The organism is Nodosilinea sp. LEGE 06152 (assembly GCF_015207525.1).
Lineage (GTDB): Bacteria > Cyanobacteriota > Cyanobacteriia > Phormidesmidales > Phormidesmidaceae > Nodosilinea.
Map to the genome: position 1 here is coordinate 1 of NZ_JADEWR010000026.1, position 57,671 is coordinate 57,671.

Sequence of the window (57,671 nt, forward strand, 5' to 3'; positions counted from 1 at the left end):
GCAAGCTGAAGGTGGCTCCCTCGATTCAGCCTCGCGCTCTGAGCATCACTCAGGGGCGGGCTGTGGGTGTGGCCCACTACCTCCTTGGCGGTATTGCCACGACCTGGGCCTTCTTCTTGGCAAGAATCATTTCGGTAGGATGACCCATTTGGTCATGGGACCTCTGTAGGGGCACAGCATGCTGTGCCCCTACACCACAACCCAAACCACCGAATATCGACGAATTGTGTTTTCTGACCCTTTCGTACAGCAAACCTGTTTTGATTCATGGCAACTAAATTCCCTAAATTTAGCCAGGACCTGGCTGCCGATCCGACCACTAGGCGGATTTGGTACGGGATTGCCACCGCCCACGACTTTGAAAGCCACGACGGCATGACGGAGGAGAATCTTTACCAAAAGATTTTCGCCTCCCACTTTGGCCACCTGGCAATCATCTTTCTGTGGACGTCGGGCAACCTGTTCCACGTCGCCTGGCAAGGCAACTTTGAGCAGTGGGTAAAAGACCCGCTGGGCACTCGTCCCATCGCCCACGCGATCTGGGATCCGCAATTTGGCCAACCCGCCGTGGATGCCTTCACCCAGGCGGGGGCCAGCTATCCAGTTAACATTTCCTTTTCTGGGGTTTACCAATGGTGGTACACCATTGGCATGCGCACCAACACCGACCTCTATAGCGGGGCGCTGTTCCTGCTAGTGTTGTCGGCCATCTTCCTGTTCGCGGGCTGGCTGCACCTGCAACCTAAGTTTCGACCCAGCCTGGCCTGGTTCAAAAACGCCGAGTCTCGCCTCAACCACCACCTGGCTGGTTTATTTGGGGTTAGCTCGCTGGCCTGGGCCGGTCACCTGATTCACGTGGCCATTCCCGAAGCGCGGGGTCAGCATGTTGGCTGGAATAACTTCCTGTCGGTGCGGCCTCACCCAGAAGGGTTAAAGCCTTTCTTCACTGGCCAATGGGGTGTCTACGCCCAAAACCCCGATACCCCTAACCATCTCTTTGGTACGGCGACTGGGTCGGGCGATGCAATTCTTACCTTTCTGGGTGGGTTTCATCCTCAGACTCAGTCGCTCTGGCTGACGGATATGGCCCACCACCACCTGGCGATCGCGGTGATCTTCATCATCGCCGGGCACATGTACCGCACCAACTTTGGTATCGGTCATAGCATCAAGGAAATCTTGAATGCTCACCGCCCCCCCGAAGGCACGCCCTTTGGCGGTGCGATCGGGGAAGGCCACAAGGGCATTTACGACACCTACAACAACTCGCTGCACTTCCAGCTAGGGTTTCACCTGGCAGCGCTGGGGGTGGTCACCTCCCTAGTAGCGCAGCACATGTATTCATTGCCGCCCTACGCCTTCATGGCTAAGGACTACACCACCCAGGCGGCGCTCTATACCCACCACCAGTACATCGCTGGCTTCATTATGGTGGGGGCCTTTGCCCACGGCGCGATCTTCCTGGTGCGCGACTACGACCCGAAGGCCAACCACAACAACGTGCTCTACCGCATGTTGGAGCACAAAGAAGCGCTGATCTCTCACCTGAGCTGGGTGTCGCTGTTCTTGGGTTTCCATACCCTAGGGCTGTATGTGCACAACGATGTGGTGACCGCCTTTGGCACTCCCGAGAAGCAAATTCTGGTAGAACCCGTGTTTGCTCAGTGGATTCAAGCCGCCCACGGCAAGTTGATCTACGGGATGGATACTCTCCTATCCAACCCCGACAGCATTGCCACAACGGCCTGGCCTAACCACGGCAATGTGTGGCTCGGCGGCTGGCTCGATGCCATTAACAGCAGCACCAACTCGCTGTTCTTGAACATCGGCCCTGGTGACTTTTTGGTTCACCATGCGATCGCTCTGGGTCTGCACACCACCACCCTGATCTTGGTCAAGGGTGCGCTGGATGCCCGCGGCTCCAAGCTGATGCCCGACAAAAAAGACTTCGGCTACAGCTTCCCCTGCGACGGCCCCGGCCGCGGCGGCACCTGCGACATCTCCGCCTGGGATTCGTTCTACCTGGCCATGTTCTGGATGCTCAACACCATTGGTTGGGTGACCTTCTACTGGCACTGGAAACACCTGGCGCTGTGGTCGGGCAACGTGGCTCAGTTCAACGAAAACTCGACCTACCTGATGGGCTGGTTCCGAGATTACCTGTGGCTCAACAGCTCACAGCTCATCAACGGCTACAACCCCTATGGCATGAACAACCTTGCGGTTTGGGCCTGGATGTTCCTCTTTGGGCACCTGGTCTGGGCCACGGGCTTCATGTTCTTGATCTCCTGGCGGGGCTACTGGCAAGAGCTAATTGAAACTCTAGTCTGGGCCCACGAGCGCACTCCCCTGGCGAACCTGGTTCGCTGGAAGGACAAGCCCGTTGCCATGTCGATCATTCAGGGCCGAGTGGTGGGTCTGGCACACTTTACCGTGGGCTACATCCTCACCTACGCCGCCTTCCTGATCGCGTCCACCTCTAGCCGCTTTGGCTAGCGAGGCTAACGCCTCTGCCCGTAGGGTGGGCACTGCCCACCTTACACCCTGTACAAAGTCCCCTCGCCAGAGGGGCAGGGGGTGGGTTCCGCTAGTCTGGTTAAACCCACCCCACCCTAAAACCCTCTGCCTGAGAGAAGCAATTTTTAGTTGACCAACTTATTTGTAAAAGTCATAGTCCCTGGCGGGCATTGCCCACTCTACAGAAAAAATCAAAAATAATTTGAGATGGCAAGCAGCTCTCTACGATCGCTCGTTGCCATTTCCTAACCTTGAGACGGATGGAGACTCTCCGCTGCTCAAGAGTCCTGGTTCTTCGGGGTAGTTGAGCCAGGACTTTTATTATCTAGGCAGAGTACCCATAGCGCTACAGCGGACCTGGCTCAACTAATCTTGACCTAATCAGTCAAGATTTTGGCTTCGTTGACATGTCCTGCGGCATCAAATTTAATCACCAACCATTCGTAATCGATGCTGATGAAGCGGCGCTCTGGCCCCAAAACGTAGACCATATCGTAGTCTGAGAAGCTATTCTCGGGTTCTGGGGTACCCAACAGATCAACAACTCCAGCCTGGGGCCTGCCCAACAAAATATATTTAGCCACCAGATCATCCGCCATGCAGAGCCGAGCGTAGGTTGGACTGGCGCTGAGAGTGAGGTCATTCCACTGGGTAAAGTTGAACTGGGTATAGCCCCGGCACTGTTGCCACTCCTCCCAGCGGGTCTTGGCCAGCAGACCGCCAACCACCAAAAACGGAAAGCTAGTCACAAACACACCGCCAATAATCAAGGCGATCAGCAGACGGCGACGTTTTGGTCTTGGCTTCTGGGTGATGGGCAGCATTGTGAATTGAGGAGACGGCACGGGTCTATCGAGACATACTACCCATGCCAACTAAAAACTACCGGGCGAGGCCCAAAACTGGATGCGATCGCGGCTTTCTTACAGACAGTGCAACACCCTTGACCCCAGCCCATGCCCCAGCTGAAGCCGCTGATTTTTGGGAACACAGTATTTGTAGAGAGGCCCGCAGGAAGGTCGCCAGCCTCGCAGCACAGGGCTGGCGCTAGGAACAGTTACCGTAGGGTCAAACGCAGCGATCGCGCGATCGCCAACCTCACCCACCGCCGATCGCCTACACAGCTACGCTTACTTTCCCGCCCCAAGCCATTTTGTTTAACGGTCAACTAGAGGCTGACCACACATGCGGGCAAAACCTGTTTTCACCCATAGCCCTAACCGTTCTTCACAGAAAATCTGAGATAAACAAGATTTCATAAACCCCGCTCAAACACTGCTCAAGGCAAAAAAGCCATGATACAGTTATGTCAAATAATTGCTAGTTCAAAGTTTCGAAACCAAATCTTATGCCGAAGAACTGAGAAACAAAGGTTTTGCCAAAACTACTGCCATAACTTACACAGACATTTTGGCAAGAACATTCCTTATCTCACAAATTTCTCAAGTATCACATAAGATTTCGGTACCAGCAAAAGTCGTTTCGAATGTTAAGCAGCTCAAAGGCTCCTCTCCAAAAAGCCTCAATTACAGCGAGTCTTCTCGAACTAAAGCTTATTCTCCTATTGCTCATCTAGGCTCAAATCAAAGAAATCGCTCTAATCATTCTCGCCATGCTTTTATTAAGTCCACCATAAATCAGTCAGAGACTTAGAATCAGCATTTGATTCCTGGGCAAATAGATGTGACTTCGATCGCTTCTACTGCCTAAGAATTACTTATGTGTTGAGCGTAAAACAAGCTATCCAGCTTGGTTGTAACGCGGCTCAAGCCGAGGTCGGCCTTAGATATTTTAGGCGAAGCTTAAACAGGGCCTTTGCTCAAGCCAAACTTCACTAGCTATCTCCACAATCACTTAAACCATAACCATTAAAAGCCTACTCAGAGCTTTTAGTGATCAAGCTTAAATCTGCTGAGTTGTTTTGGAGAGTTAAAGCTGACTTCCAAGAAACTCAGCCAAAATCAATTCAAGATTAAAAAGGATGTGTAGAATGGGCCTGCAATCGAAATTTGGCTTAATCAAAGACTATGCCTTAGGTTATGCAGTCACAGGTATTTTTGGAGGGATACCCAGCCCCATTGGTACAGCGTTACGAAGCATTGCTTATTATCCTATTTTAGAATCAAGTAAGCTTCCCATATTTATTCAGCCCGACGTGCGACTTTTTGGTGCAGGTAACATTCAAATTGGCAAAGGGGTTCGCATACGCAAGGGAACCTGTATCGATAGCAGGGGCAACAAAATTATTCTGAAGGACAATGTTTCAATAGATCGCTATGTCGATATCAGAATATTTTCTGGTTTTGACGGATTTGTTGAAATTGGCGAAAACTCTTATATTGCCCCTTTCGTGTTTATCGGTGGCCCTGGAAAGGTTCAGATAGATCGCGATTGCATGATTGCCTCACATTCTACAATAATTGCCAATAATCACAATTTTGATGATGTCGATATGCCAATCAATATCCAAGGGTTTACCTGCAAAGGTATTCACATTGAGGAGGGGTGCTGGCTTGGTTCTGGCGTTAGAGTTTTAGATGGCGTAACGATTGGTCGCGGCAGCGTTGTTGGTGCAGGTGCCGTTGTCACCAAAGATATTCCACCTTTTTCCGTTGTAGCAGGTGTGCCAGCCAAAGTCATTCGCAAACGAGGTGCAAAGCACCAGCTTGAAGTTGAATCCAGTTTTGCTTAGTCAACTCGGCTAAGTGAATCTTTAATGCCTTAAAAACTTGGCTCTACCGAGATTTTGTTCAGGTCAATGGATTGGGATATAAGGCTATAGCCCGATGGGCGAGCTAGAGCATCGCTGGAATCAGCACTAAATTGGTGAAATAGGGTTGTAATGCTCAAGAAGCAAGCTCAGAAGCATTACAACGAGGGAATCCTATAGAAGCAATCGGTATCCGCGTCGTACCACCTCTCTCGCTATATTCGCACCACCAGCGATCGCGCCACCTCAAAAAACTAAGGCCTAGCGCTGCGCTGCGCCGTCACGCTTCAAGCGCAGAGGAATGGTTCTGGTCTGTTCAATAAGCCATGACCGAGTTCGATTATGCAGTTAAATGGGGGATGATTCTGGATGCCCACCGTGGCTCCGCTGTTTACCCCCTGCGAGGCCCTGTGTCAGACGCGAAACCTTCTCGATCGCTTGCCAATATTGCAGGCATTGTGGCCGTGGCCACCATAATCAGCAAGTTTGTGGGGCTGTTTCGTCAGCAGGCGATTGGGGCGGCCTTTGCGGTGGGGCCGGTGGCCGACGCCTACAGCTTTGCCTATATTATTCCTGGCTTTTTGCTGATTCTGCTGGGGGGCATCAACGGGCCGTTTCATAGCGCGATCGTCAGCGTGGTGGCGCGGCAGGACCGCAAAGACACCGCCAAGCTGATTGAGGCGGTAAATACCCTGGTGGGGCTGATTTTAATTGGGGTGTCGGTGCTGCTGTTTGCGCTGGCGGGGGGGATCATTGATGCGATCGCCCCTGGTCTTTCCCAGACCGACACCATTGCCCGCGACATCGCCGTGCTCCAGCTGCGGATTATGTCGCCGATGGCGCTGCTGGCGGGGCTGATTGGCATTGGCTTTGGGGCACTGAATGCCGACAGCCAGTTCTGGCTGCCGTCGATTAGCCCAATTTTCTCCAGCGGGGCGGTGCTGGTGGGGCTGGGGCTGCTCTACGCCGCCATTGGCAGCGACATCACAAATCCAGAGTTTTATTTGCTGGGCGGTGCGGTGCTGGCGGTCAGCACCCTGGGCGGCGCGGTGCTGCAGTGGCTAGCGCAGATCCCAGCGTTGTGGAAGTCGGGGCTGGGGCGACCGCGCCTGCGGTTTGATTGGTCAATTCCGGGGGTGCGCGAGGTGATGCGGGTGCTGGTGCCTGCCACCCTGTCGTCGGGGATGCTGCAAATCAACCTGTTTACCGACTTATTCTTTGCCTCGTTTATTCCCGGTACGGCAGCGGCACTGAGCTACGCGAATTTGCTGGTGCAAACGCCCTTGGGCATTATCTCGAACGTGATTTTGGTGCCGTTTTTGCCGATGTTTGCTCGGCTGGCCGCGCCCGAAAACTGGCCCGAGCTAAAGACCCGCATTCGCCAGAGTTTGTTGTTCACGGCGCTGACCATGCTGCCCCTGGGGGCGCTGTTTGTGGTACTGGCGCTGCCCATTGTGCGGGTGATCTACGAGCGGGGCGCTTTTGATGAGGATGCCTCCAACCTGGTGACTTCGGTGCTGATGGTCTATGGCATTGGCATGTTTGTGTACCTGGCTCGCGACGTGCTGGTGCGGGTGTTCTACGCCTTGGGGGATGGGCAAACGCCCTTTCGCATCAGCTTGATCAATATCGTGTTAAATGGCGTGCTCGACTTTTTTTTCATTCGCTGGCTGGGGGCACCGGGGCTGGTGCTGGCCACGGTGGGGGTAAATGTGTTTTCAACCCTGGCGCTGACGGTGATTTTGCATCGCAGGCTGCGGGGGCTGCCGCTGCGGGAATGGGGAGGGGCGATCGCGCTCCTCACCCTGCTCAGCTTTGTATCTGGCACCGCCGCCTGGGGCACCCTCCAATGGCTCGAAACCCAGCTTGGCACCCAGGGCATTGGCGTACTGGTGCTGCAGCTGCTGATTCCAGGCGGGATAGGGCTGCTGATCTTTGTAGTTGGCGCATTCCTGCTGCCGATACCGGAGACGAAGCAGCTTGCCGCACGGATTCGCGAGCGGGTGAGGCGGTAGGTGAGCGGTTGAGTAGATGGGTCGATGGAACTGACGGAACTGAGCGGCGGTCTAAGGCTGGCGCATAATGGAAGTAAGCATGCAACGGCAGGATGCAAACGGTGGCCGATCCAATCACCCTTGACGACATTTACGCCCTATTCCGCACTTCTCAGGCTGAAGCCGACCGACGGTTCGCTGAAGCTGACCGCCGTGCTGCGGAATCTAAGGCTGAAGCTGACCGCCGTGCTGCGGAATTGGACCTTCAGATGGCTGAATCTAGGGCCGCAGACGAGCGACGTGCTGCCGAAGCGGCCCGCTCAATGGCAGAACTCAGACGATTGGTTGACAATACCACCCGTGCAGTGGACGGGCTTACTACCCGCTGGGGTCAGTTTGTCGAAAACTTAGTAGAACCTGCTGTGCTGCGCTTATTTCAGGAGCGGGGCATTGATGTACAGGAGGTTACTCGCCGCATGCGATCGCAACGCCCTAGAGCTGAGATGGAAATCGACATTTTTGCAGTGAATGGCGATAGTGCCGTTGCAGTGGAGGTCAAGTCGCGGCTGTCTCGCCAAGACGTGGAGTACTTTCTAGAACGTCTAGAGCGGTTCAAGCAGTCATTCCCCCACTATGCCGACTATGCCATTTACGGTGCCGTAGCTGGTATTGAAGTCGACGAAGGGGTAGACCGCTTCGCCTACCAGCGGAGACTGTTTGTAATTAAGCAAACTGGCGACACAGTGACAATTGTCAATAACTCAACCTTTCAGCCCACGGCCTGGTAAACACTATGGTGGCAGCTACACCAGTCGATCGAGAGGCGGCGCTACAGGAAATTCGCGCCGGGCTGCGGCGGGGGCAGCAGGCGCTGGCCGATTGGGAAGGCGGACGGCTGGCGGTGTCGGCGGTGCCTGGCTCGGGCAAATCGACGGGTATGGCGGCGGCGGCGGCGATCGCGATCGCCCGCCATCAGCTGCACCTCAACCGGCAGCTGGTGCTGGTCACCTTTACGCGATCGGCGGCGGCCAACCTCAAGGCCAAGGTGCGCGGCCACTTAAAGACGCTCGGACTGCCCCAAACCAGCTTTACCGTCTCCACCCTGCACGGGCTGGCGCTCACCATTGCCACCCGCAACCCAGAACTATCTAATTTGAACCTGGAAACCCTGACGCTGGTTTCTCCCGCCCAGAACAACCGCCTGCTGCGGGCCTGCGTGGAACAGTGGATCGTCGCCAACCCCGACCTCTACCACCACCTGATTGAGGGCCGACAGTTTGACGGCGAAGAAACCGAGCAGCTCAGGCGACAGTCGGTGCTGCGCACAGAGGTGCTGCCCAGCCTGGCGCACACCGTAATTCGTGAAGCTAAAAGTTCGGGGCTGATGCCCGCTGACTTGCTAGAGCTGGCTCAACAGGTCAACCACAATTTACCCGGCGATGTGGAAGACTACGATGTGCTGACCATTGCGGCGGGGCTGTACGATCGCTACCAGGCTCTGCTCTCGCAACGGGGCTGGATCGACTACGACGACATGATCTTGGGTGCCCTGCGCACGCTGAATGACCCCGACAGCCGCCGATTTTGGCAAGGACGCACCTTCGCCGTGTTTGAAGATGAAGCCCAGGATTCGTCACCGCTGCAGACTCGGTTATTAACCCTGCTGGCGGCTAATCCTGACGATCCGGACGGGGAGCCCAACCTGGTGCGAGTGGGCGATCCCAACCAGGCGATCAACTCGACGTTCACCCCGGCAGATCCGGTATTCTTCAACCAGTTTTGCGACGACTGCCGCCGTCAGAATCGCCTGGTGACGATGGATCAGGCCGGGCGCAGCAGCGGGATCATTATGGCGGCGGCCAACCGAATGCTGGCCTGGGTCAACCAGGCGCGGGTAGCGGGGCCAGAGACCCCCTTTCGCGACCAGGCGATCGCTCCCGTCCCCCCCAATGATCCCCAGCTGGGGGCAAACCCGGAACCGCTGGGGGTGGGCCTAGACATTCTCTCGCCGCCCACTACGCAAGACTCTGTGCGGCTTATAGCCCAGCGGGTGCGCGACATCTACGCCGAGAACCCCGATACTAGCTTCGCCATTTTGGTGCGGGAGGGCCGCCAGAGTCAGTTTGTTGGCAGCCTGCTGCGCGACCCCGACCAGGTGGGTGGGGTAGACCTGGCCGCCATGGGGCTGAAGTTTTATGACGTGGGTGAGCAAGACCGGCAAACCAAAGTGCCCGAAGAAATGCTCGCCCTGCTGAAGTTTATCGAGCGCCCCCACTCGCCCGACACCCTCAAGGGGGCACTGCGGGTGCTGGTCGATCGCAAGCGCATCCCCACCCAGGATCTCAACGCTCTGGCCCAGGCACCCGAGCAGTTTCTCTACCCCGGCCCCCTCGATGCTCCGCCCGATACGGAGGCGGCGCGAACAGCGCGGCGCTACTGTGCAGGGCTGCTGCGATCGCGCCTCGAACTGCCCCCCTACAGTCTGTTCTCGTTCATTGGCCTGACGCTGGGCTACAACCAGAGCGAGCTCGCCACCGCCGACAAGCTGGCCGTCCGCGTCAGCCAGCAAATTCGCAACGACAATACGCTGGGGGCTGCGATCGCCGTACTGCAAGACATCGTCGGCTCCGAACGCTTCACCGCCGTCGATACCGAAGACACCGACTCGCTCTACACCCGCCCCGGCCAGCTGACGCTAATCACCATGCACAAGGCCAAAGGGCTCGATTGGGACGTGGTATTTTTGCCCTTTTTGCACGACAAGACTATCCCCGGCACGCTCTGGGTGCCGCCCCAGGGGGAGTTTTTGGGCGATTTTACCCTGGCGGAGGTGGCCCGGGCTCAAATTCGCACCTATGCCCACGCTGGCGAACACGGGCAGGGCGACATTTCCGATATCATTGCCGCCTGGGAGCAGGCCAAACACCTCAAGGCCGCCGAAGAGTACCGTCTACTCTACGTCGCCATGACCCGCGCCAAGCGTCTGCTGTGGATGTCGGCAGCCCAGCAGGCCCCCTTCACCTGGAGTAAGCCTGAGAATGTTCAGCCCGCTAACCCCTGCCCCGTGGTGCCGGTGCTGCGGCAATGGCTATCAAATTCAAGCTTTTGACATTTTTGAACATTTCAGCACGCGCTGAAACGTCCAAAAATGTTTAATCAATGCGCTCGATTTGCCAAAGAATTTGGTTTCCTTCTCGCCGCACCCGCGATACAGACCAGTTGCGCCAGGCCCAAAACTCACCTCTGCTAGTAACGGCACTAGCGTTCACATCCATTAAATCGGCAAGTTCTGAACTGGTGATCAAATATCCCTGCTTAGCAATTTCGTCGGCTATTTGCAAGGTTTCAAGCACGTTGCGGAGATTATCAACCCTAACCTCACGGGGTAGAGAATCAAAGTTTTCACTAATTGGAGAAGTTCCAGAGTCTGCCATGATACATAATGCCATCCAAAGCTAAAATCAAGCTAAATTCTACCTTTAGACCTTCAGCTTCAGGGAAATTTAGCTCATAAATTATCTATGCTTTGCATTAGGAATACTTATGACAAGTATTGATTTTCCTTGGCGCGATTAAAAGCTTGGGTCAGACGCAGGGGAGGAATAGTTAGCAGTCGGGGGGTCGCAACTATTCCTCCTGGTCTCTACACGCTGCTGGCCGTGGGGCGACGACGCTCCTGCTGAATGAGCAAGTAGCCCATTGCAAGCCAGAAAATCAGCAGCCCGCCGGTAATTGCCAGCACGGGCAGCAGGCCCAAACGGACAATCAGGGCCGGAGCCGCCGCTGTGAATAGCCCACCGCCGACGATCGGCTCAAAGAAGAGCTGTTTGTAGGCAAAGCCCTCAAAGGCACCGGTGCTGTTGTCAGGGTCGACCATGCGCAGCAGCAAAATACCCGTAGCGGTAACGCCCATCGACTGCCCCATGTCGCCAATGCCTTTCTCAAACCAGTAGCTAGGAAAAACACGCGGTGCCCACCACAAAAAGATCAGCACGTTCCACAAAATGCCGACAATGCTGAGGATGAGAAACACGCCCAGGTTACTGCCGATAACGCTGAGAGAGATGGTAGCGATCGCAGAGATCACCACTACATCTAGCGCTACTCCGGCGATATTCTGCACCATGGGCCGAATTACTAACGCGCCCAGCCCCAGTCGATTGAGAATTGTCTGGGTAATAATGCCGCCGATCAGCGCCAGCGGAAACAAGGGCACGTACTCAAACAGCGTAAAGCCGCCTTCGCCACCCCAGGTCACCGACTCGACCCACTGCATCGCTTCGAGAATTAGCCAGCCGATCGCGATCGCCAAACCGACAATGGCAAAATTAATCGACAGAGGGTCAACCAGCAGGTTGTGCAGCAGCCGCGCCCGCGCCTGACGCACCTCTGGGGTTTCGGCCACCACATTGAGGTCAGGAATTTCTGAAGGTTCAACCACCTGACGGGCAACGGCATCCACATGGCCCTTACGACGGCCCCAGTCGGCCAGGGCGGTGCCGCAGATAATGCCCGAGACAATGCCCACCGTGGCCAGACCCAGAGCCAGGTCGGCCCCATCGGCAAAGCCCAACTCAACCAGGGTGTCAGCCATGCCGCCAGCAGTGCCGTGCCCGCCCTCAAACCCAATTTCAATCAGCGCCGCCGAAATCGGGTTGACGTTGAATAGCGGAATCAAAATCAGCAGGGTGGCCAAGCAGCCCACCACGTATTGCCCCCATGCCAGGGTTTGGCCAAAGACCACTTGGGGGGCCGCCTTGCGCCAGATGTCGCGCGGGGCCGGTATCGTTTCGCCCAGAAACAGGGCTGCAAACACGACATTAATAAATACTCCTGGGGCCTGGGCCCACACAGCACGAATATCTTCAGCAAATAAGCCACCCGCCAGCAGCGAGTCAGGGCCAAACGCTGAGGTTGCGATCGCCCCTAGCGCCTCTGGCCCCAGCAGCAGCGCCAGCGCCCCGGCCACAATTGAGGCGGGTAGGTAGAGCCGCTGAAACCACCGAATCTGATGCTTGAGGTAGCGACCCAGCAGCAGCAGCAGCGCCAGTAAGACAAAAGCAAATAGAACAGTACGCAGGTTAAACACAAGGTTTCTCCAGGTAGGTGCAAGCGAGGGGCAGCAACACCTACCCCAGCTATTGCTATACACCCATTGATTGTAGGGACTTGCAGTAACCCTGGGCACATGTACTAAATTGTCTACAGAGGGAAAAACCCTGGCATGTCATTCAAGTCTGAATGGCCAGGGCAAACCCTCCGCCAATTCATGTTTTTCCTGTCGTTCCTACTCGAGGTATCTCCGTGGCCAGCAAAGATCAAATTAAGCAGCACCTTGCTCTTACCAGCAAAATCAACTTCAGCGGCGTGACCCCCGCTAAAAGCGAAGACCCCCGCAAGGCTCGCATTATGGCTCACGTCAAAAAGAGCCTAGGGTAGAAGTGTAGGCGGGTGGGTGAGAGCTAGGTGCAGCGCCCTCATCTGCGCCAAAACAGCCCACTCGCCCACCCGCCCACTCGCCTACAAATATCCCGCCGGATTCACCGGATTACCATTCTGGCGCACCTCAAAGTGCAGGTGGGGGCCGGTAGAGAGGCCGGTGGAGCCGACAGCGGCGATCGCCTGCCCCTGCTGCACCGCTTGCCCCTCGCTCACCAGCAAGCGGCTGGCGTGGGCGTAGAGGGTGCTTAGCCCACCGCCGTGGTCAACAATGACCGCCTGGCCATAGCCGCCGTACCAGCCCGAAAAAATGACGCGACCTGAGTCGGCGGCGTAGATCGGCGTGCCCTGGCTGGCAGAAAAGTCGATGCCTGCGTGGAACCGGCTGTAGCCAAGAATGGGATGCACCCGGTTGCCAAAACCGCTGGAGATACTGCCATTGGCGGGGAAGACAAACCGCCCCGTCCCGCGAATAACCCCCGTGCTGGCCGCAATTTTTTGGCGAATCAAACCGGCGATCTGTTCCGAGTCGCGAGCGAGCTGGGCTTCGGCCGCTTCTAGGGCACCGCGCTGGTCTTTAAGCCGCGAAATCAGCTGCTTTTCTTCGCTGGCTTCGGCTTCGTACTGCTGCTTTTGGGAGAGCAACTGCTGCCGCAGCAGGGCAACCTGGTTGCGCTTTTCTTCGACGGCAGCTTTTTGTTTTTGAATGGCTTCGGCCTTGGCCTTGAGGTCGGCTAACACCTGGCGATCGGCTGCATAAACTCGCTTGAGCTGATATTGACGGTCTAAAAACTCGTTAAAATTCTGGCTTTGCAGCAGCACTGCCCAGCCCTCGCTGCCCTGCTGCCGCTGCAAGTACTGAAGCCGGGCCACGGTGCCAGTGCGCACATTTTCGTAGTCGTCTTCGGCCTGTTTGAGCTGAGCCTCAAAGTCTTTTAGCTCTTTCTCGGCTTGGCTCAGGCGAAACTCGGTCTCGCTAATTTGGTTGGCGGTGTAGACAATATTTTTCTCCAGGCTTTGCAGATTTGACTCTGAGTCAGCCTGGCGATTTTGGATCTCATTTTGCTGCTGCTGCAGTTGGTTGCGCTGCTGCTCAAGGTTTTTTTGTTTATTTTGCAGGTCTTCTATCGACTGAGCCATCAGCTCGGGGGAAGCCGCCGGGGCGGACAGAACCGCCGTCAACCCCAACCAGATCACTAATACCAGGGCCATCACGAAGGCCAGCCGTCGGCCCCAGACAGACGCCACGGCCCCTCTAGCAGGGAGGCAAGATAGTGGATGAGTTCGCAGCATGGTCACAGGCAGTACCTGGAGTGTGAAGTCTGAAGCTTAACCTCTGAAGGCAAGCCCAATGGCGGCTACCCCAAAGGCAAAAATAGTCGCGCCGGCCAGCCGATTTAACCACTTCAGCCGGGCGGGTGTCAGCCTTTGGCTAAAAAGCGTTACACCCCAGCTCAGACATAGCCACCACAGGGCAGACCCCAAAAACACCCCCACAATCAGGGCCAGCGAGGCTCCCCACGACTGGCTACTGCCCACCAGGCCCAGCCCGGCAAAAATCGCAATGAAGGAAAGAATAGTCGCGGGGTTGGTCAACGTCAAGACCAGGGTTGAGGCGTAGGCTCCCCACAACCCTCGGCGGTCGATCTTGGCGGCCTCGCTGGCAGGGTCAGCCCGCAGAGTTGAAAACCCTAAATAACAGAGGAATAGCCCCCCAAACAGCTGCATAGTTTGGGTGTGGCTAACCAGCAGATCGGCGATCGCCGTCAAACCAAACCCCGCAATGCAGCCGTAAAGCCCATCGGCGGTGGCGGCCCCCAGCCCCGTAACTAGGCCCATCAGCCGCCCCTGGGTCAGCGATCGACGAATGCAGAGCAGCCCAATGGGGCCGACTGGGGCTGCGATCGCCAGCCCCAGCCCCATACCCTTTAACAATGCCCAACCCTCCATAGCCCCTCCTTAGGACTCTCTATTAGGACTCGCGCAAATGCTCTAGCGATGGCACCTGGGTCTCTTTCACCGTCGAAAGCACAATCAGGGTGCGGGTTTTGACCACGCCTTCGATCGCCTTGAGGCGATCAGTAATCAGCGCCTCTAGGGCGCGGGTGTGGCGGCAGCGCACCTTCAGCAGGTAGTCGTCATCGCCGGTAACGTGGTGGCACTCTAAAATTTCAGCCGTCCCCTGCACCGCCGCCAAGAACCCCTCTCGATGGCGCGGCTGGTCGAGGGTAACGGCAATAAACGCCGTCAGATCTAGCCCCAGCGCCTCCGCGTCGAGTAGGGCACTGTAGCCAGTGATAATGCCGCGTTCTTCCAGTTTTTTGACGCGATCGGCGGTCGCAGGAGCCGACAGCCCCAGCTGACCCGCCAGCTCGGCCCAGGTCATGCGCCCTCGCTGACAGAGCAGCGACAGAGTTTTGATATCAAGGTCATCAAGTTCCATTACCTAATATTAGTAGGTGTTTATTGATCCTGGTCTTTTAAAGCAGCACATTTTATGAATTTTGCAGAGTTAACGTAGGGGCATTGCAGTGCAATGCCCCTACAGGGGTATGCGCAGCAACGCCCCCACCCTCGCAATCCGCGCTCGTCCTCCTCCTTTCGGCAGAGAAATGTGGCACCTTAGGTATGGCGCTTTTCACTGCTCTGTTGGGAGAGGATCATGGTTTCTACAATTCGCGGCTATTTGCAGCCCATTGCCGACTTCTTTGCTGGGTTTGGCACCCCCGAACCGATTGTGCACTGGGGCCACCCGGCCATGATGGGCATCGTCATTTTTGTCATGGGCAGCTTTACCGCCTACATGGGCTGGAAGGGCCGCATCGGTGACGATGATGCTCAGAAAAAAGCCGAAAACCGCCACACCCACAAGCGTCTAGCCCTGTGGATGTTCACCTTTATCAGCCTGGGCTACACGGGCGGCGTACTGTCGCTGGTGATGCAAGAAAAAGACATCTTTCAAAGCCCCCACTTTTGGACGGGCAGCCTGGTGATTGCCCTGCTGGGGTTGAATGGGGCTATCTCCTTTAGCAAGTTTGGCGGCGGCAAAGACTCGCTGCGCACGGCCCACGCTTATCTAGGCAGCGTGGCCTTGGCAGTGATGTTTGTCCACGCCTTTTTGGGTCTGCGCCTGGGCATGTCAATTTAGTATTTAGTTATTCTTGATTATTCAAAAGCCCCGGAGCAAGTTTGCTCCGGGGCTTTTGAATGCTTACTCTACGGCTGGGGCGTAGCGGCGGGTGTGGATGGAGAGGTACTCGCCCTCGCGGCCTGTGGGTATGAGTTTAGACCAGCGATCGGGGTCGGCATAGCCAAGAGCACCAAGCTGGTGAATGGTGTCGCGCACGGCACCGTAGTCACCGATCGCAATCAGGCGCACCAGTTCTTGGTTGCGCACGGGCAGCTGAAATTCGTAAGTCATGGGTGTTCACCTTCGGTAAAGAAAACGGGGAACCGCCTAGGGCATCCCGCAAGGGTGCCGTACCGAAGGCTTGACCTAAAATAGGCTCAGGCATTTCGGCTTAGCTGAGATAAGTCCGGAATGATTAGGGTTGTGCGAGAGCTGGTACCTCTCGCACAACCCGCCTAAACCATTCCCCGCAAGAAACAATGTACTAGATGTGCCCCAAAAGCTCAACCGCATTGATAAGGAGCTATGACAAAGATGAATAAGCTACAAGCGGAACTCAGAGCTATAGATGCTAGCTACGATGCCTCGTCTAATCTAGTTGTAGTGCGATTAAATAGTGGAGCCATTTTTAGTTTTCCGCCCGACATTGCTCAAGGGTTAAGCAATGCTAAATCAGGAGATTTAGAGGCAGTAGAAGTTACTCCAAGCGGAACAGGCCTACACTGGGAAAAGCTAGATGCCGATTTTTCAGTATCAGGATTATCGAATGGAATCTTTGGCGCTCGTGCTCGGATGACAAGCCTTCAAGAGTGGACAAAAAGTCATCAATTCCCTTAAAATCCTAAATTCTCATGACTCACAGAGCAAGACCAATTACTAGGGAATGTTGACCCAAACATGAGAGAAGACCAAGCAATCAAAGAAGCACTTAAATTACTCGGAGTCAGCTCCTTTCCCAGCCTTGAAGATTTAATTGAGAAATTGTCAAAGCTTCGAAATATATATCATCCTGACCAGTATCAAGATGGAAAATGGAAGAAAGAAGCTGACACTAAATTCCAGAAAATTAACTCGTTGATCGATAGCCTTAAAAGTTTAGAAATACCAAAAGGATCTGAAATAGTCTTAAAGGAACCAGTTGATAATATTTCCGTGATCAATGACTTAAGGTCTATAGTTGTAAATCAGACAGCAGACATTGAAATATTTCGAAGAGAAAATGACGAACTGAGGAGAATAATCAAGATCGCAGAGTTTAATAACAGCGCCTTAGAACAGAAAATCGAGTCCGAAAGAAAGACTGATATAAGGGAAAAGATAAATGAAATCGAGAAAGCTTATGAGACTAGCAGAAGTAAGATTGTAGGGACAGGCATTACTGCGGCTATCATCCTAGCATCTGCTTTCACTAGCTTCGAGGTTATAGAAAAAGTTTCCGATCTAATAGAAGCTTCATTTCCCATACCTTCCAACATCATAAATTTATTGATTTTATTATCTTTAACAGGATTATTTTTTGCAGCCATCAAAGACATCTGGAAAGACTGTGAATTCCGATCTATGCTTGATGAAATTTCAAATGTAACCTTTATATCAAGACTTGCACAGGAAAATCACTATGGTTTCGGAGAGGTCGAATTAATGGAATTTATCAAGAGAGAACTAAGTGCTTCCAATCCAAGAACCTTAACACCAAGGCGATTCAAGCAGATATTTAGTTTAATTCCTTTTGCTTTTGTTGTCTATCCTTGCGAAAAACCCTTTATAAGGGAAAAATTGGGTTTACTGACGCCTAAGTCCCTTGACCTTCTCAAAGATTCGCTGATCCTTTATATGTTGGAGAGAGGAATCATTGAACACGAAGAAACGGATAACTGGGATCGAAGATATAGACCTGTTGAATGGAATATTTAGAGTTCTTTAGATCTAAATCTCAGCATTAAAATGCACCCGATTCAATGGTATTAAAAAATAACACCATAAAAATAGATGATTTTATGAATAATTAGCCTTGACAAATCAGTAGTTTTTCAAAGATTTTGCCTTGTCAAAAAGCGATCGAGCTGATTGGCAAATGCTTCGGTGTCGCGCTGGCTAAAGGGTCGCGGTCCGCCGGTTTCTACACCGCCGCTGCGGAGTTCGTCTAAAAAATTTCGCATCGACAGGCGTTCGCGGATGTTGCCCTGGTCGTAAAATTCACCACGTGGGTTGAGGGCGTAGGCTCCTTTAGCGATCGCATCAGCCGCCAGAGGAATATCTGCCGTAATCACCAAATCTCCGGGCTGTAGCTGCTGAGCAATGTAGTTATCGGCCACATCCAGGCCCGATCGCACCTGCACCGCCTCAATATAGTCAGATCCAGGGATCTGCAATTCTTGATTCGCAACCAGTGTGGTTTTGATCTGCACTCTTTTAGCGGCGCGAAACAAAACCTCTTTAATCACATTCGGGCAAGCATCGGCATCAACCCAGATCTGCATAACTAAACCGCTCGTGAACAGCTCAAGCTAACTCCCGTAATTGGCCCCATTCTATCGGGCAACCTCAAGGTTCACTGCTGATATCAATAATCTCTGAGGTCGGTACTAACAACCTCAGTCAATCGCACTGCAAGATTTCTTGGTAATCTTCGGCTTTGAGCTTGCGTTCCATCAGTGCTGCGACCGCTTCTTCAGCAGAGATATCGCCCTTGAGCAACAGGTACACCTGCTGCGAAATCGGCACCGAAATTTGCTCGCGCTGGGCAATGTCGTGGAGCACGTAGGCGGTGTTGACCCCCTCAGCGGTGCTGCCCAATTCCTCAAGAACTTGCTCTAGAGACTTGCCCTGGGCTAGTCCGTAGCCGACTCGGTAGTTGCGGCTGAGCACGCTAGTACAGGTGGCGAGCATGTCGCCCAGACCCGAGAGACCCAAAAACGTCTCGGGCTGACCGCCCAGGTGAGTGCCAATGCGCATTACCTCGGGCAGGGCGCGGGTGATCAGCGCCGATCGCGCGTTTGAGCCCAGTTCTAGCCCTTCGCACACGCCGACGGCGATCGCAATTACGTTCTTCAGCGTGCCCCCCAACTCGGCCCCCAAGGGGTCGGTGCTGCGGTAGGCGCGAAAGTTGTCGCCAGCAAATACGTGCTGCACCGCCTCGGCGGCGGTTTCGTTTTCGCAGGCGATTACGGTCGCGGCGGGCAAGCCAGCCTCAATTTCTTTAGAGAGGTTGGGGCCAGAGAGCACCGCTACGGCATGGTTTGGAAACGCCCGCCGAAAAATTACCGATGGCGTCAGGGTGGTGGCGGGGTCGAGACCCTTGGTCGCCGTCACCAGCACCGTGGTCTCGGGAATGTTTAACGCCTGCAACCGATTCACCAGCTCCGGCACCCCCTTCATAGGGATCGCCGACATGATCACCTCAGCCCCAGCAACGGCATCCTTTAGGGAAAGATCGCCGCTGCGCGACCACAGGCGCACGGCGTGGTTGTTGGTACTAGCAATGTGGGCCAGTGCCCTGCCCCAGGCCCCAGCACCGAGAATGGCGAGGGTGACCTGGCGGTGCTTGTAGTCTTCAAAGACTTGATCGAGAGTGGGGGTGGCGGTGAGCATGGTAGGTGGCGGGTGGGTGAATGAGTGGCAGTCCCTAAGCGGAGTCGTTCGCGCTAGCGTCTCTCGTAGGGAGAAAGGGAGCGGGTGGAGGGGTGAGGGGAATGAGGGGATAAATTCAAAGTTCAAGGTTCAAAATTTTGAATTCTCAATTTTGAACTTTGAACTCCCCCTCCTCACTATCCTCATTGTCTCAACTAGGCCGTTTGCAGCGAGGGTGACTCCTGGCCTAGCGCGTAGTCGGGGATGCAGTTTTCGGCCATGAACTGGTGGTAAGCGCGGATGTTGCGATCGCAGTCTGCTTCACTCCAGCCGCAGTGTTCGCGCAGCACTTCGGCCACTACAGGTAGCGCGTCAAAGCCGTAGTTGTGGTGCATGGCTACGGTGGTGCGACGGCGCAAAATATCCACAAAGGTATGGGCCATTTCGGCCTGCACGGCAAACACAATCTGGGCCCGAATATCGAGGGCGTAGTCTACAATCGGCTCGCCTAGGGCGGGGTGCTCGTCGACTAGGGCCAGCAGATTGGCGGTGCGAGCGCCGTAGATGCCAATCAGGTGGTCGAGCACGGCGGTGGGAATGCGATGGCGGTAGCGATCGTGCCATTGGCCTACCCTAGCGTCGTCGAGCAAAATGGCTCCGGGCAGCGATCGCCTGTGGGTGGGGCAGGGGGGCACCGCCTCGCCTCGCTTGCGGAAGGCCGCATCTACAAACTCTTCGCCCACCTGGCGATGGGTGGTGAGCTTGCCGCCAATCAGCGAAATCAGGTTTTCGGCCCCCTCCTGGCTGTGGTCGTGGAGAATATGGGCGCGGCTAATGCTGCCCGCCTTTTTACCCTCGGCGTAGGGCAGGGGCCGCACCCCGGCATAGGTAAAGCGCACGTCTTCGCGGGTGAGGTGGGCGGCGGGCAGCACAGCATTAGTCTCTTTGAGCAGGTAGTCAATTTCGGCATCGTCGGCCTTGACCCGATCGAGGGAGCCGCTGTAGCGCTCGTCGGTGGTGCCAATCAGGTACTGCCCCAGCCAGGGAATGATAAAAAAGGGCCGCCCGTCAGACTTGGCTTCCACGTACAGGGCCGTCTTCGGTGCGCCGGGGAAGGTATCTACAATGATGTGGCTGCCCTTAGTGCCGCCAATTTTTTGCCCCTGGCTCACGGGCGACTGGCTCAGGCCGCAGACCTCGTCTACCCAGGGGCCAGAGGTGTTGATCACAACCGTTTTGTTGTGGGTGGCCACCTCAAAGGTTTCGTTGCTCAGCAAATCGCGGCAGGTCAACCCGGTAATTCGTCGGTTTGCCAGCTGAATGTCTTCTACCTGAGCGTAGTTTAAGACCGTGGCCCCGGCCTGCTGGGCGTCGAGAATATTCTCAAAGCAGAGGCGCTCTGCGTGCTCAGCCTGGCCGTCGTAGTACTGGGCAGACCCGGCTAGTTCGTCGGCATCGATGGCGCGAAACAGCTGTCGGGTGCTCTGGCGCGGCAGCATACGGTGGTTGGGCAGCGTCTTGTCGTAGCTCAGCACGTCGTAGAGCACCATGCCCACCTGAATGATGCGGTAGCTGCGCGAGCCGCTGCGGTAAATCGGAATCGTCATTTGCAGGGGTTTAATCAGGTGCGGGGCGTTGCGCAGCAGCACCTCCCGCTCGTGCAGCGACTCCCGCACCAGATGGAACTCGAAATATTCTAGGTAGCGCAACCCGCCGTGAATCAGGCGACTCGACCAGCTGGTCGTGCCCCCGCCAAAGTCGCCCTTGTCGACCAGCAGGGTACGCAACCCGCGCAGGGCAGCATCCCGTGCTGTGGCTGCACCATTGATGCCGCCGCCGATCACGATCAGGTCGAAGGGTTGGGTGGTCAGGGTGGTGAGGTTGCGCATGGCTTTGGAGGTGTCAGGGTTGGCGGGGAGCAGGTATCGGGCGATCGCGTGAATGGTGGTAGGCATCGTAGGGTGGGCTATGCCCACCTGCCCATTGCGTAATCGGGCAAATGTTGTTGAGTTTTGGGGGATGGGGGGCGATCGCAGCTACCGATCCCACACAGCTACTGATCCCAGAGTTCTGCGATAGGCCGAGCTATAGACAACAAACCCGGGAAAGAACCCTAGGATCTGGCCCTAGCCTAGCCTATTGGTTTTGGGCAGAGGGGATGATGGGCAGTGCCTACCCTACAAGAACTTGTAGTGACGATCATTCTTCAAACCCCCTTCACAAGGGGACAGAGAGGATCATTACGAGAAATCTTCTAGCCGAGTGGCTTGCTCAAAAGAGCTTTAAATCCCCCTTTGGAAGGGGCGGGTGTGGGTCAGAATTGGCCATAACCCACACCTGCGGGTAGTGCATTGCAGGGGGCATGCACCTGACGATTACGCGATCGCCAGTTCCTTCTCAGGCTCAGGCTCAGGTTCGGTCATATCGACCGCATTCGCTTCGCGGAACATGTGATTGGCCCACTGCTGCACGTCATAACAGGTAATTGCCCTGTGCATGTTCGCCATCCGCCGCTTTTGCTCCTCAAGGGGCATGTCGAGGGCGACATCGATGCACTCGTCCATATTCTGGTCAGAATAGGGGTTGGTGAGCACGGCATCGGGCAGTTCCACCGCCGAGCCAGTGAATTCTGACAGCACCAGCACGCCATTTTCGCCGCCGTGGGCCGCAATGTATTCTTTAGCGACCAGGTTAAGCCCGTCGCGCAGGGGCGGAATCCAGGCGATGTCGGCGGTTTTGTACAGCGCCATCAGGTCGTCAAAGGGGATGGGCTCGGTAAAGAGCTGAATGGCGTTCCAGGTGAGGGTGGAGTATTTGCCGTTGATCTGGCCGACCAGCTGCTCGATTTCGCTCTGGGCGGTTTTGTAGACCCGCATGCCGGCGGCAGCTTTAACGGCGGTCATAATCAGATTCACTTTGCCGCGCAGCTCGGGACGGCGCTCCAGCAGCCGCTCGAAGCAGAGCAGCATTTCTTTCGCGCCCTTCACGTAGTCGACTCGGCCCGCCGAGACAATGATTTTGTTGTCGCCCAGGTCATTGCGAATTTCGGCCACGCGCTGCTGCACCGAGGGCTTGTTGACCATCTCGTGGATGTAGCCGGGGTTGGTGCCTACGGGGAAGGCGTCCACGTTCACTACGCGGCCTTTGTACTCCAGCTTGGCGGTCATCTCTGGTTCGGCCAGGGCGGTGCCGAAGGGGGTAAAGGCCTCGGGCACAGGCTTGCGCTCAAGAATGTTCACGTCGCGCAGGCTGCGAGCGGCGGAGACAAAGTTCTCAACGTAGCGGGGAATATGGAAACCGCACAGATCGCAGCACAGCAGGCTGTCGATGATCGCCTCGCGCCAGTGCAGAATGTTGAACACATCGGCGGCGGGGAAGGGGGTGTGGTGGAAGAAGGCGATCTTCACMTTGGGCATTTTTTGCCRAATGTAGAAGRGCGTTAGCCACAGGTTGTAGTCGTGAATCCAGATCAGGGCGTCGTCGGCAGCTTCTTCGCAGGCGGCTTCGGCGAACAGCTTGTTGATGTACTGAAAGTTTTCCCAGTCGGAGCTTTCGTAGGTGAAGTGCTCGGGGAAGGAGTGGAGGATGGGCCAGATCGACTCTTTGGCAGTGATGTAGTAAAAATCCTTGACCCGCTCGGCGGTGAGGGGGATGCGGCGGATGACGGCGCGATCGCTCCAGCCTTCCATTGTCACTCGGTCATCAAAGCTCTCTTGCTTGTCTTCGGCCACCTGCTTCCAGGCGACCCAGGTACTGCTATCGGCGTTGGCAAAAAAGCTTTTTAGGGTCGGCACAATGCCGTTGGGACTTTTTTTCTCGCGGTAGACGGTTTTGCCGTTTTCAACGACTTCGTCATAGGGTTCGCGGTGGTAAAGAATTACCAAAGAAGATTTCATCGTTTGTTGCTCCTGGCTTGTTTGCTTGTGGCAATGCGCGCGGGACGGCTGCTGTGTAAACTCCAACAGAGATCGTTACATTACGTAGCAATCGTATGTATACAGAGCTACGCTGGCATCTACCTAGGGGTACATCCCTATGTCTATGGGTAGAGACCATGACTGGATTCTATGATCTTTGTGAGTATTGCCCAAACCCCCGGCGCTATCTAAGGGCGTAGAAGCCATAATTTGGGTCCGCTGCTCAAACTCCGTCCAATTCTCTACAGGCCCCATCCCCTGGCGCTTTAGGGCGTTGATAAACTTGCCCGGTGAGGGCAGCAGACGCAGCACAATAAGAGTTTTTTAGCTCACTCAGCAGATACCCACAGTTCAAGGCGGCTTGGTAGGCTAGATCTGCTGCTGCTTCTAGCGTTTCGCCCCATGCCAGTTCTTTCTGCCCAACCGTCCGATCAAGTCACGACATCAGAGCCGTCGTCTAGCCAAACCGTGGTGCTCAACATCAGCGGCATGAAGTGTGCCGGGTGCGTACGGGCGGTCGAAAATCGGCTGAACCAGGTGGACGGGGTGCGATCGGCCACGGTCAACCTGGTAACTGAGGTAGCGGTAGTCGAAACCGAGGCCGGGGCCGTGACGGCGGAGCACCTGGCGGAGCAGGTATTCCAGGCGGGCTTTGGGGCGACGCCAAGAACCAGCGATGGCGACGGTGACGACCTCACCGCCTGGGTAGAAGCGAAGCGAGCCGAGCAAAAGCAGCAGGGGCAGCGGTTAGGAATTGCGATCGCCCTACTTATCCTCTCCACCATTGGCCACCTGAACCACTTTGGCTGGCTGACCATCCCCGTGCTCAGCGACCTGTGGTTTCACGCCCTGCTGGCCACGGTGACACTGGCGTTTCCGGCCCGAGAAATTCTGGTCGATGGCTGGGCCGGGCTGCGGCGACTGGCCCCAAATATGAACACCCTGGTGGCCCTGGGCAGCGTTAGCGCCTACCTGGCCAGCGTAGTGGCGCTGGTGTTCCCCGGCCTGGGCTGGGAGTGCTTTTTTGAAGAGCCGGTGATGCTGCTGGCCTTTATTTTGCTGGGCCGCACCCTAGAACGGCGAGCCAGATATCGGGCGGCCGATGCGCTGCGATCGCTGGTCGAACTCCAGCCCGCCGTAGCCCGACTGATCTCCAACCCCGCCACCGCTGGCACCGCCCAAACCGGGGTTGAGGTGCCCGCCCGCTGTGTGCAGGTGGGCGAGTGGGTGCAGGTGCTACCCGGCGAAAAAATCTCCGCCGACGGCACGGTGGTCTCAGGCCAGAGCACCGTGGATGAGTCGATGCTGACCGGCGAATCGATGCCCGTGCTGAAGCAGCCCGGCGATGGCGTGACGGCGGGCACGGTGAACCAGAGCGGCGCGATCGCCCTGCAAGTCACGGGCACCGGCCAAAACACCGTGCTGGCTCAAATGATTCGCCTGGTAGAAACCGCCCAGAGCCGCAAGGCCCCCATTCAGCGGCTGGCGGATGTGATCTCGGGCTACTTCACCTATGGGGTGATGTCTTTGGCCACCCTCACGTTTCTGTTTTGGTACTTCATCGGTCTGCACCACTGGCCCCAGGTGATGCACTCGGCCCTGGGTATGGCCCACATGGGTCACACCATGACCTACACCTCGTCCACCCTGCTGGTGAGCTTGAAACTGGCGATCGCGGTCATGGTGGTCGCTTGCCCCTGCGCCCTGGGACTGGCCACCCCCACCGCCATTCTGGTCGGCTCTGGTCTGGGGGCCGAGCGAGGTCTGCTGCTGCGCGGCGGCGATAGCCTGGAGACTATTGCTCACCTCGACACGGTGGTGTTCGACAAGACGGGCACCCTCACCCTGGGGCAGCCCGCCGTCACCGCAATCCACGCCGTTGACGATGCTCTAAGCGAGGCTGACATTTTGCAACTGGCCGCTACTGTGGAGAGCGGCACCCAGCACCCCCTGGCCAAGGCAATCCATCAGGCGGCCACCGAGCGAGAACTCGACCTGCTGCAAGCTGATGAGTTTGATACCCAGCCCGGCCTCGGCGTCACCGCCCAAATCACTTGGCAAGACACCGTACAACCCTGCGCCCTGGGCAACCAACAGTGGATGACCCAGCGAGAAATGGTGCTCGATGCTGACGTGCAGGACCGGGCGAAGGCATTGGCTGAGGCGGGGCAAACGGTGGTGTATGTGGCGTTAGGAGATTCTGTGGTGGGGTTAGTTGCGATCGCAGACCAACTGCGCCCCGATGCCGTAGCCGTGGTCAAAGATTTACAGGACCAGGGGCTCCAGGTGCGGGTGCTGACGGGGGATAGAAAGGAGGTGGCGGGTGCGATCGCCGCCCAACTCAACCTCAACCTCAGCCAGGTCACCGCCGAAGTTTCCCCCCAGGGCAAAGTAGACGCGATCCGCCAGCTTCAGGCCGAGGGGCACACCGTAGCGCTAATGGGCGACGGCATTAATGATGCCCCGGCCTTGGCCCAGGCCGATGTCGGCATCAGCCTCCACTCCGGCACCGACATCGCCATGGAAACCGCCGACGTAATTCTCATGGGCGACCACCTCTCCGCCCTACTCGAAACCCTCACCCTCAGCCGCGCCACCTTTAACAAAATTCGCCAAAACCTGGCCTGGGCCTTTGCCTACAACCTGGTGGCGGTCCCCCTTGCAGCAGGGGTGCTGCTACCCACCGTCGGAGTTAGCCTCAGCCCCGCCGCCGCAGGCGGCATGATGGCCTTTAGTTCCGTGGCAGTGGTGGTGAACTCGCTGCTATTGCGACAAGGGCGTACCTAAACTAGCTCTTAATTGATAACAGAATTACCCTTAGTCAGATTAGTTTTGGCATGAAACGGTCATCCTCACCAGTTCCAACTTTCGACTCAATGCTTCTGCCTACAATTCAAGCCCTACAGGTCTTAGGTGGTTCTGGCACAATCGAGGAAATTTATGAAAAAGTAGTTGAGTTGCTTGGCATCTCGGATAAAGTTCTTGAAATTACTCACGGAAACACGTCTCAGAGTGAAGTTGAATATCGCCTTGCGTGGAGCCGGACTTATTTAGGGAAGCATGGCCTTTTACCCAATCGATTTAATAGATGGCGAGCAGTTGGTCCAAGAATTGAAAGAGTTAGGGCTTGGGGTAAAAATAACAATGATAGAGTCAGTTGACATCGATATTGACTGGTTTAAGAAGATCTAGCTAGAGGGAGGTCACCATGGTTACAGCGCTTAGTAAGCCATCGTCTTTAATTCATGAAATTCAGCTTGAAAAGGTTGACAATTGGAACCTGTTCAAATTTAGTGAATCTCTTCAATTGCGAATGGAGAGCCTTTTAGAAAAGAAAAAGGCTGATCAACTCACAACTGATGAAATTGCTGAACTAGATGCAATTGGAGAGCTAGATCGCATTTTTACGCATATGAATGCCATGCTGGCAGCCCAAGATGTCAATTCGTGATGCAGCTAAGCAAGTCATTCGAGAGCGGGCTGGCTATCTGTGCGAGTATTGCCATTCTCCAGAACGGTTGAGTGCCAATCGGTTCACCGTCGAGCATGTCATTCCACAATCGTTAGGCGGCTCCGATGACTTGGAGAATCTTGCTCTAGCCTGCCGCCGCTGCAACGAAAGGCGTTACAACTTTGTTGCGGGTATTGATCCTGAGACTCAAGAAGTTGCGCCTATTTTCAACCCTCGTCAGCAATTATGGAAAGAGCACTTTGTCTGGCTAGGTCAAGGCATTGTCATAGAAGGCACTACATCCATTGGTCGCGCAACTTGCCTTCGCCTTGATCTAAACGATACCCGTTATCCAGAGAACGATTCTATTCGAGAAACCAGACGGTTTTGGATCAAAACCGGAATACACCCACCAGCCGATGATCCATGTCAAGACGAAAATCCATAGTGGATTGCGAAGCCCCAGATCGTCGGCACTCTTAGCATTGAAGTCATGACCTATCGGTTACCTCTCACCGCAGTAGCTGGTCGATCATGCGGTTGGCCTGCGACTCGTAGCTGCCGCCAAACAGGGTGAAGTGGTTGAGGATGTGGTACAGGTTGTAGAGCGTTTTGCGGATCTTGTAACCTGCATCGAGCGGATAGGCCGCATTGTACGCCTCATAAAACGCGGCAGGAAAGCGGCCAAATAGCTCCGTCATGGCGATGTCTACCTCGCGATCGCCGTAATAAGTCGCCGGGTCCAAAATCACTGGCTCGCCATCCTTCGTCACCGCCGCATTGCCCGACCACAGATCGCCGTGTACCAGAGCCGGGGCTGGCTCATGGCCCGCCAGCAAGTCCGGTAGCGCCATCAGCAGCTCGTGCTGGCGCGGAAACCGTCCGCCTCGGCGACCCGCCAGGCGAAACTGGTGGCGCAGCCGGTGTTCGCGATAAAACTCTAGCCAGGTGGCCGTCCAGGGGTTGGGCTGAGGGGTGGCACCAATGGTGTTGCTTTGGTGCCAGCCAAAACCTTGCTCGCTGGTGACGCGGTGCATCGCCGCCAGCGCCTCGCCCATACGGCTCCAGGCGTCGCCGCCGCCGCTGCCTAGATCCAGCCACTCCATAGCGATGTAGGCCGAGCCATCCACCGTGCCCCAGCAGATCGGCTTGGGCACCCGAATGGTGTGGCTGTCATACATGTCCTTCAGGCCCAGGGCCTCGGCCTCAAACATCGCCACCTGCGACGCCTGGTTGAGCTTGATAAAAAACGACTGGCTGCCATCGCTGACCTGATAGGCCTGGTTGATGCAGCCGCCCCCCACCGATCGCCGATCGACAATGGTGAAGGCGGTGCCAGTTTTAGCCGCAATGTGCTGAGCGATCGCAGTCCACATGAGCGACCCGTCCTATGCTGCTGGCTGTAGGGCAACCACCCCGTAGGCCTGGCTGGAGAGATAGCTCTGGGCCGCCTGTAGTACCTCCTCTACGCCTAGCTTTTGAATGTAGGTCGGGTAGTTGAGCCCGTCGGCAATGTCGCCCGTCAGCGTGTGGTAGTAGCCGTAGAGGCCAGCGCGATCGCTGGGGGTTTCGTTGGCAAAAATAAATCGATTGGCCACCTGGGTCTGCACCCGGCGCAGCTCTGCGGTGCTTACAGGCTCTGCCATGATGGTGGCAATGTGCTGGGCGATCGCGGCCTCCACCACAGCCAAATTCTCAGGCGGCAGCTGGGCCGACACCATAAACACCCCCTGGTGAGCCAGGGTCATATTGCTGCAGCTAATGCCGGTCACCAGCTTGCGGTCTTCTCGCAGGTCACGCACCAGGCGCGAAGTCAACCCCCGACCCAAAATCGAGGCCACAATATCCAGGCCGTAGGTGTCGTCGAGCTGGGCTACCCCTGGCACCCGCCAGGCCATCACCAGCCGCGCCTGGGCCAGGGCTGCATCGTGGTGTACCGCTCGCCGCACCTCAGCAAAGGGAGACTCCAGATCGCCAGGCATGAGGGGCTTAAACCGCTCCATCAAATCGGCGGCGTCTAGCGCCGTACGTTGGGCCATTGCTCGCTCAAACCCCTCAGCTACAGTCGCAATCAGGGTTTCTACCGGCAGGTTGCCCACCGCCACCGCCGTCATGCTCTGGGGCTGGTACCAGGTGCCGTGAAACGTCCGCATCTGCGCAGGGGTCAAGTTTTCAACCACGGCGGTCGGCCCCAGCACGGGCCGCCGGTAGGGCAGACGGTCAAACACCAGCTCCATGGTGCGAGCGTAGGTGCGGCGGCGGGGGTTATCATCGGCGCGGCGAATTTCTTCTAAAATTACCGGGCGCTCGCGCTCAAAATCGTCGTCGCTGAGGCGCGGAGCCATCACCATCTGAATTTGCAGCGGGGCCAGCGCAACGAAGTCTTGGGGAGCTGTGGTGATGTAGTACTTGGTATAGTCCTGGCTGGTGGCGGCGTTGGTAAAGGCCCCGCGCTCTTCTACCCGGCGCTCAAACTCACCGCACTGTAGCTGCTGGGTGCCCTTAAAAATCATGTGCTCTAGAAAGTGGGCCATGCCGTTGATGGCGTCGCTTTCGACTGCCGAGCCCACCCGCAGCCAGAGGCTCAAGTTGACCACCTCTAGGGGCATTTGCTCAGCAATGACCGTCAGGCCGTTGGGCAGGCGACGAATGGTGGGCGACACCAGGCGAGAAGGCAGATCAGCGGTCGCTGAGAGCAAAGCCATAGCAAAAACTTGCAACCCGAAAAAACATTAAGCCCGAAAAGCGCGAACCTTTGAATATCTTAACGACTGAACCGTCTGCCTGGGACATTCGCCCACCAATGCCCTAAACCAGTTACCAACAACATTACCGGCAAAAACTTATCGAAGCGTATAGCGTATTAACCCAAGTTTACAGAAAGCCAGCCTCCGGGGGTACTTTTAGGCCTAGGGGTCAAAATGGCGGAACTCACTGTCCCATTCTGGCGAAAGTATTGTAAATTCCTGGTATGCGGCCTGTTCCGGGGAGATTCCATGGGCACCTGGATTAAAGAGACAGACATTGCGATTTATCTAATGCAGGGAGGCTACTGGATCTCCCGAATCACCAAGTACCCATCCAGCAACAATCCCAAAGAGCAGGTGGTGAACATTGGCAGCGTCAAGTCGTGGTTCTCGCGCAGCGACTATCCCCGCGCCATGACGGTGTCGATCGGCACAGGTGCTCCAGAACCTCAGCCCATGCCGCCACCGCCGCCACCACCGCCGCCACCCACCGGTACCATCAATGCCGCTGGTCTAGAGATTGTCAAAGGGTTTGAGGGGCTGGGTCTAGCCGCCTACCCCGACCCCGGTACCGGCGGTGAACCCTGGACCATTGGCTACGGCCATACTTCTGCAGCCGGGCCACCGCAGGTGTATAAGGGTCTTACTATTACTCGTGCCGAGGCCGAGGAAATTCTCAAGCGCGATCTGGCCAAATACGAGAAGGCCGTGGCCAGCGCGGTCACCCGTACCCCTACCAGCGACCAGTTTTCGGCCATGGTGTCGTTTACCTTCAACGTTGGCCCCGGCAATTTTCAAACCTCTACCCTGCTGAAGAAACACAACGCGGGCGACTTCGCCGGAGCTTCGGAGGAGTTTGGCCGCTGGGTCTACGCGGGGGGCAACGTGATGCCCGGTTTGCAGCGGCGACGCCGAGCCGAGCGCGCCCTCTACCGCAGCGAAAACTGGCAGCAGTTTATGTAGGCCCCGGCCTCAGCCTCAAGGGTTGTACCGAAATTTTGGCGCTGGCGCGATCGCACCAGCGCCTGTTTCGTTTGGGGGGGCACGGCACCACCCGCTCTATGGCTTAGCTGGGTCCGTTACCATAGAAAGCATTAAGAGCTGTGAATTGCTACCTCAGTGATCGGTACCAGGTGGGGAAAATAAGCTGAAAAGAACGGCTTGCCCGACTGGTAAGAACTGTTGCCACACAGGCTGTCTTGGGCCGTTGGCAGGCCAAGACAGCTAGCCACGGCGACACCCTGCTACGGATATCGTTTAGGTGCCATTGCGTCTTTGGATGGAGAGCTAAGCCACTTTTGCCCCTAAGAGCTTAATGTATGACCGGTGATGGGATGTCGACTAGGCCCAACCACAGAACGCCTGACGGACGTGAGCAGACTGCGGCTGGCCAACCTGGTGTGCTAGGGGCCTCTGAGCAGCATTTTAGGGCCATGCTTGAAACCATGGCGCTAGCGGGGCTAGTAGTCGATACCCAGGGCTGCATTGTGCTCTGCAATGACTACTTGCTCACCCTAACGGGATGGCAGCGCCAGGAGGTCATGGGTCGCAGCTGGTCTGAACTGTTTATTCCGGCCGAGCAGCGGCAGGCGCACCAGACCCTGTTTGAAGGAGCGATCGCCCGCGGGCACTGCCCCACCCACTACGCCAGTGAGATTTTGACCCGCAGCGGCGATCGCCGCCTGATCGCCTGGAACAACACTTTCTTTGTCAGCCCCGATGGCCGTATCCAAAGCATCACCAGCATTGGTCAAGACATTACCGACCAGCATCAGCGCGATCAGCGCCTCAAAGAAAGCGAACGCCGTTTTCAAAAAGTAGCGGCTAGCCTGCCAGGGGTAGCGCTGCGCTATGTTTTAGCGGCCTCAGGAGCCGAGACAATTATGTACATTAGCCAGGGCTGCACCCAAATTTGGGAGCTAGAGCCCACTCAAATTCAGCAGCAGCCAGCTCTCCTGTGGCAGACCATTCACCCCGGCGATCGCGAGGCGGTGCAGTACCTGATTCAGCATTCTGGCCAAACCCTGACCCCCTGGTTTTGCGAGTGGCGCATGTTAACGCCCTCCGGCCAGGACAAGTGGCTGCAGGGCATGGGTCGCCCTGAGCGCCAAGCCAATGGCGATATGGCCTGGGATACGGTTGTGCTCGACATCAGCGATCGCAAACAGACTGAGCAGGCGCTCATCGATGCCAATCAGCAAATGCAGGCCTTTATCGACAACACCCCTGCCCTGGTCAATTTGTTCAATGCTGATGGGCGCTACCTGCGAGTCAACCAGGCCACTGCCGCCCAGTTTGGCCTCAGCCCCCAAGACGTAGCCGGTAAACGTTTTGCCGATCTGCTGCCGGCTGCGGTGGTCAACACCTTTATGGAGCGAGTTGGGCAGATGGTGGCCACCCAAGCGCCCCTCACCGTCGAAGATACCCTACTGCTCAACCACAGGCAAAAGGTGTATCGTTCAGTGCTCTTTCCGGTCAGCACCAGCGGTGACGACGGCCCCACCTTTGGCTCGGTAGCGACCGACATTACCCCCCTTGTAGAAGCCCAGCAGGCCCTGCACCGTCAGGCCGAGGAAGAACGCCTGGTTCGCACCATTACCCAACACATTCATCAATCGCTGGATGTCAACGAGATTCTGCAAACTACCGTGACCGAAGTGCGACAGTTTTTGCAGACCGACCGGGTGCTGATTTACCGCTTTAACCCTGACCTCAGCGGCACCATGGTGGTCGAGGCGGTGTTGCCCCCCTGGCAGCCCACCCTGGGCCTCACCATAGAAGACACCTGCTTTCTCACCACCCCTGAACTGGTCAACCAATACCGCCGGGGCCGCACCCACCACATCGACCATCTTGAGCAGGCCGATATCGCCCCCTGCTACCGCAGTTTGCTGGCTCGCTTTCAGGTGCAGGCCAATCTGGTCGTCCCAATTAACTGCGGCAGTGAGCTTTGGGGGCTGCTGTGTGTTCACCACTGTCAAGCCCCGCGCCAGTGGCAGCCTAGAGAGCGGGCCCTGCTGGCTCAGCTCGCCGACCAGGTCGCTATTGCCCTGCAGCAGAGCCAGCTGCTGGCCCATACCGCCGCCCTGGCCCGCCAGGAAAAGCTGCTGAATAATATTATTAGTGCCATCAGCGACAGTTTGGAGCTGAACACGCTGCTGCAGCGGGCAGCCACCGAAATGCTGCACACCTTCCATGCCAGCCGCGCTCTGGTCATTCTCTGCCAGGCCACCGACTCGTATTTAGTGCATACCAACACCGCCAGCGAGCCCGGCTGCGATGACTTAAAGGACCAGGTTATCCCCATCGAGGGCAACCCCCACGCCCAAAAAGTGCTGAACCAAGAAGATCCGGTCGTCGTTGACGATGTCATCCAGGAGCCTACCCTCATTCCCAAACTGGAACTGGCCCTGGAGCTTAAAATTGGGGCTATACTGGCGGTTTCGATTCGCTACCGGGGGGTAGTAAAAGGAATTCTCAGCATACATCAGTGCCCCAACCCGCGCCGGTGGAATCAGGATGAAGTCAAACTGATCAAGCGGCTGGCCGACCACCTGGCGATCGCCATTCACCAGGCTGAGCTATACGCCCAGGCCCAGAGCGAGCTGGCCGAGCGCAAGCGGCTAGAGGCCCAGCTCCGCTACGACGCCTCCCACGATCGCCTCACCGGATTGCCCAACCGCACGCTGTTTTTAGAGCAGCTAGCCCAGGCGCTTGACCACCTTCACCGCCATTGCCCGCACCCGGCCGCCCTGGCCTGCCCAACGCCAGATGGCTCCTCGCCCCCCTGCTGCGATCGCCAGTTTGCCCTGCTGTTTCTCGACCTCGATCGCTTTAAAGTCATCAACGACAGCCTGGGCCACACCATGGGCGATCACCTGCTGCAGATTGTGGCTCAGCGTCTGAAAGATGGCCTGCGCCCAGTCGATTTGGCTGCCCGCTTGGGGGGCGACGAGTTTGTGGTGCTGCTGAACGACCTCAGCGATGCCGCCATCGCCATCAGTATGGCCCAGCGCATTCACGCCATGCTCGAAGCTCCGGTACTGCTTGAGGGGCATGAGGTCTTCATCCACGCCAGCATTGGCATTGCGCTGAGCTCTAAGACCTATACCGACCCCAACCAGGTGCTGCGCGACGCCGATATCGCCATGTACAAAGCCAAGGGCAGCAACCGCGAGTACGCCATTTTTGACGCCCCCATGCACACCCTGGTCATGCAGCAGATGCAGCTCGAAAACGACCTGCGCCGCGCTTTAGAGCATGGAGAACTGCGGCTGTACTATCAGCCCATTGTCAATTTAGCCACAGGTGAGATGCAAGGGTTTGAGGCGCTGGTGCGCTGGCAGCATCCCCGCCGCGGGCTGGTGCCTCCCCTAGACTTCATCCCCATTGCCGAAAACACTGGGCTAATTACCGGCCTTGACCTCTGGACCCTAAACGAAGCCTGCCGCCAGATCAGCCAGTGGCAACAGACATTTGCCATCAGCCAGCAGCTTACCGTCAGCGTCAACTTGTCGGGCAAACAGTTTGTGCGCCCCGATCTAATTCAGCAGATCGACGATGCCCTCGATCGCAACGGCCTGCAGGGGCGGCAGCTCAAGATTGAAATTACCGAGAGCGTGCTGATTCAAAACGCTCAGCTGGCCATTGATCTGCTCAAACAGCTGCGCCAGCGCCACATTCAGGTTTGTATGGATGACTTTGGCACCGGCTATTCATCGTTGAGCTACCTGCATCGCTTTCCCATTGACGTACTCAAAATTGACAAGTCGTTTATTACCACCCTGCACAACCCAGAGCCCTGCCAGGGCGACTACGAAATTGTCAAAGCCATTATTAGCCTGGCCACCAACCTCAACCTGACGGTGGTGGCTGAGGGCATCGAAACGGCCGATCAAGCCCGTTACCTCAAGGCGCACCAGTGCCAGGGCGGGCAGGGCTACTATTTTTCTAAACCCCTGCCGGTGGAGTCGGCCACGGCTTTGATAGAGCAGCTCAACAGCTCATCCGCCGCTAGAACGGAAACGGCTTGTAGGGAATCCACTGGGCCCACAGCTTCGCCAGAGTGCCACTGACAATGAGCTGGTTGAGGGCTTGGTTGAGCGCCTCCAGCAGCTCGCGGTTGCCGGGCAGTACCCCAATGCCAAAGGGATGCTGGGTGGGCAGCTGAAAGGCGACCCGCAGGGTGTTGGTATCGGCTTCAGCGGTCAGCAGGGGCAGGGCATCACCCACCAGGGCATCGATCTCGTTTTGAGCCAGGGCGCGCAATAGAGCAGAGCGGGTCTGATCTGACACCGTAAACGGCACCCACTCCAGGTCGGGCAGAGCCTCAGCGAGCCCCATTGAGGTGCCACCGGCCAGGGCGGCCAGTCGCTTGCCCGCCAGGTCTGAAACCGTATGAATAGGGCTATCTTCGCGCACTAAAACGGCCTCATCAAACCGACCGTAGGGACGGGTAAAGTCAGCCCAGGCGCGGCGGTCTTGGGTGATGGCCTGGCTAAACCACACCACGTCGTAGTTGCCTGTGCTCAGGGCCGGATAGAACTTTGTCGGCTCAATGTCAAACCACACCGGCTCTAGCCCTAGCACCTCTCCCACCGCCCGCGCTACGGCAGGCTCAAACCCCAGGCGATCGCCCTCCTGAATGAAGCTCATTGGGCGAGCGTCAAAATCGCTGGCAATAATGGCAAGTTGACCGGGGCGAACGGTGGTGAAATCCATAAACTAGGCAAAGACCTTATGTTTTAAGAGTATTGTGACACCAAACCCGGTCTCCCTAGGGGGGCTGTCTCCCCCCAGATCACCCTTCAGACTGGAGCCATCCCTTGAGTCGAGATGGAAGCCCAAACGATGCCTCCCATTTGGGCTCCTATTTCTCCCTTGAAATCGCCCTCCTTTCATGGAATGGTGAAGAGAGTATTGCAAGCATGCCCGAGAGCCGAATGACTGTTGGTAACCCTGCTTCTGACCCGGCCTTTGCCCCCCTGCGCGACTTTCGACCGCTGTTGCTCAAGGCCCACAAGATTTTGATGGATGCTGAGAAAGACCGCTACGAGGCCAACCACGGCGCGATCGCGACCAAGGGCGACTACCTGCGTCTGGTGCTCAGCCATGAGCAATTCAGCTGGCTGCGGCCTATTTCTCAGCTGATTGTTCAGATCGACGAAGTGCTGATGTCAAAACAGCCCCAGCCCGTGGAGCGGGGCCCCGAGCTGCTCAACCAGGCCCGCCACCTGCTGCACGACACCGAAATTGGCCAGGTCTTTCAAGACCGCACCGAGCTGGTGGCCCGCAGCAACCCAGAAATGGCTGCCATGGCCCAGCGCATGGACGAACTAATGCAGCCCTACGGCCCTGAGGGGGGAAACAGCCCCACCTGATCGACAGCGCCTACGTGCAGGCGACCATCCTATGCAAAGATAAGAGGATTGCAAAAAGAAAGTTCCCACCTGGGTGCCAGGCGCTAGGGAGGATTGAGTAAGAGCGAGTGTGTGTTATGAACGTTGGCGATCGCGTCCGAATCAAAGAATCCGTGATTTTTTATCACCACCCGCTGCACCGCAACGAAGCCTTCGATGCCAAGGGCCTAGAGGGTGTGATTATCAATATTCTCACCGACTACAAGGGCCGACCCATCAGCCCTAACTTTCCGGTTCAGGTCGAATTTGACGTTGAGGGAGCCAAGCGACCCATGCGCGCTCACCTTAAGCGCGACGAGCTAGAGAGCCTCTAAAAAGCAAGGGTTTTTGGGATGTTTGTAGGATAGCTGTCTCGGCTGTCCACAGTTGGGCAGAAGCTGTTGATGCCAACGTTCTCAGACCAGACGACGGTTGAACCAGCCCAATAGGTTCAGCTCCGATCGCATCTGTTCAAGATCGCGCTGGTTTTCGGCGGCCACCTGGTAATACCACTGGCAGTACTCCTCCAGGCTGGCCCGGTGCTCTAGCTCCAGGCGAAACTCCTGGGCCGCCTGATGCAGCTCCAGGTACTCGATCACCTCCTGAGGGGTCTCGAGCGATCGCGGCCTTAGGTATTCAAACATAGCCATCTGAAGCACCACAGGCTCATCATAGCTTGCTGGCAGAAGGGTGAGGGGTGGATGGGTGGATGGGTAGGCGGGTAGGCGGGTGGATGGGTAGGCGGGTGGGTGGGTAGGCTAGCCACACACATCCACGACCCACGCGCTAACGAACCCACTTGGCAACGCGCCCACGCGCCCACGCGCCTACTCGMCNMCCYCANNAKSWRAKCSRSTACCNYSRARCWGCMYCAGNSCRGCNYCAGSANYKKCRCCKSSARCYRGRGCNACYGNGSCCAGCNWGGWKSWGYMCWGYYAGKGSYAKKRCSWRGWGRCYGCCNGAAAACACAACGGTACCGGCGACAAATGCCCAGCCCGCTGCCGTCAGTAAGACCGGCGCACCCAACCCCTGGGCCAGCACCAGGGCGACCAGCAGCAGGGCCAGGGCGTGGTACATCTGGTAGCGAGCGCCGGTTTCAAAAATGGTCAGCAGGCGATCGCTGAGCTGAGCCCTGAGGGCGTGGGTGGCAAAGGCCCCTGCCGCCACCGCTGTACCGCCTAGCAGGGCTGCGATCGCCACAAACAGTCGAGCTGTCGTCATGGTTGCCCCTTCATTTAGCTAGCTGAAGGTTCTCGCACCGCTTCTACCATACGGGAGAAGTAAAACTGCGTTTTAGTCATCGCCCGTCGCTCAATCCGCCAGCCGTTCGCCTCCAGAGCCTTCACAATATCGGCCTCCCGATGTAAATAGGCCCGAGTCGCTTTGCTTGGCCCCGGAAAAAAGTCGCCTACCTTCTTCAACAAAGTGTAGAAAACTGTTTTGGGCGCAAAGCTCATGATCAAACGCGACTCTGCCAAAGAACTCAGGTGGCTAATCATGGCCTGCACCTTGTCCTGGGGGTAGTGAATTAGCACATCTAGACAAATCACCGTGTGATAGCTTCCAGCTAGCTCCTCCAGGTCTTTGACCTCAAAAGTGGGCAGGTTTTCGCCCCCCAGGGCCACTTCAGCCCGCTGCCGCGCCTCTTCTACCATTTTGGCGGAGATGTCGCTAGCGTAGACCTTAGCCCCCGCTTTGGCCAAAGGAATCGAGAGACTGCCCACGCCACACCCTGCGTCGCAGCAGGTTAGTCCGGCTAGGTTACCGTCAGCTTCTAGCCAGCCCATCAGGGTGTCTACGGTGCGCTGGTGGCCTTTGCGAATGTCGAGCTGTACCTTGTTGACCTCGCCATCGCCGTAGATGCGCTGCCAGCGGTCAAATCCAGTGGCATTAAAGTACTCACGAACTACGGTCTTATCGTCAATGGCAGCCATGGGTAAGCTTTAGGATTTGCTAACTTCTGTAAAATTCTATGATGTTTTGCTGCGTCAAAACGCTCCGCAACGAAACTCAATCTTCCTAAACACCCCTGAAGAAATCCCCTTGGAAAGCGTGGCTAGAACTCGCCAGTGGCATGATGGGAAAGCACTTTCTGACAGCAAAGACCATGGCTACTCCCTCAGTTGCGCCCGAAATTGGCATCATCATGGGCAGCGACTCAGACCTGCCCACCATGACGGCGGCCATTGAGGTCTGCGCCGAGTTTGGGGTAGCCCATGAAGTGGCCATTGTGTCGGCCCATCGCACCCCAGAGCGCATGGTCACCTACGCACAAACAGCCCGCGATCGCGGCCTTAAGGTCATTATTGCTGGGGCGGGCGGGGCTGCCCATCTGCCCGGTATGGTCGCTGCCCTCACCCCCCTGCCGGTCATTGGCGTGCCCGTGGTCAGCCGCACCATGCAGGGGCTTGACTCGCTCTACTCGATTGTGCAAATGCCAGCCGGCATTCCGGTCGCCACGGTAGCCATTGGCAACGCCAAGAATGCTGGGCTGCTGGCGGTGCAGATCTTAGCCACCGATCGCCCCACCCTCCTCGACCAGGTAGCCCAGTATCGCCGTGACCTGGAAGCTTCAGTACTGGCTAAGCAGCAAAAGCTTGAGCACCTCGGCCCCCGAGGCTATCTGCAAAATCAGGGCTAGAGGTCATGGCTCCTCTCCACGTGCAATGTTCCTTTAAGAATTTCTTGGCAAACATTTAATTTGCCACCAATAAACCCTGCGTTTTGAGGGCAAAACGGGGAATGTCGCCCCTTCGCAGGACGCTATGTATCGCTTGATACAGATTGACGGCCTCAGAATTGATGGAATCAATTTGTTCCGTCTATAGGCGAATTCCTCTGCCTGACTAGTGTTAGAAATGCCCAGGCAGATTGGCGTAGGTTTCTAGAGGTGTTTAGCTAGCGTTAGCACCTGCAGAGACTTACAGCTTTTGCGCATCAGTTCGCAGAAATCATCCTTTCTGTGGGCTTTAGCTCCCATACTGGTCTGTCTCGCCGCCCTGGGGCTGAGGGTTCAGGTCTAGAAACGGTAGGCCGTGTTCACTGTCTGATTGTGTTGAAGGAACGTCTGTTGAGATGTCTAATCTAGTGTTGCGTAATCGTTCTAGGTTCCGAAAGCGGTCTAAAACCGGCTTCTGGAGTACCAGCGTGCCGCCCTTCGATAAGGCGATTAAGCGTCTGTTTGGCCGCGTGGGCGGCTGGGCTTGGGTAGCCTGCATCCCTCTAACGCTGGTTATTCTGGCCACCTGGGGAGTTGCTGCTCAGGCGCAAGATGAATTGGCCGCAGCGGATGTGCAAACCACCCTTGACAATATCTGGGTGCTGATTGCCGCTTTTCTAGTCATTTTCATGAATGCCGGTTTCGGCATGTTAGAAACGGGCTTTTGTCGGCAAAAAAATGCCGTCAACGTACTGACCAAAAACCTAATTGTCTTTGCCCTGGCTACCCTTTCCTTCTGGTTCATCGGCTTTTCGCTGATGTTCGGGGCCAACGGCAACGGTTGGGTGGGCTGGGGGAGCTTCTTCCTCGGTGGTGCTCCTGAGCTTTATGGTCTAGGCCCCGACGGGCTCAACCTATCGAAAGATACGTTCTTTTTGTTCCAAGCCGCCTTCGCCGGTACCGCCGCCACCATTGTGTCGGGGGCTGTGGCCGAGCGCATTAAACTGGTTGACTTTATTATCTTTAGCCTGCTGCTCACCGCTATTGCCTACCCCATCACTGGCCATTGGCTCTGGGGCGGCGGCTGGCTGGCTGAGCTAGGGTTCCACGACTTCGCAGGCTCTACCATTGTGCACTCAGTTGGTGGCTGGGCGGCCCTCATGGGTGCCGCGTTTCTTGGCCCCCGCATGGGCAAGTACACCGCCGATGGGCAGGTTAGCGCGCTGCCGGGTCACAACTTGAGCATTGCGACTCTGGGCTGTCTGATCCTCTGGCTGGGCTGGTTTGGGTTCAACCCCGGTTCTCAACTCGCTGCGGATTTGGCTGTACCGTACATTGCGGTAACCACCAACCTGGCGGCAGCGGCCGGTGGCGTAGCGGCTACCGCTACTTCCTGGGCACTGAGCGGTAAGCCTGACCTGTCGATGACCATTAACGGCATTCTGGCTGGCCTAGTTGGTATCACGGCTGGTTGCTATGTGGTCGGCTACGCTGGAGCCTTTTGGATTGGTCTGATCTCGGGCATCCTGGTAGTGTTTGCAGTAGGCTTCTTCGACAGCATCAAAATCGATGACCCCGTGGGCGCAACCTCCGTGCACCTCGTGTGCGGTATTTGGGGCACCCTGGCCGTTGGCTTGTTTGCTAACCCCAACAACTTTACCCAGGGTGGCGAAGGCATTGCTGGCCTACTCTACGGCGGCGGTCTGGCCCAGCTAGGGGTTCAAATCTTGGGTGTTTTGACCATTGGCTTGTTCACGGTAGTGCTGTCGTCCATTTTCTGGCTCATTCTCAAGTCAGTGCTAGGCCTCCGGGTTAGCGCTGAGGAGGAGATGAAAGGTTTGGATATTGGTGAGCACGGCATGGAAGCCTACAGCGGCTTTCTGAAAGACACCACTGACATGACCGGCGTGATGTAATCCTTCCATTTAGGTTGGAGGATAGCTTCAACGCCAGGGCCTAGTTCCTAACCGTTTGTTTGGGAAAATACGGACCTTACTAAGCGCCCGAGTACCACACTCAGGCGCTTGGTTTTTAGATCATTTAAATCTCAAGCAAGATCGGCATGGACCAGACTGCATGCCGACTTTGGCAAATGGTTACAATCTGCTTTCGGCACAGGAGGCACCTGGTAGGCTAGGTGGGAGTAACTGCTGCCGATGCCAACAGGTTCCCATTGGGTTCATTGTTGAACGCCCATTCACCTCGAATGCCCGTTCACCGACACTATTAGGGAATCTGATCAATCGGCGGTTTCCCATCTTGCACCATGAGCAATTCCACGTCTGTAGTGGAAGAATTGCTAAGCGCAATTCCTCAGCTTAGACCCAGTCTCTACTTCAAAACCTCGCTAACCGCGTTGTCCCACGCGATGGAGGATCACGTATTGGCGGGAACAACGAAGTTTTTGGTAATCGCCAGCTTTCAGCAGGAGCGGTTTTATCTGCAAGAGGCCAACCGTTACCTGCGCATTGCCGAACTCACCGACCAAATCTACGTGTTGTCGGCCCTGGGCACTAGCTTTGTCAGCCGCTCAGAAAACTACGAGACGGTCGCCTTTGAAGCTGATGACACCCTGACCCAGGAGTGGCACTTGGTGGTGGTTGGAGCTGACTATAGTGCCTGCTTGATCTGTCGGGAGCGATCGCCCGTACCGTCCACCGATGGCCCACCCCTCGACCAAACCCGTCGGTTTGAAGGCATTTGGACCCAGGATCGCTATGTCACCCAGACAGCGGCAGGGCTATTGCTCGATCGCATTGTGGGGTATCGCCCCGATTTAACTGACAAAGTTGCGATCGCTCGCCAGCGCTACCTTGACCCGACCCTCACCCCTCCCGAGCACCTGGGCGGTAGCGGTGGCCCCGACCCCTTTACCCAGCGCCTGGTGACCTACCTGCAGGCGGGGCAGTACAAGCTGCTCAAGGCCTACAAAGCCATCACGGCCCAGGAGCGGCGCGAACGACTGGTCAACTCAATTACTTCGGTCGTGCGTCAGTCGCTAAACGCCGACGAGATCTTTGCCAAAGCTGCTCAAGAGCTGGGCCAGGCGTTACAGGTCTGCCGCTGCCTGATCTACCCCTGCAGCGCTACCGATGCCGCCGTAGCGATCGCCCACCAGCACCTCAACAACACCGTAGACTCGCTGCTGGGTGAAACCTGGCCCCTGGCCACCAACCCGCTGTTTGACTATGTTCAAGACACCAAAGAGACTATCGCCATCGCCGATACCCAGGCCCGCGACTCACCCTTTCGCCAGGAGCTAGAGGCTATTCGTCCGCTGCTCGAACGGTGGCAGATTCGCGCCTGGCTGATTGTACCGCTCACCTACCAGGGTCGCCTGGTGGGCATGATCGAACTGCACCAATGCCAGCCTGAGCCCTACGAATGGAGCGAAGACGATACGGCGCTGGTCGATGCGATCGCCACCCAGCTCAGCGTGGCCATTATTCAGGCCGAGGCCTATACCAACCTGCAGGACCTGAACCAGCAGCTGGCCGCCCTCGATCGCACCCGAGCCAACCTGATCGCCATTACTGGCCACGAGTTGCGCACGCCGCTGTCCACCATTCAGGTCTGCCTCGAGAGCCTGGCCACCGAACCCGATATGCCCAACGAGCTGCGGCAGATTATGCTGCAGTCGGCCCTCGAAGACGCCGAGCGCATGCGCAAGCTGGTGCAAGACTTTCTCACCCTCTCACGGCTGGAGAGCGGTCGAGTTGAGTGGAACCTAGAATCGCTTTCGATTCAGGAATGCGTCGATCTAGCCCTCAGCAGCATCCACGGTAGCCAGGACAACGCCGAGACCCCCAGCATTACCGTCAAAATTCCGAAGCAGGTGCCGCTGGTGCGGGCCGATGGCGAGTGGCTGGTCGAAGTGCTGGCCAAGCTGCTCGACAACGCTCAAAAATTCACGCCCGCCACCGGCAAAATTACCATTCAGGTCACCCGCTCTAGCCCGACCCACCTCCAGGTCACCGTGGCCGATACCGGGCGCGGTATTGAACCCAGCCGTCTGAATGTCGTGTTTGACCGCTTTTATCAAGAAGAAGGGGCGCTGCGTCGCACCACCGGCGGCACCGGCCTGGGCTTAGCTATGTGTCGCCAAATTGTGGAGGGGCTGGGCGGCACCATCTGGGCCGAGTCGGCCGGCAAAAACAAAGGCAGCCAGTTTCACTTTACGATTCCCATTGCCCAGGGCAAGCTAGACGGGCGCAGCAGTCGGTCTAGCCGATCGGGAACCAAGCAGCCGGTTACCCTACCCGGCAACCCCTCGGTGCTCCTAGACGACTAGCCTAGCCAATTGCCCCGCTCAGCAGCGGCAAGCTCTGGCGCTAGCATGGGGACATGGCATGATATGAGCCATAGTCGGTTAAGCCGTAGCAAAGGATGGGCATGGGCGATCGCCAACCACATCAGTCTCCGTCGTGGGCTACTCCGCTAACGGAGTTTTGGCAACAACTGCGCGATCGCGCCGGCCAGCTGCAACCCACTCAACAGCTCAGCCGCTGGTTCAATGTTGACGATGACAGAGTAGCCGAGATTTTGGCTGCGGTGCGTGAGCAGTTGCCCACCACCGAGGCCCTGCTGATTGGCAAGCCCCAGGCGGGCAAAAGCTCAATTGTGCGGGGGCTAACCGGGGTATCTGCCGAAATTGTGGGCCAGGGGTTTAAGCCCCATACCCAGCACACCCAGCGCTACGCCTACCCCTCCGAAGACCTGCCCCTGCTAATTTTTACCGATACCGTAGGTCTGGGCGATATTGTCCAGGCCACCAATGCGATCGTGGCCGAGTTGGTAGAGGATCTCAACAGCAGCAGCAAAGCACGCATTCTGATTTTGACCATCAAAATTAACGACTTTGCTACCGACACGCTGCGGCAGGTCGCCGCGCAGCTACGGCGGCAGTTTCCAACCGTGCCCTGCCTGCTGGTCGTCACCTCGGCCCACGAGGTCTACCCGCCGACCCAGACCGACCACCCTTCCTACCCACCCGACTTAGAAGCGGTACAGCGACCCTTTGAAGCTATTCAGGCTAATTTCGAAGCGCTGGTCGATCGCACGGTGCTGATCGACTTCACCCTCGACGAAGATGGGTTTGACCCGGTGTTTTACGGCCTAGAGGCCCTGCGCGACGCTCTAGCCGATCTGCTGCCCGCCGCCGAAGCTCAGGCATTGTACCAACTGCTCGACGAGCAAGCCGGGGCTGCCGATCAGCTGGGCAACCTGTATCGCGACGTGGGGCGACACTACATCTCCGCCTTTGCGGTAATGGCCGCCACCCTGGCTGCTGTGCCCCTACCCTTTGCCACCATGCCCGTGTTAACGGCGCTCCAGATATCCATGGTGGGGCTGTTGGGCAAGCTCTACGGCCAAACCCTCAGCCCTTCCCAAGCAGGGGGGCTGATCAGTGCGATCGCGGGCGGCTTCTTTGCCCAGGCCGTTGGGCGCGAGTTGGTCAAGTTTATCCCCGGTTTTGGCAGCGTGATCGCCGCCTCCTGGGCTGCCGCCTACACCTGGGCCCTGGGCGAAGGGGCCTGCGTCTACTTTGGCGACTTGATGGGCGGCAAAAAACCCGATCCGCAAAAAATTCAGGCAGCGATGCAAGAGGCGTTTACCCTGGCCAAAGATCGCTTCAAAGGCGGTGCGATTGACACGGGGACTTCTAACCATCAAGCCCCTTAATCCCTACGGTTAATCTGCCTGATTGTCGTCATTCTGCCGCTTACGCAGCACCGCTAACCCCATGCCCACCAGCCCAGGCAGCAACGCTGGAGTCGGGACAGGGGTAGGCTCGTCTATCATCAGATCAATTCTGAAGTCTAAACTTCCTTTTGGAATTAAGGCTAAATCTTGAGCAAATCCTACAGGAAACACGACCTCCAGCTTGTTACCTGTCAGTGTGTTGATCGATGGATTCCGAATAAAGGCAGAACTTCCCAGCGGCACAAATTTAAACCCGGCTAAAGAGTTTTGTCCCAGAGCGCCAAAATTTGGCGCTAAAAAGCTATAAACATCATCTCCAGAGGTGACGTTGTTAAACTGCACCTGGTTGGTAAGGGTAAATCGAATGGAGGCTTGATCCAAGTCAATGTCCCAAAGGCCACCGAATTGAGTTAGTTCGCGGCCTGATCCAACTACGACATTGCTAGGGCCACGGTTAAAGATGACTTCTCCTGTATAGGGAATCTCGTTTTGGGTTCCAGCTTCTCTAAGAATATTCTTAACGCTGACAGCGCTATTGAGGGAAAATGCCTGGGCAGCGTCTGTCCACACGATACCCAAAGTCAATGCGGCACCGACCCCAAGGCCGACGCTTATGAATCTCTCCTTCATCTGCTTCTCCAAACGGGGGCTTTAACTACTTACGAGAGGCAGATGCACAGTCCGGGTAACTCGCGGGCAAACTTGCAGCGTAGGTGCAGTTCACACTCCGCTCACGTTCTAACAAATAATACGTAAATTTAGCCAACACCTGGTTCGAAAGTTTACCGAGTCTTGACACAACCATCAGTATTTGGCTGCGATCGCCTCAGGTAGGAAACCAGGGGGGTTAACCGAACCGTCAACAACATAGCCAGGCACGTTGGCCCAAAATCCTGCAGCCGTGTTGAGCGATACAGAGTATTCACTCAATTCAATTCACTCTAGAGGCAGAGAAATGTCAGGAGACCTCGTGAGAGCTGCTCCCGCAGGTGTGGATAGCCCTAGCGCTGATTTGCCCAACCAGGCCCGACTGCTGCTCGATTTGCAGCGGGTGAATAAAATTGCCCAGCGGCTGTCAGGATGTCTTGAGATTGAGACCATTGCCCGCATCGTCACCGATGGTCTAGTGCACCAGTTTGGCTGCGCCTTTGCCCGCATTTGGGTGGTAGAACCCGATGCAACTATGCTGCGCCTGGTCGCGTCGTCAGGGTTATACACCCACACCAACGGGTCCTTTGCACGGGTGCCCATGGGGGCCTATAAGGTAGGTAAAATTGCCCAAAATCGGGTGCCCTTTCTCAGCAACCGCTTAGCTGAAGAGGCCTGGGTCAAAGACCGGGATTGGGCCATTGCCAACAATATTCAGGGATTTGCGGGCTACCCACTGATGACGGGCGATCGCGTAATTGGTGTACTGGCCACCTTTAGCCACAGCCCGATGGCCGCAGAATTTCTAGAAGTGCTGCAAGTGCTCTGCATGACAGCGACTATCGCCCTCGATGCCGCCCTTCAGGTCGACGTTCAGCCAGCGAGGCGCAAAACCAGTCCGACCGACCCACCCACCCTATCCGACCAGCTGGCTCCTCTGCTAACCACGACCACCATGGCCCTCGTCGGTACCGAAACGCCGTTGCTCGACTCGGTGAGCTACATTTTTCTGCGCCTGGGTGAGCTGCTAAATGAGTTTCACTGTGACTATGCCCGGCTGGTGTACGGGGCCACCGACGTTACCCTAGAGGCGATCGTAGCCCTACCAGCCCAAGGCAGTGCTGCCCAGTCTGAACAGGGGACGAGTCAACTGCGAGATTCGGTGGCGCACTGGCGATCGCGCTGCCACCAGCTCAGGTTTATGGCTACCTGCTTGGGGGGCAGTCTGCAGACGGAACCCGGCCCTCAGCAGCAAATGGTGCAGGTCAGGCTGAACGCACCCTACAGTAGGGGTGAATCTGGCGACAGCGTGAGCATTCAGTGCCGCGAGGCCCTGGTGCAGACGGCGCTCACCTGCCTGGCCTATCGCGCCGGGCTAACGGTGTGCGCTGCCTCTGAGCCTGAGGCAGTCGTAATCACTGACAGCGAGACCGTGGCCAGGGCCGCCGATCGCGTGCTCTGGGTACGGGTCAAAACCTCCCGCCCACCCCCGGCTCAGGTTACCGCCACCATCGACTGGGCTGTAGATGCCGACCAGCTGCGGCAGGTCGTGCATCAGTTGCGCCTAGGCCTGCCGGTCGAGCCTGCCAGTACCTCAGGCCCCCCTCGCCCCTCGGAGCGCGAGCGCGAAATTATGGCGCTGTTGGCCCAGGGGCTGCGCGATCGCGACATTGCCAATCGACTTTACATCAGCGAAAGTACAGTAAAGTTTCACATCAACAACAGTTTGGCCAAGCTGCAAGCCAAAAATCGCTATCAGGCCGTCTACCAGGCTGCCATTCACGGCTGGATTTAACCTCCCTTACCCGTGGTCTGTCTCAGCCCTCCCCCACGATGGGTACAGTAAGCCTACAACACGCGCTCCATCGTCCTATCAGGAGTCTAAACCCAGTGGATGATCTGATTAGCCTGCTCGTTCAAGTCTTAATTGCTATGGCCTGCGCCTTTGCGGCCAACCTGCTCATTCCCCGGCGAGTGCCCGGCAAACTTTTGGGACTGATGCTCATTGGCCTGGTGGGCGTTTTGGTTGGCCAATGGGTTGCCAACTACCTACTGCAGCAGTACAACTTCACCCTGCCCTGGCTCACCTGGAGTTTTCAAGGTGTGCCCCTGGTGCCGTCAATTATTGGCTCCGCCATTGTGCTTTACGTGGTGACAGCGTTTCTCAGCTGGGGCCGCTACGGCAACCGTTAAGCGGCCCCCTGCAGGTCATTTCAAAGTTAGCATCCCAGAGTTAGCTGCTGTAGCGCTCTTCAGCCCAGGGCTCACCCCGATGATGGTAGCCGTTGCGCTCCCAAAAACCGAGCGCGGGCTGCGCTAAAAACTCAACACCGTTAACCCACTTCGCGCTTTTCCAGGCATAGAGGTGGGGCACCACCAGCCGCATGGGGCCGCCGTGGTCTGGGGGCAGCGGCTCTCCGTCTAGAATGTGAGCAAAAAAGTTTTCCGGTCGGGCGAAGTCATCGAGGGCAAGGTTGGTGGTGTAGCCGCCATAGCAGTGCAGCATCACGTGAGTTGCTGCGGCATCAACCTCAAGCTGCGGCATCAGGTCAGTTACGCGAATCCCCCGCCAGGTCACATCGAGCTTTGACCAGGTGGTGACGCAGTGGAAATCGGCGGTGAAGTCAGTTTGGGGCAGCGCCATCATCTCCTCCCAGGTGAAGGTTTTAGGCGCGGCCAATCCCGTAATGGTCAAAGACCAGTGGGTCTGATCGACATGGGGAGTGTCGCCATAGGTCAGGACCGGAAAACCCTTGGCCAGGTGCTGCCCTGGTGGTACGCGATCGGCCAATTCTGGCCCTGGTTTTTGAAAAAACTTACCGGCCATGGAGTACCTCGCGACTTAGGGCAACTCCATTGTCGCGCAACTCAGGCTAACCAAGAGTGCCTGTTGAGAAGGTTGAGGATACGTAAGGACAGCCCTAAGCGGCTAAATCGCGAATGAAGCGCTTGAGCCAGTGGCGCGATCGCACATCGACAAAGGCTTTGCAGCGCGAGCACTGACGAATGCCCCGCACCCCAATGCGAAGCAGGTGCTGATTGTTGCAGTGAGGACAGTGGTGGCGTTGAGTCATAACTATTTCAGGAGGAACCTGCACCGAAAGATTCAATGTGGTCTTGGGTGAGATCAACTTGGGGGTTGAGTCATCTCGATACAATTGTTATTGTGGCGCGCTGCGCCTGCCTGTAAGAGTGCCCAAAGACAGTGTTTTAATTGTCTCTAGAGTTAGAACTCACCCAAATTAAGCTCCCAGTTGCCAAGCTGGACTTGGTGGAGGCCCTAAAAACAACTGCACTCTGGCCCGTAAGCCAGAGTGCAGTCAATACCAGATGCACCAGCTTGTTTTGCTCTAGTCGATCTCTGCCCCAGCTGCAGTGGCCAGTTCAGCCACTGTCACCCGAGGGGCCACCATGATGTGGGCGTAGAGCGGCGATGATTGCCCTGCAGCCAGCACGGTTGTCTGCACCTGGCTAGCAACCGCCACCGTTTTCGCATCGTAGACCTGAGTAGCCAGCTTGGGATACAGGCCAATACCAATGATAGGCACCAGCAGGCAGGCAGCTACAAAAGCTTCGCGAGGACGAATATCAAGGATATTAGGCACCTTGGCAACCACCTGACCCGCGTCACCGTAGAAAACACGGCGCAGCATAGAGAGCAGATAGATGGGCGACAGCACGACTCCCACCGCAGAGCCGATGATAATAACGGTCTTAAAAGCAGTGCTGTAAACGTCGCTAGTAGCCATGCCCAAAAACACAGCAATCTCGCTCACAAACCCGCTCATGCCAGGTAGAGCCAGCGACCCCATGGAAGCCGCAGTGAAGAAAGCAAACGTGGTGGGCATTTTGCGTGCCATCCCGCCCATGGCTTCCATATCGAGGGTGTGAGTGCGCTCGTAGGTCACCCCAGACAGGAAGAACATAACCGCCGCAATCAGGCCGTGGGAAATCATTTGCAGCATCGCGCCGCTCATGCCCAAGGTGGTGAACGCCGAGCAGCCAATCAGCACAAAGCCCATGTGAGCTACCGACGAGTAGGCCATACGACGCTTGAGATTGTCTTGGCCAAAGGCAGTCATAGACGCGTAGATGACATTAACTACGCCCAGAATGGCCAGGAACGGCGCAAAGTAAAGATGGGCATCGGGCAGCATCTCAATGTTCATGCGGATGAGGCCATAGCCCGCCATTTTAAGCAGCACCCCAGCCAAAATCATCGATACAGCCGCAGGAGCTTCGCTGTGAGCGTCGGGGAGCCAGGTGTGCAGCGGAAAGATGGGCAGCTTGACCGCAAAGGCGACCAAGAAAGCCGCATACATGAGCAGCTGGAAGGTAAGGGAATAGTCTTTCTGAGCCAGTTCAGTCAGGTTGAAGGTGACAGTATCGCCGTAGAAGGCCATCCCTAGGGCGGCGACCAGAATGAAGATAGAGCCGATCGCGGTGTAAAGAATGAACTTGGTGGCAGCGTAGTGGCGCTTTTGACCACCCCAAATGGAGATCAGCAGGTACACAGGCACCAGCTCAAGCTCCCACATCAGGAAAAACATCACCAGGTCCTGGGCCAAAAACACCCCAACCTGAGCACTGTACATAACCAGCAGCAGGCTGAAGTAAAGGCGAGGGCGGCGAGTCACATTCCACGACGCCAGAATAGCTAGCGTTGTCACCAGACCACTCAATATGACCAGAGGCATAGCCAGGCCGTCGGCCCCCAGCGACCAGGTCAGGCCCACCTGGGGCACCCAGTCGTAGCGCTCAACCAGCTGTAAACCAGACTGATTGAGATCGTAGAAATTGACAAAGGTATAAAGAATTAGCGAAAACTCGATGAAGCCAATCCCTAGGGCATACCAGCGCAGGGTTTGCCCATTGCGATCGGGCAGTACGGGTATGGGCAAGAGTGCCAGCAAGGGCAGAATCACTAGGGTCGTCAGCCACGGAAATTGCTCGGTCAGCATGAGAATTTGCGTGAGTAATACTACAAAACAGCCAGTGCATTGGGGTTCCGGTTTTGGTGTCTGACGTGAGGCGGACACATATCCCTTGGAGGAGCCATTGGTTTGCAACGGCTTACCCTCTGCTGTTCGCGGCGGCCTGCCCAGGTTGGAGGTCTTCAGCGAGCGAGTCGTAGCCTAAAGGGCACGACGAAGGAACCGGAGTGCAAGATCGATAGAGAGATATACCTATCTTTGCGCCCGTCCCCAGTATAGGAAACTTAATAAACATTTGATAAGTAATTTCCGGCAAAAATCGCGAAAGATTGACACTCAAATGGCTGGCATAAAGACGGCGCAAGCATTTGAGGCCCCTCTCGCCTCTGAATTAATTAAAATGAGTACTCACATTTATGTATGTCAATGCATCAAAATCTTAATTATTGCAACAGTTCAACCCCAAACCCGTGTTTGGTGGCATCGGCCGACGGGTTCCCCTGGTTTCGGGTCTGCCCCAGCGATCGCGCTCGCTTAGCACAACCAAAGGTGACAGCTTAGGGAGCAAGGTTTCAGGTCACGTATAGAAATAAACAGACCCAGAACCGGATACCTTCAACCCAGACCGTTGGAGTTTGCACAGTCCGATTGGTCAGGTACTACTGGTCTGTTGCTAAGGAAACTCTGGCTCCCTCAGTCTCTAGGGCCAGCACTTGGGCCGTTACCGTTTGCCCAGCCTGCTGCCAGGTGGTAACCATAGCGTCACGTACCTGAGCGGCCGCCTGTGCTGGAGCCAGCGCCAGCAGGGTAGGACCAGCGCCACTGATGACTAAGCCGTAGGCCCCCGCCTCGATCGCGGCGGTAGCCACGGGTTCGTAGCCAGCAATCAGCGTTTGGCGGTAGGGCTGATGAATGCGATCGCCCATCGCTACCCGCAGCCAGTCGCCCCGGCCCGTCTCTAGCCCCCGCAGCAGCAGCCCCAGATGGGCGGTATTAAAAATTGCGTCGGCGCGGCTGTAGGTAGCGGGCAGCACTTGGCGGGCCGCAGCGGTAGACAGCTCAAAATCTGGGATGGCAACAACAGGCGTAATCTCCCCGTGCCAGGGAATAGGGCAGAGGGTGGAGGACCCGTCGTCGTTGGCGACGGCTAGCTGACAGCCGCCCACCAAAGCAGGAACAACATTGTCGGGATGGCCCTCAATATCGATCGCCATCGCCACCAGCGCCGCCTGATCGAGCGGAGAATCGCACAGCGCATTGGCCCCCAGTAGACCCCCGACAATGGCGGTTGAGGAGCTGCCCAAGCCCCGCGCCAGAGGAACATTGAGGTCGATTGCGATCGCCACGGTTGGCACAGCCAGCTCTCGCCGATGGAAGTAGCTGGCAAACGCTTTGTAGGCCAGGTTAGAGCTATCGGTCACAACCCGGTCGGCCTCTAAGCCCCGCACCTCAATCGCCACCTCCCCCGCTGCCGGGTCAAGCGTGAAACGGAAGCGGTTGTAAAGGGTAAGCGCCGCGCCTAAACAATCGAAGCCGGGGCCAATGTTGGCGGTAGTGGCAGGCACAGTCACAGACACGGATGTAGGCACCGCAAAAGCCTCCAGCGGTTGTAGAACCATCAGGCCCAGGATACTATCACTTTTTGAGGTCGCCCTAGGGACACTGGTCTAGAGATATCTTGCAAGACACCCTCTTAGAGACACAATTTAAGGCGACACAACCCGAGCGACATCATTAAATCCCGTCTCTACAATAGGAACAGGGAAGATTTTGGGAGACGTAGCATGAACCTTCAGCCATTGATTCGCGCTGCCCTGGGAATAGGTCTAGGAGCCGGGATGGGCGTTTTAGCGGCGATCGCCCCGGCCAGCGCCGAGCCGGATTCTGCCAACTCTGCTCCTGAGCCCGTAGCTCAGGGGGCTGTAACCCAGGGAGATGGGGGCAGGCTAGTGCTGCCCTTCACCGACGTACCGCCCGATCACTGGGCCTACGAGGCCTTGCTCAACCTGGCTGGCACCTATGGCTGCGTTAGCGGCTATCCAGACGGCACTTTTCGGGGCGAAGATGCGGTCACCCGCTACGAATTTGCCGCCGGAATGGATGCCTGTCTGAGCGTAATCTCGGGCCTGGCCCAGCAGCAACAGGCAGAGCAGGGGCAAGCCGTGCGCGATCTAATCGACGACATGGAGCAGTCCTTGCAGGAGCTGCGCCAGCTTGAAACCGAGCTGCCAGAGACGCCCTAGGGCTAGAAGTCTTCACGAGCGGCGATCGCCCCAGCCACCCGTTCTACCACCTCAGTCACGGGCAGCGCCCCCAGTTCACCCTGGGCGCGGGTGCGAATGTTGAGGGCATTAGCCTCCAGTTCCTTCGCACCGACTACGGCCATGATGGGCACTTTGGCCTTTTCGGCATTGCGCACCATCTTACCGAGGCGATCGCCGCTGGCATCTACCTCCACCCGCACGCCCTGGGCCAAGAGCTGATCCGCCACCGATTGGGCAAAGCCCAGCTGCTCCTCAGTCACCGGCAGCAGGCGCATCTGCACCGGAGCCAGCCACAGCGGAAAATCACCGGCATACTCCTCAATCAAAATCCCAATTAGCCGCTCCAGCGAACCAAAGGGAGCGCGGTGAATCATCACCGGGCGCTGACGCGAGCCGTCCTCGGCCACGTACTCCAGATCAAAGCGCTCGGGCAAGTTGTAGTCAACCTGTACCGTGCCCAGCTGCCATTCGCGCTCCAGAGCATCCCGAAAAATGAAGTCCAGCTTGGGGCCATAGAAAGCCGCTTCTCCCGGCGCTTCAAAATACTCCATGCCCAAGGTTTGCACAGCCCGACGAATAGCCGTTTGAGACGCTTCCCACACCTCATCACCGCCAATATACTTGGTTGATTCTGGGTCTCGGAAGCTCAGTCGAGCTTTAAAGTTCTTGAGCTTCAGGCTGCGAAACACGGAGAGAATTAAATCCACCACCTTAAGAAACTCGTCGTCGAGCTGCTCTGGGCGCACGAACAGGTGAGAATCGTCCACCGTAAAGCCTCGCACTCGGGTCAGCCCGCCCAGCTCTCCCGACTGCTCGTAGCGATACACCGTGCCAAACTCCGCCAGCCGCAGCGGCAGTTCTCGGTACGACCTGAGCTCACTCTTATAGATCTGGATATGAAAAGGGCAGTTCATGGGTTTCATGACAAAGCCCTCCTCCGCCAAACGAGCCGCATCGTCGTCGGCCATCAGCGGAAACATGTCTTCTCGGTAGTTCTGCCAGTGGCCCGAGATCTTAAAGAGATCTACTCGAGCAATGTGAGGGGTGACAACCCCAAGATAGCCCCGCTTGGTCTGCTCTTCCTTCAGGAATGTTTCTAGCGTAGAGCGCAGCACCGTGCCCTTAGGCGTCCACAGTGGCAGGCCGGGCCCTACCTCGTCAGCGAAGATAAACAAGCCCAGTTCTTTGCCCAGCTTGCGGTGGTCGCGACGCTTGGCCTCTTCGCGACGGCGCTTGTATTCCTGGAGTTGCTCCGGAGTCTCCCAGGCGGTACCGTAGATGCGCTGGAGTTGGGCGCGGTTCTCGTCACCGCGCCAGTAGGCCCCAGCTACACTCTCTAGCTCAAATGCCTTGGGGTTGAGGTCGGCGGTGCTAGCGACATGGGGGCCAGCGCATAAATCCCACCACTGATCACCCAGGTGATAGAGCGTGATCGGATCTTTCAAATCTTGCAGAATTTCGAGCTTATAGGGCTCTCCCAGGGCCTCAATGCGGCGCTGAGCCTCGTCACGGGTAACGGTTTCTTCAACGACCGGCAGCCCCTTGTTAATAATTTTGATCATCTCTTTTTTAATCGCCTTCAGGTCCTGCTCGGTAAAAGGCTCAGGGCTGTCGAAGTCGTAGTAGAAGCCATAGTCGATCGAGGGGCCAATTGTGACTTGAGCCTTGGGGAATAGAACCTGCACCGCCATCGCCATCACGTGGGAGAAGGTGTGGCGAATGCGCTTGAGACCCTCTGACTCACTGGTGCGAGGCAGGGCAATAGGAGCGCTCGATTGAGGAGCAGACAAGTCAGTTTGAGCCATTGTCAACGCTGAAGGCAAGATAAGGAATTGACATCTAGTTTAGCGACTATTGGGTAAACCCAAAGTCGAGCTAGCGCCCAGGAGTACGGTTATCTACCCTTTGGCTAGGGGAATATCTGACTCAATTGGCCGCTCGCTTAGGTACACTAGGGGAGTGATGACCAGGTGCAGCGTTCCAAGGTCATCATGTGCAGGACGAGTACAGACAGAATTGCGCCTTTGCATTCTTGTGCTATGCTGTGTTCCTGAATCTAGGGGTTGATGCCTGCGCAAGTTTCAAGGGTGTGCAGATTCTCCCGGTTCAACGTTCTGAAGAGCTTTTTACATCGAAAATATGACTGAAGCAATTGCCGACTTAGTTGTCGCTCACCCAATGGTGAAATTTCAGCGCCAAGTTGAGTCTCTAGTTAAGAAATCCAAAGTTGTAAGCCCCAGCGACCCCATTTGGAAAATCGCTTTCCTGTTTGGCGATGACTGGGCCCATTGGAAGCAAGAGCTAGAAGAATTCGACTTCTCAACTCAAGATCCAATCCAAGAACTGCTGGCGGTGCAGTCTTGGGAAGAGGACTAATGCAGGGCATCGCGATCGCTGATTAGCCCAGGTTACAAACTCGTTTTACTAGCGAGTCTCCGCTAACCGCCGTGACCAACTAACCCGTGACTAATCAACCATTGACGTTAAATCGGGTTGCAGCTTAATACGCACAAGAATGGTCGTGATATTGTCATGGCCATTTTTTTCGTTGGCTAAGTCGATGAGATGGGTGGCACCGCTGGCGAGGTTAGCCTTCGAGCTCAGGAGAGCAGCAAGGTGGGAATCGCTATGGCGCTCTAGCAGATCGTTGTCGCTCAGCCCATCCGAACACAAAACCAGCAGGGTATCTTCGGTAATTTCGTGGTACGCAATGCTGGGTGTTAAGTCTTCCTTGCTTCTTGGCCCCAAGGCTTGAGTCAATTGATAGGCATCGGGGCGGGCATAGGCTAGCGCTGGCTCTACCCCTCGATTGATTTCCCGCTGACCCACTTCATGGTCAAGAGTCAGCTGCCGCAGACCCAGACGTTTGCCATAGCTATACAGGCGGCTATCGCCCACGTGCACCACCGCCATATCCAGGTTGTGCACCAGAACCATCACCAGGGTAGTACCCATTCGGCCAACCCCGGAGGTTGCGTTTGACTGATTGATATCAAAAATAGTCTGGTTGGCGGTGACCACGGCCTGAGCTAGGGTGTCTTGGTCAGGCAGGCGATCGCCGCTCCAGTGCTGGGTTAAATACTCCCGCAGCGTGCGTACCGCCAGCTGGCTGGCCACTTCTCCCGAGGCGTGACCGCCCATGCCGTCACAAAGGATGTAGAGCCCCTTAGCCCGCAGTATGGTGCCCTGGGGACCGCTCACCTTATGGAGCTGAGTTTGGGTGAAGAACCAGTCTTCGTTGTGGTGGCGCTGCTGACCCACGTGGCTTTGGCCGGCATCATCGAGGTGGGCCAGCTTCATGGGCAATATCATGGTTGAGGCTTCGATTAGCCCAGTACCATCGTCCTCTGGCAACTCTTGTGTATCGAACACCGTGTCAGCGTCTAGGTCACTGTCGTCGGCAACCGCTGCGCTGGCGGTCGTCAGCTCAGACTCATCCGCCTCAACCAGGTTGCTAGCTTCAGCGTCGTCGGTGTCGTCGACCCACTGTAGGGCAGTACCTTCAGCCCCGGGCAGCGGATAGGCTTGGGCGGCTTCGGCCAGGGTATCTTGCACGCGCTTGATGTCGGTAACAGTGCCCTCTACCAGGTCGTTGATCAGGGTCTGTACCTTGAGAGGCAGACCCTGGCCGCGGCTGAGCATGGTTTGCCACATCTGCCCCAAAACCTGCAATGGCAGGGGCGACTGATGAGGGCCGGAGTCGATCTGCGTGAGGCAGAGCAGGCTGTTTTCGTTTAGGGTTAGCCGCTGGGGGTTAAGCAGAGTAGCCTGCCCCTGCCACGGGGCCAAAGCCTGCCAGAGCAGCGTCGTTTCAAACAGCCAATGAATGTGCTGCAGCGGTTCATCAATAGCTATCCAGCCCATTGAGAGGGGAAGCCAGATGGTTCGATCTTCAATCAGTAAGAGGGTGCGCTGGGGCGTTTGCCAAGCATGGTGTAGCTCAGGAATAGCCGGAAAATGGTCGGCTTGGAGGGCCAGGTAGGGATAGGCCTGAGGCGGCACCCCAGCCGCTAGAGGATGGGTAGTGGGATTTAGGTTAGGTGTTTCTAGCCAGGCCGACTGTAGGGCTTGTAGCGGAGAGTCGGCATTGGGCTGACAGTCAAGGACCACCAGGGGAGCAGGGCTGTCTATCCCGAGTGGGGTAGGTGAGGCAACTAGCCGATAGCGGCGATCGCAGTCGAGGTAGCCTTCGGCCTCCAGGTCATCGGCGGCGATCGCCGCCGTCCCTGGACCGGGAATATCAATTACTCGCCAGCGCTGAAGTGGCTGGCCACACTGCTCGCAGGACCGCTGTGAATCGGGGTTTTCAAACTCACAAAAAGGGCAGGTTAGCATCCTAGCGATGATCCAAAAGTAGGCCAGTCAGCCAGCGTATCGAGGCCATCACCCTGAGTAAGGTCACAATCGAGCATTATGCTGGAGGCTAAGACAGGCTTTCACACAACCGTTTGATACACCCTACTGGCAAAACCGCTGGGGTACGGCATGTTTAAGTATGGCATGGGTACATGCCAAAGCTGCCCTACCGCAAGCTCATGGTAACTTACTACCCCTGCCGTAACATGCTTAAACCAGCGATTCTTGACTTAAACCAAAGCCAGGCTCAGCGCGCCGGGTGGCCGAGGGCACACCTTTAAAGTTGCAGTAACTTCTGGCGTTCGTCGGCCGTAGCCAGCCGCCACTGACCGGGCTTTAGGGTACCCAGCTGCAGGTGGGCGATCGCAACGCGCACCAGCCGCAGGGTAGGGTGCCCCACCGCAGCCGTCATGCGACGCACCTGGCGGTTTTTGCCCTCTTCCAGGGTCATTTCTAACCACGCCGTTGGAATGCTCTGGCGGAAGCGAATGGGCGGGTCTCGCGGCGGCAGCACCGGGGCGGCAGCGAGCGGTTTAACGTGACAGGGCCGAGTGCGATAGCCCTTAATCGTAACTCCCTGGCGGAGCTGGGCCAGGGCGGCGGCGGTTGGTACCTGCTCGACCTGCACCCAGTAGGTGCGGGGGTGGGCAAAGCGCGGATCGCTGAGCCGATGCTGCACCCGACCGTGGTTGGTCAGCAGCATTAGCCCTTCGCTATCGCGATCGAGACGCCCCACCGGGTAGACATCCGCCACCGGAATAAAGTCTTTGAGAGTAGGGCGGGGCTCAGCGGTAGAGGCTGGGGGAGTATTGCCCTCGCTAAACTGGCTGAGCACGTTGTAGGGCTTGTAAAACAAAATGTACTGATACGCCATGGTGGCTACGGGCCACAGATAAGCGAAGCATTATAGCTGCCGTAGATTGGCCGATCGCAGCCCGGGAGAAAACACTGGCTGCGATCGCAGCATGAATCACGGCTTAAGGGCTGCAACATTTCATTGCAACTCTTGTGGAAATGTTGAGAAACCACAGCGGTCAAGGTCAGACCGATATGCTGAACTCTATAGGACTGATTGTGGCAGGACAACACCATGGAATTCGGGAATAAGTATCGTTTCGCTTGCACCCTCACCTTTGGCGACATCTATGGCCAAATTATTGCCTGGCTAGTGATTTTGTTCATTAGCCTAGCGGCATCTCTGGCCCTGATGGGTGCTCGGCAGCCCGTGGTCGCC

51 protein-coding genes and 2 pseudogenes (1 of these 53 running past the window's edge) are annotated in these 57,671 nt (G+C 56.7%); 27 read left to right on the plus strand and 26 right to left on the minus strand.

The window, feature by feature from the left end:
• On the plus strand, positions 1 to 143 hold a 143-nt coding region (locus IQ265_RS25290), incomplete at its 5' end, for a hypothetical protein (protein ID WP_194058762.1).
• A 124-nt stretch (positions 144 to 267) separates the two neighbouring features.
• Positions 268 to 2,496, plus strand: a complete 2,229-nt coding sequence (gene psaB, locus IQ265_RS25295; RefSeq protein WP_194058764.1) for a photosystem I core protein PsaB — start codon at positions 268 to 270, stop codon at positions 2,494 to 2,496.
• A gap of 398 nt (positions 2,497 to 2,894) precedes the next feature.
• On the opposite strand, the gene IQ265_RS25300 is transcribed toward psaB, so the two are convergent.
• Entirely contained in the window at positions 2,895 to 3,362 is a 468-nt protein-coding gene (locus IQ265_RS25300) for a hypothetical protein (protein ID WP_194058766.1), read from the minus strand.
• 1,145 nt (positions 3,363 to 4,507) lie between these two features.
• Between IQ265_RS25300 and IQ265_RS25305 the strand changes: the two genes are divergently transcribed.
• The 4 genes from IQ265_RS25305 to IQ265_RS25320 all read left to right on the plus strand — a co-directional run bounded on the left by IQ265_RS25305 (position 4,508) and on the right by IQ265_RS25320 (position 10,330).
• Positions 4,508 to 5,209: an acyltransferase gene (locus IQ265_RS25305; RefSeq protein ID WP_194058767.1), complete on the plus strand. Its 702-nt coding sequence runs from the start codon at positions 4,508 to 4,510 to the stop codon at positions 5,207 to 5,209.
• Between the two features lie 428 nt (positions 5,210 to 5,637).
• On the plus strand, positions 5,638 to 7,242 hold the full coding sequence (gene murJ, locus IQ265_RS25310; RefSeq protein ID WP_194058768.1) for a murein biosynthesis integral membrane protein MurJ: 1,605 nt from the start codon (positions 5,638 to 5,640) through the stop codon (positions 7,240 to 7,242).
• Between the two features lie 101 nt (positions 7,243 to 7,343).
• A complete protein-coding gene (locus IQ265_RS25315) occupies positions 7,344 to 8,009 on the plus strand; it encodes a hypothetical protein (RefSeq protein WP_194058770.1) in 666 nt (221 codons plus the stop codon).
• A gap of 5 nt (positions 8,010 to 8,014) precedes the next feature.
• The gene (locus IQ265_RS25320) at positions 8,015 to 10,330 is read left to right on the plus strand and encodes an ATP-dependent helicase (protein WP_194058772.1); all 2,316 of its coding nucleotides are present in this window, start codon (positions 8,015 to 8,017) and stop codon (positions 10,328 to 10,330) included.
• Positions 10,331 to 10,373: 43 nt separating this feature from the next.
• Here IQ265_RS25320 and IQ265_RS25325 read toward each other — a convergent pair whose 3' ends face one another.
• Positions 10,374 to 10,655: a hypothetical protein gene (locus IQ265_RS25325; RefSeq protein WP_073610147.1), complete on the minus strand. Its 282-nt coding sequence runs from the start codon at positions 10,653 to 10,655 to the stop codon at positions 10,374 to 10,376.
• A gap of 209 nt (positions 10,656 to 10,864) precedes the next feature.
• On the minus strand, positions 10,865 to 12,310 hold the full coding sequence (locus IQ265_RS25330) for a sodium/glutamate symporter (protein WP_194058774.1): 1,446 nt from the start codon (positions 12,308 to 12,310) through the stop codon (positions 10,865 to 10,867).
• 215 nt (positions 12,311 to 12,525) lie between these two features.
• Here IQ265_RS25330 and IQ265_RS29635 point away from each other — a divergent pair, with 215 nt between their 5' ends.
• On the plus strand, positions 12,526 to 12,660 hold the full coding sequence (locus IQ265_RS29635; RefSeq protein WP_255523934.1) for a hypothetical protein: 135 nt from the start codon (positions 12,526 to 12,528) through the stop codon (positions 12,658 to 12,660).
• Positions 12,661 to 12,741: 81 nt separating this feature from the next.
• On the opposite strand, the gene IQ265_RS25335 is transcribed toward IQ265_RS29635, so the two are convergent.
• From IQ265_RS25335 to IQ265_RS25345, 3 genes are all read right to left on the minus strand, one after another.
• Entirely contained in the window at positions 12,742 to 13,908 is a 1,167-nt protein-coding gene (locus IQ265_RS25335; RefSeq protein WP_194058776.1) for a M23 family metallopeptidase, read from the minus strand.
• A gap of 81 nt (positions 13,909 to 13,989) precedes the next feature.
• The gene (locus IQ265_RS25340; protein ID WP_194058778.1) at positions 13,990 to 14,610 is read right to left on the minus strand and encodes a LysE family transporter; all 621 of its coding nucleotides are present in this window, start codon (positions 14,608 to 14,610) and stop codon (positions 13,990 to 13,992) included.
• Between the two features lie 22 nt (positions 14,611 to 14,632).
• A complete protein-coding gene (locus IQ265_RS25345) occupies positions 14,633 to 15,103 on the minus strand; it encodes an Lrp/AsnC family transcriptional regulator (protein WP_194058780.1) in 471 nt (156 codons plus the stop codon).
• 219 nt (positions 15,104 to 15,322) lie between these two features.
• Between IQ265_RS25345 and IQ265_RS25350 the strand changes: the two genes are divergently transcribed.
• Positions 15,323 to 15,808 (plus strand): DUF4079 domain-containing protein, encoded by a 486-nt coding sequence (locus IQ265_RS25350; protein ID WP_194058782.1) that lies wholly within the window; start codon positions 15,323 to 15,325, stop codon positions 15,806 to 15,808.
• A gap of 63 nt (positions 15,809 to 15,871) precedes the next feature.
• Here IQ265_RS25350 and IQ265_RS25355 read toward each other — a convergent pair whose 3' ends face one another.
• Positions 15,872 to 16,081, minus strand: a complete 210-nt coding sequence (locus IQ265_RS25355) for a hypothetical protein (protein WP_194058784.1) — start codon at positions 16,079 to 16,081, stop codon at positions 15,872 to 15,874.
• 243 nt (positions 16,082 to 16,324) lie between these two features.
• On the opposite strand from IQ265_RS25355, the gene IQ265_RS25360 reads away from it, so the two are divergent.
• Together IQ265_RS25360 and IQ265_RS25365 are read left to right on the plus strand one after the other, a co-directional pair.
• A complete protein-coding gene (locus IQ265_RS25360) occupies positions 16,325 to 16,627 on the plus strand; it encodes a DUF2442 domain-containing protein (RefSeq protein ID WP_228038469.1) in 303 nt (100 codons plus the stop codon).
• Between the two features lie 60 nt (positions 16,628 to 16,687).
• Positions 16,688 to 17,704 (plus strand): J domain-containing protein, encoded by a 1,017-nt coding sequence (locus IQ265_RS25365; RefSeq protein ID WP_194058786.1) that lies wholly within the window; start codon positions 16,688 to 16,690, stop codon positions 17,702 to 17,704.
• Positions 17,705 to 17,820: 116 nt separating this feature from the next.
• Here the strand turns inward: IQ265_RS25365 and IQ265_RS25370 are convergent, their stop codons facing one another.
• The 4 genes from IQ265_RS25370 to ggpS form a co-directional block, all read right to left on the minus strand.
• Positions 17,821 to 18,270 carry a YaiI/YqxD family protein gene (locus tag IQ265_RS25370; protein WP_194058787.1) on the minus strand — a complete coding sequence of 150 codons (450 nt, stop codon included), beginning with the start codon at positions 18,268 to 18,270 and terminating at the stop codon, positions 17,821 to 17,823.
• A gap of 118 nt (positions 18,271 to 18,388) precedes the next feature.
• Positions 18,389 to 19,381, minus strand: coding sequence for an NAD(P)H-dependent glycerol-3-phosphate dehydrogenase (locus IQ265_RS25375; protein WP_194058788.1), 993 nt, complete (start codon positions 19,379 to 19,381; stop codon positions 18,389 to 18,391).
• A gap of 194 nt (positions 19,382 to 19,575) precedes the next feature.
• The gene (locus tag IQ265_RS25380) at positions 19,576 to 21,249 is read right to left on the minus strand and encodes a glycerol-3-phosphate dehydrogenase/oxidase (protein ID WP_194058856.1); all 1,674 of its coding nucleotides are present in this window, start codon (positions 21,247 to 21,249) and stop codon (positions 19,576 to 19,578) included.
• A 486-nt stretch (positions 21,250 to 21,735) separates the two neighbouring features.
• Positions 21,736 to 23,256, minus strand: a complete 1,521-nt coding sequence (gene ggpS, locus IQ265_RS25385) for a glucosylglycerol-phosphate synthase (RefSeq protein WP_194058789.1) — start codon at positions 23,254 to 23,256, stop codon at positions 21,736 to 21,738.
• 423 nt (positions 23,257 to 23,679) lie between these two features.
• Between ggpS and IQ265_RS25390 the strand changes: the two genes are divergently transcribed.
• The 4 genes and pseudogenes from IQ265_RS25390 (at position 23,680) to IQ265_RS25405 (ending at position 27,176) form a co-directional block, all read left to right on the plus strand.
• Entirely contained in the window at positions 23,680 to 26,064 is a 2,385-nt protein-coding gene (locus IQ265_RS25390) for a heavy metal translocating P-type ATPase (RefSeq protein ID WP_194058790.1), read from the plus strand.
• 50 nt (positions 26,065 to 26,114) lie between these two features.
• Positions 26,115 to 26,348 (plus strand): annotated as a pseudogene (locus tag IQ265_RS25395) (winged helix-turn-helix domain-containing protein); the annotation flags it as partial.
• Positions 26,349 to 26,485: 137 nt separating this feature from the next.
• The gene (locus IQ265_RS25400) at positions 26,486 to 26,728 is read left to right on the plus strand and encodes a hypothetical protein (protein WP_194058794.1); all 243 of its coding nucleotides are present in this window, start codon (positions 26,486 to 26,488) and stop codon (positions 26,726 to 26,728) included.
• Positions 26,715 to 27,176 carry an HNH endonuclease signature motif containing protein gene (locus tag IQ265_RS25405; protein ID WP_194058796.1) on the plus strand — a complete coding sequence of 154 codons (462 nt, stop codon included), beginning with the start codon at positions 26,715 to 26,717 and terminating at the stop codon, positions 27,174 to 27,176. The genes IQ265_RS25400 and IQ265_RS25405 overlap by 14 nt, the downstream gene beginning before the upstream one ends.
• Positions 27,177 to 27,240: 64 nt before the next feature.
• On the opposite strand, the gene IQ265_RS25410 is transcribed toward IQ265_RS25405, so the two are convergent.
• Positions 27,241 to 28,104, minus strand: coding sequence for a fructosamine kinase family protein (locus IQ265_RS25410; protein WP_194058798.1), 864 nt, complete (start codon positions 28,102 to 28,104; stop codon positions 27,241 to 27,243).
• A 12-nt stretch (positions 28,105 to 28,116) separates the two neighbouring features.
• Positions 28,117 to 29,433, minus strand: a complete 1,317-nt coding sequence (locus IQ265_RS25415) for a pitrilysin family protein (RefSeq protein WP_194058800.1) — start codon at positions 29,431 to 29,433, stop codon at positions 28,117 to 28,119.
• A 291-nt stretch (positions 29,434 to 29,724) separates the two neighbouring features.
• On the opposite strand from IQ265_RS25415, the gene IQ265_RS25420 reads away from it, so the two are divergent.
• Positions 29,725 to 30,438 carry a lysozyme gene (locus IQ265_RS25420; protein ID WP_194058802.1) on the plus strand — a complete coding sequence of 238 codons (714 nt, stop codon included), beginning with the start codon at positions 29,725 to 29,727 and terminating at the stop codon, positions 30,436 to 30,438.
• Between the two features lie 131 nt (positions 30,439 to 30,569).
• On the opposite strand, the gene IQ265_RS25425 is transcribed toward IQ265_RS25420, so the two are convergent.
• Positions 30,570 to 30,707: a hypothetical protein gene (locus IQ265_RS25425; RefSeq protein WP_194058804.1), complete on the minus strand. Its 138-nt coding sequence runs from the start codon at positions 30,705 to 30,707 to the stop codon at positions 30,570 to 30,572.
• Positions 30,708 to 30,809: 102 nt separating this feature from the next.
• Between IQ265_RS25425 and IQ265_RS25430 the strand changes: the two genes are divergently transcribed.
• Complete coding sequence (locus IQ265_RS25430; protein ID WP_228038489.1) at positions 30,810 to 34,550, plus strand: EAL domain-containing protein; 3,741 nt, start codon at positions 30,810 to 30,812, stop codon at positions 34,548 to 34,550.
• Here IQ265_RS25430 and IQ265_RS25435 read toward each other — a convergent pair.
• Positions 34,489 to 35,196, minus strand: coding sequence for an ABC transporter substrate-binding protein (locus tag IQ265_RS25435; protein ID WP_194058808.1), 708 nt, complete (start codon positions 35,194 to 35,196; stop codon positions 34,489 to 34,491). The two genes, IQ265_RS25430 and IQ265_RS25435, sit on opposite strands and share 62 nt — an antisense overlap.
• Before the next feature lie 221 nt (positions 35,197 to 35,417).
• On the opposite strand from IQ265_RS25435, the gene IQ265_RS25440 reads away from it, so the two are divergent.
• Both IQ265_RS25440 and IQ265_RS25445 read left to right on the plus strand, forming a co-directional pair.
• Positions 35,418 to 35,855: a hypothetical protein gene (locus IQ265_RS25440; protein ID WP_194058810.1), complete on the plus strand. Its 438-nt coding sequence runs from the start codon at positions 35,418 to 35,420 to the stop codon at positions 35,853 to 35,855.
• Between the two features lie 116 nt (positions 35,856 to 35,971).
• Positions 35,972 to 36,208 carry a ferredoxin-thioredoxin reductase variable chain gene (locus IQ265_RS25445; RefSeq protein WP_194058812.1) on the plus strand — a complete coding sequence of 79 codons (237 nt, stop codon included), beginning with the start codon at positions 35,972 to 35,974 and terminating at the stop codon, positions 36,206 to 36,208.
• An 81-nt stretch (positions 36,209 to 36,289) separates the two neighbouring features.
• Here the strand turns inward: IQ265_RS25445 and IQ265_RS25450 are convergent, their stop codons facing one another.
• The 3 genes and pseudogenes from IQ265_RS25450 to bchM form a co-directional block, all read right to left on the minus strand.
• Positions 36,290 to 36,523 (minus strand): hypothetical protein, encoded by a 234-nt coding sequence (locus tag IQ265_RS25450; RefSeq protein ID WP_228038472.1) that lies wholly within the window; start codon positions 36,521 to 36,523, stop codon positions 36,290 to 36,292.
• Positions 36,524 to 36,659: 136 nt separating this feature from the next.
• A pseudogene (locus IQ265_RS30810) lies at positions 36,660 to 36,986 on the minus strand (DUF423 domain-containing protein).
• A gap of 122 nt (positions 36,987 to 37,108) precedes the next feature.
• Complete coding sequence (bchM, locus tag IQ265_RS30815) at positions 37,109 to 37,807, minus strand: magnesium protoporphyrin IX methyltransferase (RefSeq protein ID WP_194058814.1); 699 nt, start codon at positions 37,805 to 37,807, stop codon at positions 37,109 to 37,111.
• A gap of 173 nt (positions 37,808 to 37,980) precedes the next feature.
• Here bchM and purE point away from each other — a divergent pair, with 173 nt between their 5' ends.
• The 4 genes from purE to IQ265_RS30835 all read left to right on the plus strand — a co-directional run bounded on the left by purE (position 37,981) and on the right by IQ265_RS30835 (position 44,214).
• Positions 37,981 to 38,514, plus strand: a complete 534-nt coding sequence (gene purE, locus IQ265_RS30820; RefSeq protein WP_194058816.1) for a 5-(carboxyamino)imidazole ribonucleotide mutase — start codon at positions 37,981 to 37,983, stop codon at positions 38,512 to 38,514.
• Positions 38,515 to 39,020: 506 nt separating this feature from the next.
• Entirely contained in the window at positions 39,021 to 40,448 is a 1,428-nt protein-coding gene (locus IQ265_RS30825; protein WP_194058818.1) for an ammonium transporter, read from the plus strand.
• 350 nt (positions 40,449 to 40,798) lie between these two features.
• The gene (locus IQ265_RS30830; RefSeq protein ID WP_194058820.1) at positions 40,799 to 42,823 is read left to right on the plus strand and encodes a DICT sensory domain-containing protein; all 2,025 of its coding nucleotides are present in this window, start codon (positions 40,799 to 40,801) and stop codon (positions 42,821 to 42,823) included.
• 101 nt (positions 42,824 to 42,924) lie between these two features.
• Positions 42,925 to 44,214 (plus strand): 50S ribosome-binding GTPase, encoded by a 1,290-nt coding sequence (locus tag IQ265_RS30835; protein WP_194058822.1) that lies wholly within the window; start codon positions 42,925 to 42,927, stop codon positions 44,212 to 44,214.
• A 9-nt stretch (positions 44,215 to 44,223) separates the two neighbouring features.
• Here IQ265_RS30835 and IQ265_RS30840 read toward each other — a convergent pair whose 3' ends face one another.
• Positions 44,224 to 44,865: a PTPA-CTERM sorting domain-containing protein gene (locus IQ265_RS30840; RefSeq protein ID WP_194058824.1), complete on the minus strand. Its 642-nt coding sequence runs from the start codon at positions 44,863 to 44,865 to the stop codon at positions 44,224 to 44,226.
• Positions 44,866 to 45,205: 340 nt separating this feature from the next.
• On the opposite strand from IQ265_RS30840, the gene IQ265_RS30845 reads away from it, so the two are divergent.
• Both IQ265_RS30845 and IQ265_RS30850 read left to right on the plus strand, forming a co-directional pair.
• Positions 45,206 to 46,678, plus strand: a complete 1,473-nt coding sequence (locus IQ265_RS30845; RefSeq protein WP_347405021.1) for a GAF domain-containing protein — start codon at positions 45,206 to 45,208, stop codon at positions 46,676 to 46,678.
• 95 nt (positions 46,679 to 46,773) lie between these two features.
• Positions 46,774 to 47,076, plus strand: a complete 303-nt coding sequence (locus IQ265_RS30850; protein ID WP_194058828.1) for a GlsB/YeaQ/YmgE family stress response membrane protein — start codon at positions 46,774 to 46,776, stop codon at positions 47,074 to 47,076.
• Positions 47,077 to 47,116: 40 nt separating this feature from the next.
• Here the strand turns inward: IQ265_RS30850 and IQ265_RS30855 are convergent, their stop codons facing one another.
• The 4 genes from IQ265_RS30855 to thrB form a co-directional block, all read right to left on the minus strand.
• A complete protein-coding gene (locus IQ265_RS30855) occupies positions 47,117 to 47,710 on the minus strand; it encodes a sulfite oxidase-like oxidoreductase (RefSeq protein WP_194058830.1) in 594 nt (197 codons plus the stop codon).
• Positions 47,711 to 47,804: 94 nt separating this feature from the next.
• Complete coding sequence (locus IQ265_RS30860; protein ID WP_194058832.1) at positions 47,805 to 47,957, minus strand: transposase; 153 nt, start codon at positions 47,955 to 47,957, stop codon at positions 47,805 to 47,807.
• 276 nt (positions 47,958 to 48,233) lie between these two features.
• On the minus strand, positions 48,234 to 49,844 hold the full coding sequence (locus tag IQ265_RS30865; protein ID WP_194058834.1) for an NAD(P)H-quinone oxidoreductase subunit 4: 1,611 nt from the start codon (positions 49,842 to 49,844) through the stop codon (positions 48,234 to 48,236).
• Positions 49,845 to 50,476: 632 nt separating this feature from the next.
• Positions 50,477 to 51,436 carry a homoserine kinase gene (thrB, locus tag IQ265_RS30870; protein WP_194058836.1) on the minus strand — a complete coding sequence of 320 codons (960 nt, stop codon included), beginning with the start codon at positions 51,434 to 51,436 and terminating at the stop codon, positions 50,477 to 50,479.
• Positions 51,437 to 51,601: 165 nt separating this feature from the next.
• Between thrB and IQ265_RS30875 the strand changes: the two genes are divergently transcribed.
• On the plus strand, positions 51,602 to 52,060 hold the full coding sequence (locus IQ265_RS30875) for an S-layer homology domain-containing protein (RefSeq protein WP_228038476.1): 459 nt from the start codon (positions 51,602 to 51,604) through the stop codon (positions 52,058 to 52,060).
• A gap of 2 nt (positions 52,061 to 52,062) precedes the next feature.
• Here the strand turns inward: IQ265_RS30875 and thrS are convergent, their stop codons facing one another.
• A complete protein-coding gene (gene thrS / locus IQ265_RS30880) occupies positions 52,063 to 53,886 on the minus strand; it encodes a threonine--tRNA ligase (protein WP_194058838.1) in 1,824 nt (607 codons plus the stop codon).
• Positions 53,887 to 54,220: 334 nt separating this feature from the next.
• Between thrS and IQ265_RS30885 the strand changes: the two genes are divergently transcribed.
• Complete coding sequence (locus tag IQ265_RS30885; RefSeq protein WP_194058840.1) at positions 54,221 to 54,457, plus strand: DUF4327 family protein; 237 nt, start codon at positions 54,221 to 54,223, stop codon at positions 54,455 to 54,457.
• Between the two features lie 90 nt (positions 54,458 to 54,547).
• Here the strand turns inward: IQ265_RS30885 and IQ265_RS30890 are convergent, their stop codons facing one another.
• On the minus strand, positions 54,548 to 56,416 hold the full coding sequence (locus IQ265_RS30890) for a serine/threonine phosphatase (protein ID WP_194058842.1): 1,869 nt from the start codon (positions 56,414 to 56,416) through the stop codon (positions 54,548 to 54,550).
• Between the two features lie 298 nt (positions 56,417 to 56,714).
• A complete protein-coding gene (locus tag IQ265_RS30895) occupies positions 56,715 to 57,311 on the minus strand; it encodes a pseudouridine synthase (RefSeq protein WP_194058844.1) in 597 nt (198 codons plus the stop codon).
• A 216-nt stretch (positions 57,312 to 57,527) separates the two neighbouring features.
• Between IQ265_RS30895 and IQ265_RS30900 the strand changes: the two genes are divergently transcribed.
• Positions 57,528 to 57,671: the start of a hypothetical protein gene (locus IQ265_RS30900; protein WP_194058846.1), read on the plus strand. Its footprint extends 165 nt past the window's final position; the window shows 144 of its 309 coding nt (coding positions 1-144); the start codon lies at positions 57,528 to 57,530; its stop codon lies off the right edge, out of view.

Coding starts and splice junctions, on each gene's coding strand:
- IQ265_RS25325 (WP_073610147.1), bottom strand. CDS start 10,655: ATGGCAGACTCTGGAACTTCTCCAATTAGTGAAAACTTTGATTCTCTA.
- IQ265_RS30895 (WP_194058844.1), bottom strand. CDS start 57,311: ATGGCGTATCAGTACATTTTGTTTTACAAGCCCTACAACGTGCTCAGC.
- IQ265_RS25370 (WP_194058787.1), bottom strand. CDS start 18,270: ATGCAGATCTGGGTTGATGCCGATGCTTGCCCGAATGTGATTAAAGAG.
- bchM (WP_194058814.1), bottom strand. CDS start 37,807: ATGGCTGCCATTGACGATAAGACCGTAGTTCGTGAGTACTTTAATGCC.
- IQ265_RS25445 (WP_194058812.1), top strand. CDS start 35,972: ATGAACGTTGGCGATCGCGTCCGAATCAAAGAATCCGTGATTTTTTAT.
- IQ265_RS25450 (WP_228038472.1), bottom strand. CDS start 36,523: ATGGCTATGTTTGAATACCTAAGGCCGCGATCGCTCGAGACCCCTCAG.
- IQ265_RS30830 (WP_194058820.1), top strand. CDS start 40,799: ATGAGCAATTCCACGTCTGTAGTGGAAGAATTGCTAAGCGCAATTCCT.
- IQ265_RS30840 (WP_194058824.1), bottom strand. CDS start 44,865: ATGAAGGAGAGATTCATAAGCGTCGGCCTTGGGGTCGGTGCCGCATTG.
- IQ265_RS25355 (WP_194058784.1), bottom strand. CDS start 16,081: ATGACTTACGAATTTCAGCTGCCCGTGCGCAACCAAGAACTGGTGCGC.
- IQ265_RS25305 (WP_194058767.1), top strand. CDS start 4,508: ATGGGCCTGCAATCGAAATTTGGCTTAATCAAAGACTATGCCTTAGGT.
- IQ265_RS25345 (WP_194058780.1), bottom strand. CDS start 15,103: ATGGAACTTGATGACCTTGATATCAAAACTCTGTCGCTGCTCTGTCAG.
- IQ265_RS25400 (WP_194058794.1), top strand. CDS start 26,486: ATGGTTACAGCGCTTAGTAAGCCATCGTCTTTAATTCATGAAATTCAG.
- thrS (WP_194058838.1), bottom strand. CDS start 53,886: ATGGCTCAAACTGACTTGTCTGCTCCTCAATCGAGCGCTCCTATTGCC.
- IQ265_RS25375 (WP_194058788.1), bottom strand. CDS start 19,381: ATGCTCACCGCCACCCCCACTCTCGATCAAGTCTTTGAAGACTACAAG.
- IQ265_RS25440 (WP_194058810.1), top strand. CDS start 35,418: ATGACTGTTGGTAACCCTGCTTCTGACCCGGCCTTTGCCCCCCTGCGC.
- IQ265_RS25380 (WP_194058856.1), bottom strand. CDS start 21,249: ATGCGCAACCTCACCACCCTGACCACCCAACCCTTCGACCTGATCGTG.
- psaB (WP_194058764.1), top strand. CDS start 268: ATGGCAACTAAATTCCCTAAATTTAGCCAGGACCTGGCTGCCGATCCG.
- IQ265_RS30875 (WP_228038476.1), top strand. CDS start 51,602: ATGAACCTTCAGCCATTGATTCGCGCTGCCCTGGGAATAGGTCTAGGA.
- IQ265_RS25435 (WP_194058808.1), bottom strand. CDS start 35,196: ATGGATTTCACCACCGTTCGCCCCGGTCAACTTGCCATTATTGCCAGC.
- IQ265_RS25350 (WP_194058782.1), top strand. CDS start 15,323: ATGGTTTCTACAATTCGCGGCTATTTGCAGCCCATTGCCGACTTCTTT.
- IQ265_RS25390 (WP_194058790.1), top strand. CDS start 23,680: ATGCCAGTTCTTTCTGCCCAACCGTCCGATCAAGTCACGACATCAGAG.
- purE (WP_194058816.1), top strand. CDS start 37,981: ATGGCTACTCCCTCAGTTGCGCCCGAAATTGGCATCATCATGGGCAGC.
- IQ265_RS30855 (WP_194058830.1), bottom strand. CDS start 47,710: ATGGCCGGTAAGTTTTTTCAAAAACCAGGGCCAGAATTGGCCGATCGC.
- IQ265_RS25430 (WP_228038489.1), top strand. CDS start 30,810: ATGTCGACTAGGCCCAACCACAGAACGCCTGACGGACGTGAGCAGACT.
- thrB (WP_194058836.1), bottom strand. CDS start 51,436: ATGGTTCTACAACCGCTGGAGGCTTTTGCGGTGCCTACATCCGTGTCT.
- IQ265_RS30865 (WP_194058834.1), bottom strand. CDS start 49,844: ATGCTGACCGAGCAATTTCCGTGGCTGACGACCCTAGTGATTCTGCCC.
- IQ265_RS25320 (WP_194058772.1), top strand. CDS start 8,015: ATGGTGGCAGCTACACCAGTCGATCGAGAGGCGGCGCTACAGGAAATT.
- IQ265_RS25420 (WP_194058802.1), top strand. CDS start 29,725: ATGGGCACCTGGATTAAAGAGACAGACATTGCGATTTATCTAATGCAG.
- IQ265_RS25360 (WP_228038469.1), top strand. CDS start 16,325: ATGAATAAGCTACAAGCGGAACTCAGAGCTATAGATGCTAGCTACGAT.
- IQ265_RS25340 (WP_194058778.1), bottom strand. CDS start 14,610: ATGGAGGGTTGGGCATTGTTAAAGGGTATGGGGCTGGGGCTGGCGATC.
- IQ265_RS30835 (WP_194058822.1), top strand. CDS start 42,925: ATGGGCGATCGCCAACCACATCAGTCTCCGTCGTGGGCTACTCCGCTA.
- IQ265_RS30885 (WP_194058840.1), top strand. CDS start 54,221: ATGACTGAAGCAATTGCCGACTTAGTTGTCGCTCACCCAATGGTGAAA.
- IQ265_RS25415 (WP_194058800.1), bottom strand. CDS start 29,433: ATGGCTTTGCTCTCAGCGACCGCTGATCTGCCTTCTCGCCTGGTGTCG.
- IQ265_RS30860 (WP_194058832.1), bottom strand. CDS start 47,957: ATGACTCAACGCCACCACTGTCCTCACTGCAACAATCAGCACCTGCTT.
- IQ265_RS25405 (WP_194058796.1), top strand. CDS start 26,715: ATGTCAATTCGTGATGCAGCTAAGCAAGTCATTCGAGAGCGGGCTGGC.
- IQ265_RS25410 (WP_194058798.1), bottom strand. CDS start 28,104: ATGTGGACTGCGATCGCTCAGCACATTGCGGCTAAAACTGGCACCGCC.
- IQ265_RS30890 (WP_194058842.1), bottom strand. CDS start 56,416: ATGCTAACCTGCCCTTTTTGTGAGTTTGAAAACCCCGATTCACAGCGG.
- IQ265_RS25365 (WP_194058786.1), top strand. CDS start 16,688: ATGAGAGAAGACCAAGCAATCAAAGAAGCACTTAAATTACTCGGAGTC.